Here is a 57671-nt window from a genome sequence, read left to right as displayed (position 1 = left end):
TGCGTTGTTTCCAACTGAAAACTGGACAGTTCCAGTACATAATAATCCACATCTTCTGCTAACAGATCCAACGCAGGCAGCCCTAAGTTGCCACCTGCCACGGAACGCTTACCAATTACCAATAACAACTCATTAACCAAAGTGGTTACGGTACTTTTGGCATTCGACCCCGTGATCGCAATAAACGGAGCATTGGCATAATCGCGGAACAAATCAATGTCACCACGCATAGCAACACCTTGCTCAGCTAACGTTTGCAGTACTGGTGTTGCCAACGCAATACCGGGACTCACAAACAGTTCCGTCGCTCCGAGTGTCTTTAAATGCTCTAGACTGCCTGTAAAAATTCGATCTGCAGGGCAAATAGCTTTAACCTGATCAAGCCCTGGGGGATTTTCACGAGAATCTACCACGTAAAAGTCCAGCCCCTTACTTGCCAAAAATTGCGCCGTAGACACACCACTGACACCAAGCCCCACCACTGCACGAACGCGATCTGAAGAAATAAGAGACATGCAACTACCTTACTTTAAGTGTGGCAATACCGATCAACACCAAGCACACAGTGATAATCCAGAAACGAACAATAACCTTTGGTTCCGCCCAGCCTTTTAGCTCGAAGTGATGGTGGATAGGTGCCATACGGAAAATACGACGCTTAGTGAGCTTGTAGGAAGCTACTTGCAAAATAACCGACACAGTCTCCATAACGAAGACGCCGCCCATAATAAACAACACCAATTCTTGTCGAACAATGACCGCAATAACACCCAGTGCAGCCCCCAAAGCCAAGGCACCTACATCCCCCATGAATACTTGAGCCGGATAGGTATTGAACCACAAGAAGCCAAGGCCAGCGCCCACTAACGCAGCACAAAACACAATCAACTCGCCGGTTCCACCGACGTAGGGAATCAATAGGTATTCGGCAAATTTTATGTTGCCGGTTAAGTAAGCGAATAAACCTAACGCACCACCGACTAATACCGTTGGTAAAATCGCCAAACCATCTAAGCCATCGGTCAAGTTCACTGCATTACTAGTACCGACAATTACAAAGTAGGTGAACACCACATAAAATATACCTAGCGGAATAGCAACGTCTTTTAAAAGTGGAATTAACAAAGATGTTTCAGCAGGCGTTTGCGCAATACTGTAAAGGTAAATAGCTGCTGATAACCCGAAGACACTCTGCCAAAAGTATTTCCATTTAGCGGGTAATCCACGCGAATTTTTCTCGACCACTTTTCGGTAATCATCCACCCAACCCACTGCCCCAAAAGCAATCATGGTCAACAGTGTCACCCAAACATAAGGATTCGTTAGGTCACCCCACAACAAAGTGCTGACACTAATAGAAAAAATAATCATCACACCACCCATGGTCGGCGTGCCCGCCTTGCTTAGGTGAGACTGAGGGCCATCATCACGCACAGCTTGACCAATCTGCAAACGTTGCAGTAAACGAATGACTTTGCCACCGATTAATAGGGAGATAAATAAAGCCGTCAACACTCCTAAAATCGCACGTAACGATAGATAGTTAAAGACAGTAAAAAACGTTAAATACTTGCTAAGGTAAGCTGTTAAAAGCAGTAGCATGGTTAGGCCAATTCCTAATTTTTGAGAGCGTTAACAATATCTTCCATTTTGGCCGAACGAGAGCCTTTCACCAAAATGACATGTTCGTAATTAAGTGCCTGCAAGAGAGCAAGCGCTTCGTGTTTGGTTGCACAACGATGAGACAATTGCTCTGATCGTTTTTTGTTTTCAAAACCAATGGCTGCAAAACTGGCAACTGGGCCAATCGTTACCAAGTGGTCAATACCCACTTTGGCAGCATAGTCTCCAAGACCTTCGTGTATAGATTGCTCTAAGTCGCCTAATTCACCGAGCGCCCCCAAAACCATCCATTTTGAGTGTGTTTTATACAGCGCCAATACATCCATCGCGGCTTCAACCGATTTTGGGCTGGCATTGTAACAATCATTAATGATGACGGCTTCCCTTTTTCCCGTCAAAAGCTCCATTCGCCCAGGGACTTGCTCTGGGTGCTTAAGCTTCGATAAAACATCCATTATTTCAAACCCTAACGCCATCATTGCCAGCGCCACGGCCATCGCATTTGCAACATGATGACGACCGGGTCGGTCAAGCTGTAACTGGTAGGTGTTTTGATTGTAAACTAACGTGGTCGTGGATCCATCAACACTTTCATTTACTTGCTTAGCGAACAAGGTGGCACAGTCATTATTAAATGAAAACGACAGCAATGAACGCTGCCCAAGTAAGCTTTGCCAATAGTCAAAAGAAGGGTCATCAGCATTAAGTACTACCGTCGCACTAGGTTTAGACGTCTCTATCAGCTTACCCTTTTCAACAGCAATCCCTTGAATGGAGCCAAACCCCAATAAATGACTACCACTGGCATTGGTCAACACAACAACATCTGCTTCAATGCTAGTGCCTAGTCTCTCAATTTCGCCAGGAAAGCTTGTACCCGCTTCAATAACGGCAAACCGATCGTCTGACTGAAGCTGAAGAAGCGTTTTTGGCACACCAATTTGGTTATTAAGGTTACTTTGAGTTTTCAACACTTTAGTAGATTGAGCTAAGGCATTTGCCAGCCAATCTTTAACACTGGTTTTGCCATTGCTACCTGTAATTGCAACCACTGGATGCTTATAGAAACGTCTCTGCATGCGAGCAATTGTCGCGTAGGCGGCGCCCGTATCGGACACTTCAATACGTGGCGTTACATTCACAGGCGAACTGACCAAGACTGCAGACGCCCCCAGGGTAATCACCTGCTCGGAAAAGTCATGTCCATCAAAGCGCTCCCCTACCAACGCAACAAACAGTTTGCCCTCTAAGTCATCGCGAGAATCTGTTGAAACACCGGCAATGAGTGCATCCGACCCAATTAATGAGCCGCCTACTTCTGCTGCAATTTCTGATAATCTAAGTGTTTTCAACATACGTATTGAGCGCGTTACGCGCCTCCTCACAATCATCAAAGTGGTGACGTACACCATTAATCTCTTGGTAGGTCTCGTGCCCTTTACCCGCAATCAACACAATGTCATCCGGTGCCGCCAAAGCGATGGCCTGGGCAATCGCTTTGCGCCGATCAACCTCTACCGATACAAGCGCGAGGTTCGAATCTAACGCCGTCAATACATCGTCTATAATAGCCAGCGGTGACTCAGTACGAGGATTATCCGACGTCAACCACACGTGATCCGCCTGCTGTTGTGCAACGGCCAACATCAAAGGACGCTTGCCTTTATCTCGATCTCCACCACAGCCAAAGACACAAATCACTCGACCACTCGCATGATCATGAATCGCCCTTAACGCCACGTCCAAAGCATCAGACGTATGCGCGTAATCCACTAAAACCAAAGGCGCGTGCTCAGCTTTGCAGGGCTGCATTCGGCCTGGTGCACCTTTTAAGCCACTAAGCGCCTTCACCAACCTAGCTTCGTGTTTTACTTCACTTAATACGGCGGCCAGTGCCGCCAAGGCATTTTGTACATTGAACTCACCAAGTAACGGCAAAAAAGCATCGTAACGATTAGTATGTATTTTAATTGATAGCTGCAAACCCATCTGGCAAAACGTTTTATTACTCACCCCAAACTCTGCACCCGAAGTAGCCTGAGACGAATAACGCCACACCGGTGCAACACTCCCGTGCGCCATATAATCTGCATAATCCGAGTCAGTGCAAACAATACTGCGCTGTAAAGTTTCGAATTCAAATAGACGTCGCTTAGCCTGAGCATAAGACGTCATAGAGCCATGGTAATCAAGGTGGTCACGAGTAAGGTTTGAGAAAATCGCGGTTGACACTGGCACACCAGCCAAGCGGTTTTGATCTAATGCATGGGAAGATGCCTCAAACGCAACCAATTCAATACCTTGCGCTGCAAAAGAGGATAAAAGTTTGTGTAAGGTAAGCAAATCAGGTGTGGTTTGTTTAGCTTCTTGCAGGTCATGCAAAGAGCCTATTCCAAAAGTACCTATCATGGCGCTCGGCACACCAGCAGCTTCTGCTAATTGAGCCACATAGTAACAAATACTGGACTTGCCATTCGTCCCCGTGACCGCAACAATGTGAGCAGGAACAGGGCCATAGACATGACGCGCTAACGTTGCGAGCGCTAACTCAATGTCATCCACTTCGATCAAGGTCAATCTGCTGTGCTGAAGATTCAGACCAGCAGGCACAAGCGCTATGTGACAACCATTATCTGCAACTTGATCCAAGTAATCCCAGCCTTGACTAGAAACACCAGGGAGCGCCACAAATATTGTTTCAGGAGTCACTAAACGAGAATCGGTCTCTAAAGACCGATACTCACATTGATTAATTTTCCAACTATTCTCAAGACCAAGCCACTCAAGAAGTTGTTCAAAGGTAAACATTTTAGTTTCCTTTTACGATTCGATACGGTGCCTTATTCGTATTGTCCAAGCGAACTTCTCTTAAACCTTCGGGACGATCAGGCGGAATATTCAAGGTAGTCAGCGCACCTTCCATTACGCGAGAAAACACAGGTGCTGAGACTTCACCACCATAGTATTTACGGCCTTTGGGGTCATTCACCATAACCACCATCGCCAGTCGAGGGCTCGTTGCTGGCGCAATCCCTGCAAACAACGAAATATACTGATCATACTCATAACCACCCGATCCCACTTTGTGAACCGTGCCTGTTTTACCTGCGACATTGTACCCAGGAATCTGAGCTTTTTTACCAGAGCCTTTCGTAACAACGGCCTGCAACATATGAACGACGTCTTGTGCAATATTAGCAGGAATCACTTGGTCACCTTGTGGGGGAATATCCTGCTTAAACAGCGTAACTGGCACTTTGTAACCATGGTTAGCTAGTGTCATATAAGCCTGCGCTAGCTGCAAGGTAGACAAAGATAAACCGTAACCATAAGATAAGGTTGCAATTTCAGAAGGGTGCCACTTAGGATGCATAGGCAACTTGCCTGTGGCTTCCCCAGGAAACCCAAGACCTACTGGTGAACCAATACCCAATTCGTAAAACATATTCCAAATGGTATCTTGCGGTAGCGATAGCGCAATACGAGAGGTCCCAACGTTACTCGACTTCACTAACAATGTCTCTAAGTCGATTTCACCGTAATTTCTAAAGTCGCGGATGGTGTAACGCCCGAAACGCAGATAGCCAGGATTTGTGTCAATAATAGACTCAGTCGAGTATTGACCAGAGCGCAATGCTGCTGTCACGGAAAATGGCTTCATGGTGGACCCTGGCTCAAACAAGTCAATGACAGCTCGGTTACGCAATTCGTCAGGCTCTAGATTGGATCGGTCATTAGGATTGAAAGATGGCTGATTGACCATCGCCAGAATTTCACCTGTGCGTACATCAAGAATAACCGCAGATGCTGAGCTAGCGCGCTGCTCAGTCACCACTGCCTTTAGCTCTCGATATGCCATGTATTGTAGACGCATATCAATACTAAGCTCGATATTTTCGCCCGCTTGCTCTGGAACTTCTTGACCCAGCGTTCGAATAATATTGCCCTTGAGATCTTTCATGTAAGAGATTTTGCCTGGCTGACCTTCCAGAGCTTGTTCATAAGCGAGCTCAATTCCCTCCTGCCCCTTATCATCGATATTGGTAAAGCCAACTACTTGAGCGGTCACCTCACCCGCAGGGTAAAATCGCTTGTACTCTTTGATCTTACTTACACCAACAATGTCAGCATCCAAAATAACTTCTGCTTCCGGTGGTGGCACCTGACGCTTCAAATACATAAACCCTTTGTTACGGTTTATCTCAAAGCGCTCTTTCAATAACGCCGATCCTACGCCCATTGCATCCGCCAGACGTTTAATTTCTTTTTCTGGGTACAAGCGCTCGCCAACAGGTTTTGATAAGTTCTCAGGATCTTTATCTAAACCCCATAACATCTTAGGGTTCGCAATCACAGTCCATGTCGGGGTACTAACCGCTAACGGCTCACCATTGCGATCTAAGATCATGCCACGAGTAGCAGGAATGGATTCTGTACGGACCGCTCGCATTTCGCCTTGGTTTTGCAAAAACTCTTTATCAAGTACCGTTAAGTAGAACAAACGTCCTGCGGCAATGGAAAACAAAGCAAAAGCGATGGCGTATACAAGATATAAGCGCCATTTGCTTGGGGAAAAATTGTGTTCGTTCGTGTTCATGGCTTCACTATGACCAATTCTTCAGGGGTAGGAGCTCGCATCTTTAAATCCCTTATAGCTGCTTGTTCCAATCGACTTGGTTGGGTCAGGGCGCTTTGTTCCAACAACAGCTGCCCCCAAACCACCTCATAATTCACTTCATCTCTCTTTAACTTTTGCAGGTACGCAAAATCCCCGCGAAAATCATAAACTTGAATCACCAATACAATCGCCATCACACCTAGCAGCACAAGCGCCCCTACGAACGACAGATGTTTTGCAATGGGTTCATTCACTGATTCGCTCCATGACACGCAAAACAGCACTGCGCGAACGGACGTTATCATCCACTTCACCTTTAGAGGGTTTAGTTGCCTTTCCGATGGTTTTAAAGTGAATATTTAAATGTGCGTTTTGAATCGGCAAATGGCGCGGCAGATCCGGTCCTTTGCACATCCTCTTCATAAATTGCTTAACGATTCGATCTTCCAAAGAATGGAAACTGATGACGACCAGACGTCCGCCTACTTTTAATGCTTTAGCCGCCGCTTCTAGACCCTCTTCTAGATCACCTAGCTCGTTATTAATGAAAATGCGGATACCTTGGAATGCTCGGGTTGCTGGATTTTTACCTTTCTCCCAAGCGGGATGCGCTTCAGCAACAATTTTAGCCAGCTGCGTGGTCGTGGTAATCGGTGTTTGTGAACGCTTTTCGACTATCGCGCGAGCAATACGACGAGAGAAGCGCTCCTCCCCATATTGGTACATCACGTCTGCAATCTCTTTCTCTTTCGCGACCGCAATCCAATGCGCTGCACTCATACCCACATCTGGATTCATACGCATGTCCAATGGACCATCATTCATAAAACTAAAACCGCGGCTAGCGTCGTCTAATTGAGGAGACGAAACACCTAAATCCATCATAATGCCGTCGACTTTATCAGTACCAAACACTTCTGGAATATGCTCTGCCATGTTGGCAAAGCTGTCCTGTACAATCGTAAAACGTTCATCCTCAGCTTCGAGAGTTTTGCCGTGTCCTATTGCAACAGGATCTTTATCAAAACCAAGCATTGTTCCTGTCGTCAGGCGCGATAACACCAAACGCGTATGCCCACCACGGCCAAACGTTCCATCGACATAGGTTCCTGCTGTATCGGTTACAAGCATGTCTACCGATTCATTCAGCATGACACTGATATGTTCTGGTGTTGTTTCTGTCATAGTGAGATATCCATCAAAGTATCGAGTTCTAAGTTTTCTAACGTGGCTTCGGACAGGTACTCTTCACGCTGAGTTTCCCACTCTTCCAAGCCCCAAATTTCTAGTTTTTTACCCTGACCTAACAGGGTGGATTTACGCTCAATTTTGGCGAACTCTCGAAGCGGACTAGGCAACAACACCCGCCCCGCACTATCAAGCTCCAAATCGGTTGCGTGACCCACCAACAAACGCTGCAATCTTCTTGCTTGCGGATTAAATGTTGGTAGGCGATCTAATTTCTCTTGGATTTGCTCCCACTCTTGCAATGGATACAGCAGCAAGCATCTCGACATCGGATCAATGGTAACAATCAGTCCAGGCTCATCATATTGAAGAAATTCGTCGCGTAAGCGCGCCGGCAGAGACATTCGCCCCTTAGCGTCTACACTCACCTGATGAATTCCTCTAAACATGCCCATATCCCACTTATCGACACTCTACCCCACAATTTAACACTAATTTTTCAAATAGATAAAAAAAAACCAAAAAAAATTCGCACAAGGCGAACTATTTGGTCATTCAGTACGTTTTATTGGCGAAAAACTGATGCTTGAAGTCAATCTGGAAGGGAAATGTGCAAGCTGGCCGATAAGCCGGGTTCTGTCGTGGACAGTCATTCATCTAATACGTACATCACTGCACGTCTTTAGCAACCTACCCGAACTCAGTGCGGGTCACACCAATGAGTTCCTATTTGGTCTTGCTTCAAGTGGGGTTTACCTTGCCACGAACTGTTACCAGTCGCGCGGTGCGCTCTTACCGCACCATTTCAACCTTACCGGCAGCAAGCTGCTTAGGCGGTTTATTTTCTGCTGCACTTTCCGTAGGCTCACGCCCCCCAGGCGTTACCTGGCACTTTACCCTGCGAAGCCCGGACTTTCCTCCCCTCTAGCACAAGGCTAAAGCGGCGACTGTCTGGCCAACTTGCGGTGCGAAATACTACAGGGTAAAGCGACAGATGCAAGATAAATCGTATAAATCGTTTATTTACCCGTTAATGGCAAGCAGAAACTGACCTCTAAGCCACCCTCAGGGCGATTAAAGGCTTGAATTTCGCCATTGTGCGCTTGAACAATTCGCTTGGCGATAGTTAGCCCAACACCGAAACCACCGCTGTTTGACTCACGCGCCGAGGATGAACGAAAAAACGCATGAAAAATCTTTTCAAGCATTTCATCCGCTACGCCCGGACCATTATCTTTAATAGATATAACCGCTCGCTTACCCTCTTCCTTAGAGCAAACCTCAATTTTGCTGCCTTCTCCGGAGTAAAAACACGCATTTCGGAGTACGTTTTCAACAGCATGACGCAGTTGCACAGGGTCACCATGCAGCGTTTTGGGTAAGCCTCCCGTCTTTTCAATAGTAATGCCACGCAATTGAGATTCAAACTGCACGTCAGCTACAATATCACTTAACCATGACTGTACATCAATCTGGTCCTTTTGCATGGAAGCGGCCTCAAGGCGCGAAAGCGTTAACACCTGACCAATGAGCTCATCTAATTCATGTAATTCATTACGAATACGATCAAGGTAGCTTTGCTGCGTAGACATACCATGCTTATCTTCAGCAATCGTTAAAGCCACCTCAATTCGAGCTAATGGCGTTCTCAGCTCATGCGAAACATCTCGTAACAGGCGCTCTTTAGAACTCAACAGCGTTTCGATACGACCAGCCATTTCATTAAATTCACGCGCCAAGTTTCCAATCGAATCCTTTCGCTTTACTAAACGATCATCAACACGTGCAGTCATATCTCCTTGACCGAATAAACGCGTAATTTTTTGCAGCTTCAACAATGGCCCTAAAAGCCAATAGGCTAAAATTGCACTCGAAACAAATAAGCCAAGCAATGACAGCAACGCGATTGCCCAAGGGCTAATAATGTCACTCTTATCTTGAGGACGAAATACCAGTAAATACTGAACATTACTGGCACCAATTACTTGAATAAATTGACTGCGACGTGCATCAGCTGACGCCTTCTGCGCAGCAGTGGATTCAGTAGACGCATCTACAGAAGATTGCTCGCGAAAATTACGTGGTAATGAGCGTAGCAGTGGTCGACCATTCTCCTGGTAAATAAAAATACTACCTTGTAACTGCTGCTCATACTGTCGAGCCTGTTCTTGAAGTGCTGTGGTACCACTTTTTTCATACGTGGACACCAAACTCACACCAATGTCACCCAATACATCTGCAGACACTTGGTCACGGTCTTCCACAAAGTCAACCACTCCCAAACCAATTGCGACCACGACCATGTTCGAAAACAGTACAACTAAAAAGACTCGTAAAAATGTATTTTTCATACCATCAGGCTGCCATCAGTTGTTAGCTACCCTTCTGCTCCATCAACAAAGATATACCCAACACCACGAACTGTTTTGATACGCGGTTCGCCATTTTCGAAGCTACCTACTTTCTTACGTAAGTTACTTATGTGCATATCAAGACTACGATCATACATAGTCAACTTACGACCAAGAGCCTTTTCAGATAAATCTTGTTTAGTAAGAACCTGACCAGGCACCATCATCATACACTCCAGTAATGAATACTCTGAAGTAGTCAATTCGATCGCTTCGTCATTTAAATAGACTGTGCGATCTCGGCGCCTTAGGAGAACATCAGAGAGAGACAAATCAGACATTGGGTCATCTTCTCTTTCCTGCGAGGAACGACGCAAAATAGCTTTGATACGAGCCAGTAATTCACGCGGATTAAACGGCTTAGACAAATAATCATCTGCCCCCATTTCCAACCCTAAAATTCGATCAATATCATCCCCTTTAGCCGTAAGCATTATGACAGGGATAGCACTTTTGTTACGAATTTGCTTTAAGGTCTCAAACCCATCTAGCACTGGCATCATGACATCAAGGATGACAATATCAGGGCGATCTTGCTCCATGTAATCCAATGCTTCTTGTCCATTCCATGCATGAGTCACCTCATACCCTTCACCGTCGAAGTACTCTTTCACTAAATCCGATAGACGAGCATCGTCGTCTGCTAAAAGCATTTTAACCATAACCAACCCTTAAAATGTAAAGTTGTTTGACTATTAAATAGTATGGTAGTAAGCGAATAATTAAACCCCTCTTTTCAAAGAACTGACAATGTTTGCAATTGAGCTGACTTATTAGCCAAAAAAAACGCCCTGCTGAGTTTTTCAGTAGGGCGTTTTCACATCAAAAACAAAAATAGTGGCTACTTAACTTCTAGCACTTGCGCTTCGATTTTAGCCTTCCACTCAGCAGGACCCGTCAAATGTACAGAGGTACCCGCGGCATCAACCGCTACTGTTACTGGCATATCTACCACATCAAACTCATAAATAGCTTCCATGCCCATTTCTGGGAACGCAACAACCTCTGCTTTTTTGATTGCTTTTGACACTAAGTACGCAGCACCACCAACAGCCATTAAATAGACGGCACCAAACTCCTTAATGGCTTCAATCGCCGCCGGCCCTCGCTCCGCTTTACCAATCATGCCTAGAAGACCCGTCTTCTCAAGCATTGTATGAGTAAACTTATCCATTCGTGTAGACGTTGTTGGGCCCGCCGGACCAACAGCCTCATCACGAATAGGGTCAACAGGCCCCACGTAATAGATAAAGCGCCCTTTAAGATCTACTGGCAACTCTTCGCCATTGGCCATCATTTCAACCATCTTCTTGTGCGCCGCATCACGGCCCGTAAGCATTTTGCCATTTAGAAGAACGGTTTCGCCTGGCTTCCAGTCTTTCACCATTTCTGGTGTTACTTCATCAAGGTTTACACGACGAACACTGTCACCGACTTCCCAAGTAATGTCTGGCCAATCATCTAGAGAAGGCGGAACAAGATCCGCAGGCCCCGAGCCGTCCAAGACAAAATGAGCGTGACGAGTTGCCGCGCAGTTTGGAATCATAGCAACAGGCAAAGACGCGGCATGCGTTGGATAATCCATGATTTTCACATCAAGAACCGTCGTTAGACCACCTAAACCTTGTGCACCTATACCTAAATTATTAACCGCTTCAAAGATTTCAAGACGAAGCTCTTCTACACGATTTTTCGGCCCACGAGCTTTTAGCTCATGGATATCGATAGGTTCCATTAGAGACTCTTTTGCCATGACCATGGCTTTCTCTGCCGTTCCACCGATACCAATACCCAACATACCTGGTGGACACCAGCCAGCGCCCATAGTTGGAACCGTTTTCTTAACCCACTCAACTATCGAATCAGATGGGTTCAGCATCGCCAGTTTAGATTTATTCTCTGAACCACCGCCTTTAGCTGCCACGTGGACCTCAACCGTATCACCTGGGACAATTTCCATATGAATCACGGCCGGAGTATTGTCTTTGGTATTTTTACGTGCACCAGCAGGATCATCAAGAATCGAAGCACGTAGAACGTTATCTGGATGAAGGTAAGCACGACGCACACCTTCATTAATCATGTCAGTGACGCTCATAGAGCTTTCCCACTGAACATTCATACCCACCTTAACGAATACAGTAACAATGCCCGTATCCTGACAAATTGGACGCTTACCTTCTGCACACATACGCGAGTTGATAAGAATCTGAGCCATTGAGTCTTTTGCCGCTTGGCTTTCTTCACGCTCATAAGCTTCATGAACAGCGTTTACAAAATCTAAGGGATGGTAATAAGAAATAAACTGAAGAGAATCTGCGACACTGTCGATCAGATCATCCTGTTTAATAATGCTCATGCGCCTCTCCTGCTGAGTATTTATACTTTTATGGGGAAGCAGAATGTTAAAAGATGCGACTTGGCTTTAAAAGACAAAACCAAAATTTTCAGTAAATATACTGCACATTCACAAAATCAATGTTTGTTAGAAACACAAAAAGCTCCACTTGGCCATAAACCAATGGAGCTTGTATTAATAAAATAACATTTTAAGCTTTTTGAGAAGACTTTGGGTGCTGCACAGAATGTTGCACATACTCCTCAAGAATTGAAGACGTGAACTGCTCGCGCTCAGGCAATGAGTGAATCTGTTCGGCCTCCCAATTAATGAGACAAATAAAGACTGAATACTTATTAATGCAGGCATAGTCTATATCACGAACACTAATTTGATGATCTTCCATCAATTTGAGCACTTGCTCCATGACTTTTTGACTTTCAAAATGCCCAACCCCCTCAATCCCCCTAAGCAAGCGCTCTACTCGCTCTACAGGATTTTCAGAAGGCTTAGATGGCTGCTCTTGTCGACTCATCACCAAGAACTTGTCCAACATTTCTTCCGTATACAACTCGCGCTGATGAACATCCGAAACTTGAGCACTTTCTCTTTCAAGCAAGCGAATGAATAAGCTCTTATTACGAATATCCGAAAACTCTAAATCACGCAGACTTAATCCACTTTCTGACATGATAGAGATAACAGTCTCGTAAGAGGCTTTAGCTTGCTCATCACCACGTGCAGCCAATGCCAAATGACGACGCAGCTCATGCATGATCTTAGCCGCGCGATAGTCTTCTTTTAATTGCAAATGTTGTGTGTATTGATCTTTGCGATTAGAGAGACGATCTAATAATTCTTGGAAGCCTTGCTGAGCATCTTGCTCAGCACGCATAGAATCCATACGCATCTGTGAACGCTTGGACTCCCACACTTCATAAGCGCGAGCACGAGCCTGAAAAGCGCGCTCCATCGCTTCTTCAAAACTTTGCTCTATACGTGCCCGCTCTGAGCGCTCTCGCTGTTCTTCTTGCTCAACGATTACTCTTTCGCTACGTTTTTCTTTTAGTGACTGTTGCGCTAAAGACAACTGCCCCTCAAGACCATCAATTTCCACCAGCATGTCAGATTCATCAAAATCCACTAGCAAACCATGTACTTTGGCCCAGTATGAATCTTCTTCAAAAGGCACATCTGGGTTGCTAGAAGAATATTGATTACGCAGTGTTTCTTTAAACTGCTCACCACTTGGCCTAAACGCACTTGCAGCATTTATAACATTATCGTGAAAATAGACGCACTCGTCGCTCGATTGATCTGCTGTTTCGTCAGCATGATGCACGTCATTATTAACCGCTTGAGAGTCCATTTGTTCCGTTTCACTCATCACATTATCAACAGTCTCTTGTTTCTCTGAGTCCATCATATCCGACGCAAAGGTTGTGCAATTCATCGCATCCATCTGATTAAATGACTCATCTTCTTGTGAAGCAAAGCATTCATCACTGTTAAAAGACTCATGCTCAATATCATCTATATTAGCTTGGTCAAAATGATCATGAAGCTCGTCAACAGGAGCCTCAGAACAACACTCCTGTTGCTGATCATCCTGCAAAGAAGACACCTTGGCCTCCATAAATGACTCAGAAGAAACATTGCAATCAAATTCTTCTTCAAAGTCATCTAATATCGTGCGAGCGTTTTCATAAGTTCTATTCGGGTCAGCAGGCTTTTCACTAAAGCGACGCTGCGCATGAGACTCAGTAACAACAGGGCGTGATACCTTGGCGTGTCGAGGCACACCATTCCAGCTCACCTTAAACAGCATAGTTCGATCGCAAAGTTGATACATTGGTATGTCACCCTGAACAAGCCCATTCTGCAAAATGATCGATTCAGCATGACGCAATGCCATAGAGGATTCGCTTGAGTTAGTAGAGGTTGCTAGGTTAAGTAACTTTATAACTTTACCAATGGCTTTTTTTCTGCGTCTTAGACTCATTCTGATGCCACCCTTTTATGAAATGTTCCTATTTTCACCCGTAAACAACTTCAAAGGGGCCATAGTATCGCCTTTCAATAAAGTTGCTCACTATTTGTACTTTTATAAAAGCTCATCTGCAAGCAGACCTGTTACTTTTTGCAATATTTCGGCCAACTCTTCTTCAGTATAGGGTACATAAGAGATTTTCCCCCAAACAGGCTCTGGCCAGCACTCATCCTGCTCATAACGAGCGACATGATGAAGGTGAAGCTGCCTTACCTTGTTACCAATAGCGGCAACATTCAGCTTATCTGGCATAAATATGTCTTGTATCATTTCCGCCACAAGGCAACTTTCTGCCATCAATTGCAAACGATCACTTTTATCAAGATGGTGAATTTCTTCTACGCCGTCTCGCATAGGAACAAGAATAAACCAAGGCGCCTTGCGATTATTAATTAGGCGTAGTTGGCTTAGCTTAAAATCTCCAACCCATACCGAATCTTTTTCTAAAACCGCGTCTAATTCAAACATGTATCTGACTTCCTATTTACTTTATGGCCTTACATAAGCACTATAGCATTCTATTTTTAATTCTACCCTACGACTTGGAGTTCCCATGATGGAAATGCGCTGTGTCTTGGACGCACAAGCCAAACTCGCAGAGTGCCCTCGCTGGGATGAAAAAACTCAGACCCTTTACTTTGTTGACATCGATTCCTTCGAATTACACGCCTACAATATCGTTTCTGGTGATCACTCAGTTCGTCAATTCGACGAAGAAATCGGCTGCTTCTCATTAGCAGAAAACGGTGGTTTTATCGCAGCCTTTCGCTCCGGTGTCTATACTTTTTCTGATTTTAACAGTCCCCTAACACCATACTGGCAGGCGGACTACGATCAAGAAACAACACGATTTAATGATGGCCGCTGCGATCCTGCTGGCCGCTTCCTTGCTGGTACAATGTACGCACCGAAAGACGCTTTTCTAGGTGGGCTGTACCAATTTGAGCAAGGGAAACAGTCACTTCTCGATCAAGCAGCCTGGACATCTAACGGCTTAGCTTTTTCGCCTGACCATAAAATCATGTATTACTCTGATACACCTAATCATATCGTGTACCAGTTTGACTACGACGTTTCAACAGGCCAAGCATCTAATAAGCGAACCTTTATTGAATTCCCAAGAGGACATGGCCGACCTGATGGCGCTGCAGTTGACCGCGAAGGCAACTACTGGTCAGCACTGTATCAAGGTCAACGTGTGGTCAAAATTAGTCCAACAGGTGACATTCTTGCCGAGTACCCTTTGCCTGCAACATACCCCACCATGGTGGCATTCGGCGGCGAAGACATGAACACTCTGTATGTTACCACCTGTCGTGCTGCACAAACTGACGCTGAGCTTGAGCAATTCCCTCAAGCTGGCGGCATCTTTGCCTTAGATGTTGAAAACAAAGGCCAAATTGAATTCCGCTTTGCGGGTTAAGTTAATAACTTATTTATTGAAAGACGACAAATTATGCGCGCAAGCAACTATCTTTTTTCTACATTACGAGACGCACCATCAGATGCTGTCGTAGCAAGCCATCAACTAATGATCCGTGCTGGCATGATTCGCCAAGTATCAAAAGGCCTGTACACATGGCTGCCTACTGGTGTCAAAGTACTTAAGAAAGTAGAGGCCATCGTTCGTGAAGAAATGCAAAAGGCTGGCGCCCTAGAAGTAATCATGCCAGGCGTTCAACCAGCTGAGCTTTGGGAAGAAACAGGCCGTTGGCAGAAATACGGCCCTGAGCTGCTTCGATTAAAAGACCGCCATGATCGCGACTACTGCCTTGGTCCAACACATGAAGAAGTCATTACAGACATCACGCGTAACGAGTTAAGCAGCTACAAACAATTGCCTTTAAACGTATTCCAAATTCAAACAAAATTTCGTGACGAAGTTCGCCCACGCTTCGGTGTAATGCGTTCACGCGAATTCTTGATGAAGGATGCCTACTCTTTCCATGCATCAACCGAATCGCTGCAACAAACTTACGACATCATGCACGATGCCTACTGCAAAGTGTTCAATCGTATCGGATTAGACTACCGCCCAGTTCAAGCGGACACAGGTTCCATTGGTGGCGCCTACTCACATGAATTCCATGTACTGGCTGATTCTGGTGAAGATGACATCGCTTTCAGCGACTCATCAGATTTTGCAGCCAATGTTGAGCTTGCTGAAGCGGTCTGCCTAAAAGAAGCGGCAGATGAACCAACGGAAGAATTAAAAGAAATTTACACACCTAACTGCAAAACCATTGCAGCCGTAGCAAAACTGTTAAACCTTCCAGTTGAAAAAACCATCAAAACCATGTTGATAAAGGGTGTTGATGAAGCTGGAGAACCAAGCATTATCGCGTTGGTGCTTCGTGGTGATCATTCCATCAATGAAATCAAAGTCGAAAAGATTCAAGGCGCAGTTACACCATTTGAATTTGCCTCTGAATCTGACATCGTTGCCAAAATTGGTTGCCAGCCCGGTTCGATTGGGCCACAAGGCCTTAAAGCGGCAGGCATTCGTGTCGTCGTTGATCGAACAGCAGCAGTATTATCTGATTTCTGCGCCGGAGCTAACAAAGATGACTATCACGTCATAGGCCTTAACTGGGCACGCGACTGTGACGAGTTTGAAGTTGCAGATATTCGTAATGTGGTTGAAGGAGACCCTTCTCCAGATGGACACGGTACGATAGTTATTAAACGCGGCATCGAAGTCGGCCATATATTCCAATTAGGTCAGACATATTCAGAGTCAATGAAAGCAACCGTGCTTGATGAAAACGGTAAAGCACAAGTCATGCACATGGGTTGTTACGGCATAGGTGTTTCTCGTGTAGTAGCGGCTGCAATCGAGCAGAACTTTGATGACAAAGGCATAAAGTGGCCACAATCAATAGCTCCTTACACAGTCGCTATCATTGGTATGAACTACGAAAAATCAGAAGCAGTTCGTGAAGAATGTGAAGCACTTTACTCTGAACTTCAAGCTAAAGGCATTGACGTGTTCCTTGATGATCGCAAAGAACGCCCAGGTGTTAAGTTCTCTGACTGTGAATTGATCGGCATTCCACATCGCATTGTTGTTGGCGATCGCGGCCTTAAAGAAGGCACGCTTGAATACAAGAGTCGCGCCACTGGTGAAGGTGAAGATATTGCCAAAGCAAAAGCAATCGAGTTCTTACTGACTAAACTAGCGTAACAAAGTAAAAAGCAGGGTGAGGATTCCTCATTCTGCTTTTTGCGCTCTGCGTGTTTTCGTTTACATCGTTGCACGCCATACTGACCACTTACTCAACTACTTTTTTGAGGCCACGTATGACCACTATTTATCATAACCCCCGCTGCTCAAAATCGCGCGAAACACTTGCCCTATTAGAACAAAACGGCATTACTCCCGACGTCATTCTATACCTCCAAGTACCCCCTTCCGCAGACACTATCACTGTACTTTTAAATCAGCTGCAGATGAACTCTGCGCGTGAACTAATGCGCACCAAAGAAGACATCTACAAAGAACTCAACCTTAAAGAAGAACATAACGAAGAGGCACTGATTGCTGCAATGGTCAATCACCCAAAGCTTATTGAACGCCCTATTGTTGTTCACAATGAGCAGGCTAAAATAGGCCGTCCACCAGAATCGGTACTAGAGCTATTCGCATGAGCACAGCCAATATTCTTGTCGTTTATTTCTCGCGCCATGGCTCCGTTGCAGCCATGGCCAAGCACATTGCACGAGGCGCACAACGTGTCGCTGGGGCAGATGTTAACGTTCGCCAACTCGCTGAAGCATCGTTTAATCACGAGCAAACCAGCGCAAGCCTTCCGGATGACGGCTATCCATACTGTGAATTAGATGACATCGCCAACTGTGATGGCTTAGCGATTGGCTCTCCATCCTACTTTGGCAGCATGGCAGCCCCAGTGAAACTAATGCTCGATCAGACCAGTCCCATTTGGATGAGTGGCCAGCTTGCCGATAAGCCGGCATGTGGCTTCGCCAGTGCAAGTACAATGCATGGGGGTCACGAAATGACAATCCAGTCAATGATGATTCCTTTACTTCATCACGGCATGATTTGGGCAGGCTTGCCCTACAAGAACAAAGCTTTAATTGCCACAGCAACAGGCGGCACACCCTATGGCGTCACTCACTTTGCCCCGCATACTCAGTACACAGGCCTAAGTGATGACGAAATCGCACTGTGCGAGGCACAAGGACAACGCTTAGCTGAATTAGCGATTCGCCTGAAGAAATAGTCCGTCACGCGACCTACATCAATGATGAGTAAACTATTAGCGATTATTATAATTTGCTCATTACATTGAACGAGTACACCATGGCCAAGCGCTTCTCAATTACCCAGCAAGAAAAAAAATATTACAAAACACTTTGCCAATCTTATAAACCTGTTTTAATTCTTAACCATCTAGGCTTAATTTCGGTTATCTCATGGTGGCACTTGGTACTTTCTGAGATTTCCTTACAACACCCTTTGATGTTACTAAGTGCTGTTTTATTGCCACTGCTGTTGTCATTGTGGGGGAGCATTAATGGTAGCTATAAAGGTGCAATTGGCGTATGTTTTATTAGCTTATTCTATTTCACATCAGGTGTGACGCATTGGTTTCACCCAACACTATGGCCAATTGGAATGAGCGAGGCCTTATTAGGCGCAGGACTATTTTGCTTAGGGCTTTTGTACGCGCGATGGAAAGGACTAAGTGATTTACCCATCACCTAGTCCTACTAGTCCTACTAGTCCTACTAGTCCTACTAGTCCTAAATGGTTAGCGATAGATTCGATCAGCCCAAACCGTTAGACCACTGGCAACACTGCCGAAGTGGTCGCCATCAAGCAACGGAATATCACCAATTTCTTCGCGGATCGCTGCTTGAATCACAGGCGATTTTGCCGAACCTCCCGTCATATAAATTACATCTGGTCGCTCTCCTGCTTGAGCAATCGCGTCTTTCATTAGACCAATCATTTTTTCGACAGGATGCACTATTGCCTCAGCCAACTGCTCTCTTTGCAGATTCAACATTAAATCGGATTCGATATAACTTAGGTCAATTTGCATTTGCATGACTTCTGATAAGGAAATTTTTGCTTCTTCTGCATCCTTAACGATATGAAAGTTATGTTTGTGCTCACGCATGAATTTGAAACGATCCAGCAACACAGGCTTAACCATATCTAGACGCAACTGCTCGATTTGCTGCTTAGTTTCTAAGCTGTTAAAGGTTGCTTGAGCCGTCACATCATTGGTCGTTACAGCGTTCCAGTATATTTGTGTCGGCATTGGCAAACCGGTCTTAAGATCCGCTCCCATCCCAAACAGTGGCATAATCTGACGCCCTGCCAACTGAATATCAAGATCATTACCACCTACACGCTCACCGGTATAGGCTAAAAAGTCGCCTGAACGATCTACCTTATCACGATAATCAGGACCCATACGCACCATCGCACAGTCACTGGTACCACCACCAATATCAACAACCAAAACGGTTTGATCTTGCTCAAGATGACGCTCAAAGTCCAATCCAGCCGCAATAGGCTCATATTGAAATTCCACGCTTTCAAAACCTGCACGTCGAGCGGCGACCGATAGAATTTCTAGCGCCTGCTGATTACTCTCTTCTGCGTTAATTCCTTGAAAGTTGACCGGACGACCGATAACAGTGTGCTTAAGCTCTTGCTGTAAACTTTGCTCGGCGCGCTTTTTGACATTCATCATCATAACGGCGACCACATCTTCAAAAAATTGAATGTGCTCGACACGCAAGCCAGAACCCCCTAAAAAAGATTTTGGCGACTTAACAAAATACCCTTCATCTGGAAATTGATAGTATTCTGCAAACGCTTCACGACCATAAAACAAAACTTGATCGCCAGCTTCATAATCTTCTTCAATCCGGAAACGACGAGCACGAGATAGAATCCCCTTGCGGCTTTCAATAAAAGCCGTGCGCAATGAGTCACTCAACCCTTTCGCTGTAGCCTCCGTGATAAAGTCTCGGCTTAATGCATAAACAGTCGAAGGTAAATACAGATTACTGCCTTCTAGTGCCGCCAACTTTGGCTTCTCGCTTTCAAGAATCCCTAATGCACAATTAGACGTACCATAGTCAAATCCGCAATACACTCTAACAACCTCACTAAAGCAAATAAATTTGGGTCGCGGACTCTATCATAATATGAGCGGAATCATAAGAAACTTTTCTGGCTTTAATTAGCTCTGTAACCCCTCAATTAATAGGTTTATAATAATTTTTAATCACATTTAACGTTTATCATATGAAAACGGCATACCTAGAGGATATTAGGCTTGAGCATTTCCAACAACATCCTTCATCATATTGAGAATTTCACTGCACAAAGAGATAAGGAATTACTTGCTTTTAGCCTATTAAAGAGTATCCGCGATATTTTAAGCCCTATGCGGGTCTCCATTTTGACTTTAAATGGCCAAGATGAGCCGATCATGGAAATTTCACTGAGTAACGGGGAATCCTGCGACTATCGATACCAAGACATCAATGTCTCTGATAGTACTCGTGCATCTCTGGATTATATTAATACATGGCACTTAGATGAACTCATGAAAGCACATGACGATCAATACACATCGTTTCATGTGTTACAACAAAGCCGTCAACTGAACCAATATCTTATTATCACACTGGATAATAAACCTAGCCGATCTGAAAGCTATATCATTAAGGGTATGCTCAGCATTTATAGTAACTTTAGTTCGCTATTAGCCGATGCCCAAACTGACGAATTGACGGGATTAATGAACCGAAAAACATTCGAAGAATCCATTATTAAACTGTATCAAGGCAGTGCTTTTTCTGAACTTACTGATAACCATACTAACTGGATCGCCATTATCGACCTAGATCACTTTAAGGTTATTAACGATACAGCTGGGCATTTATATGGTGATGAAGTTTTAATCCATGTATCCAGAGTTTTACGCCAGACATTCCGTCAAGACGACATGCTATTTCGCTTTGGCGGAGAAGAATTTGTTGTATTAATGCGTGACTTAACCAGACAGCAATGTGCTGAGCTCTTAGATCAATTTAGAACCAATGTACAAGAAATCATCATGAATGATTTAGCTCCAATTACAATCAGTGCAGGAATTTGCGAATTCCAAAAAGATACCTTTCACGTCACTTTGATGGATCAAGCTGACCAAGCCCTGTATTACAGCAAAAAAAATGGTCGAAACCGAGCGACTTTCTACGATGAAATTGTCGAGGCTGGTCTTGCCAAGCAAAGCAAGGTTGCCCATGGTGAAATTGACCTGTTTTAAACTTAACCTTTAGTCACAAACAAATTTATAAAGTGATATAAACAAAAAAAGCCGAGGCAGTTCAAACTGCCTCGGCTTTTCAATCTCTAATAGGCGACATTACGATTTAAATGGGTCGCGCACTACGATTGTTTCATTACGATCAGGACCTGTAGAAATAATATCTACTGGCACACCAATCTTTTCTTCGATGAACTTAATGTAAGCCTGCGCATTTGCAGGAAGGGCGTCAAAGCTTGGCGCACCAACCGTTGACTCAGTCCAACCAGGAAGCTCTTCGTATACAGGAATCGCTTTGTAGTAGCTTTCACTGTCTACTAATGAACCTGATACTGCATTACCTTCCGCATCTTGATAGCCAACACACACTTGAATCGATTCAAAGCCATCCAGTACATCAAGTTTCGTTAAGCAGATACCAGAGATAGAGTTGATCTGAACAGCATGACGAAGCACCATTGCATCAAACCAACCACAACGACGCTGACGACCTGTTGTTGCACCGAACTCGTGACCACGCTCACCAAGTCGTTGACCGTTTGCACAACTAAGCTCTGTTGGGAAAGGACCCTCACCAACACGTGTAGTGTACGCTTTGGTAATGCCTAGCACGTAATCTAAGTACAGAGGACCGAAGCCCGTACCAGATGGAGCACCACCCGCTGTGGTATTTGAAGACGTTACGTACGGGTAAGTACCATGGTCAACATCTAACAAAGAGCCTTGAGCACCTTCGAACATGATGTTCGCACCGGCTTTACGCAAATCGTGCAATAAGCTAATCGTATCGGTAACCATTGGACGCAAGAATTCAGCCATTTTTAGACCTTCTGCATACACTTCGTCAAATGATACAGGCTCGACTTTATAGAAGTTTTCCAACATAAAGTTATAGAAGGCCAACACTTCTTTCAACTTCTCGGCAAAACGCTCTTTATCAAGTATGTCAGCCACTCGAATGGCACGACGAGCTACTTTGTCTTCATAAGCAGGCCCGATACCACGGCCTGTTGTACCAATTTTCTTGTCGCCTTTTGCCACTTCACGTGCCTGGTCCATTGCAATATGGTATGGCAAAATCAAAGGACAAGCAGGGCTAATCTTAAGACGCTCAACAGCAGGCACGCCCTGCTCTTGTAGCTCTTCAACTTCTTTTAGTAACGCAGCAGGAGACAATACAACACCGTTGCCGATGATACATTGAACACCATCACGAAGGATGCCAGATGGAATCAAATGTAAGACTGTTTTCTTACCATCGATTACCAATGTGTGACCTGCATTATGGCCACCTTGAAAACGTACAACCGCAGCGACGTCTTCTGTTAGTAGGTCTACAACCTTACCTTTACCTTCGTCACCCCATTGAGTGCCCAGAATAACAACGTTCTTACCCATTTTTATGGTCTCGCTTAAGATTTCTAAACCGAAATTCATTATTTAACTGAAACTAGTTCCCAGTTGTTGCCTTTTGCCACCAACTGAAAATCAAAATCTGATGTACTGCTATCTTGATCAAGCTGCTGAATAACGCGGTAGCCTTCCGCTCGCAGTGTTTTGATCTTTTGCCAGAGCGACGCATTGTGCTCAGATGGTGCAAGAACGCTCGAGCGTTCAGTCACAACCACTTCCGCCAAAGCAACCAATGTTTTTACATCAGTACTAAAGCCGGTTGCTGGACGCGAACGACCAAATACTTCACCAATAAAATTGTAGCGCCCGCCACGCGCCACAGCATTACCATGCCCTGGAACATACGCAGCAAAAACAAGTCCGGTATGGTAGCTATATGACTCCATATCAGATAGATCAAAATGAAGGCCAACAGAACCAAACCGAGCTGATACAACGTTCGCGACAGCACGAATTTGCGCTAACGCATTTGAAACCGAATCGCTCACGCCTGATAGCACAGCTTCAGCACGATCCAATGCCTCAACACCACCACATAATCTAGGCAATTCAGCCAACCATACTTTCGCTTTTGCATCGATATCAGTAACAGCAAGAAACGCTTCAAGTTCAGGAAGTCCTTTAGCTTTGTAAAAAGCAGCTAATTTAGTTTCTTGCTCTTTAGTTAAACCTGATGCAGCCATGACACCACGGACAACATCAATATGACCAACGTCTAATACTAGTTTCGTTAAGCCAGCTTGAGTCAAGGTATCCAGCATAAGAGACAGAATTTCTAAATCACTTTCAATACCACTGTGTCCATATAACTCAGCTCCTAATTGAATAGGGCTTCGCGTTCCATCAAGACCTGCCGGGGTAGTACGTAATACGCTGCCGCAATAGCTAAGACGCTCAACACCGTCATTTTTTAGACAATGGGCATCAATACGAGCCACTTGCGAAGTAAAGTCAGCACGAATACCCATCAATCGACCAGATAGCTGATCAATAACTTTAAAGGTTTCGATCTCTAGATCCGAGCCAGCACCGATTAACAAAGAATCTAGGTACTCGATTAGAGGAGGGATGACCAATTGGTAACCCCAACTTTCGTGGAGATTAAGCAGTGTTCTTCTAAGGTGTTCAATCTTAGCCGCCTGTTTAGGCAAAGCCTCGTCAACACCATCTGGTAGCAACCAGCGATCTGCTAGTGTCATTAAACTGTATCCTCTTAGCTTCGGGCCAGTAATAGGAGCATTAATCCAAGAAACATACTCACCGCCCCAAGCACCCGCAAGTTTTTATCTGAACTTGCGATCGCTCTTACCATTATTTCACGCCACAAATTTGGCTTCAAAAACGGTAAAACCCCTTCGGCAATCAGTAACAAGCTGAAACCAACTAGAAGCGAATGCAACAATTCCTGCATAGACTCTCTATATTTTGACCATTAAAAAACCGGGCTTTACCCGGTTTTGCTGATTCTATCATGAATTTATGGCTGACTTACAGGCATAAGAGCCTGCAAGTCAGCCAAATATCAGTTCTTTATTTCGTTTCTTTAAAGTACTTAAAGAAATCGCTTTCAGGATCCAAAATGAACACATCACCGCTGTTTTCAAAACTTGCACGGTAAGCTTGAAGGCTACGATAAAAATCATAGAACTCAGGATCTTGCTGATAAGCTTCAGCGTATACAGAAGCTGCTTGCGCATCGCCGTCACCACGAATCATTTCCGCATCACGCTGCGCTTCTGCTTCAAGCACCACTCGCTGACGATCTGCATCGGCACGAATACCTTCTGCAAGCTCTAGACCTTTAGAACGGTGTTCACGAGCTTCACGCTCACGCTCAGTACGCATACGCTGGTAAACAGATTCACTTACATCTGGCGGCAGATCAATTCGCTTCACACGAATATCAACAATCGTAATACCCAACTCATTTTGGGCAACGCCATCAATACGATCACGCAACTCAGTCATCAGTTCTTCACGCTCACCCGACACCACTTCATGCATAGTACGCTCACCAAATTGGTTACGCAGGCCAGTATCAACACGCGAAGACAACACTCGATTGGCAACAAATTCATCACCAGACGTTGCCTGATAGAAACGCGCTACATCGGCAATCTTCCATTTAACGTAGGAATCCACAATAACCGCTTTTTTCTCAAGCGTTAGATAACGCTGAGGACGTGAATCCATCGTCAAAATACGCGCATCGAATTTCTTCACATCGTTCATAATCGGCAATTTGAAGTGAATACCAGGCTGAACATCCGCCTGAACAATCTCACCAAACTTAAGAACCACCGCACGCTCAGTTTCCTTAACTACGTAAAGAGTCTGAGAAGCAACTAAAACCGCTGCCAATACGATAAATAAAATCGCAAAAGATAGGTTTTTCATTAGTTTCTCCCCTCACGCACCGGACTTGAACTTTGACGACTACGGATCTCAGAAATCACCTGATCTGTCAGCGAGCTGATAGAAGATGAACCAACTCGATCTGCATCAGACGATGAAGCACGTTGTTTCATAATCTGATCAAGTGGCAAGTACATCATGTTGTTACCATTTTTCGAATCAACAACAACCTTATTTGCCCCTTTGTAAATCGTTTCAATCGTCTCTAGATATAGACGCTGACGAGTAACTTCAGGTGCTTTTGCATACTCTTGGTATAGGCGATCAAAACGATCTGCCTGACCTTGAGCACGCGCAACGATCTCAGAACGATAAGCTTCGGCTTCTTCACGAATACGCTGAGCTCGACCACGCGCTTCCGGAATGATTCCGTTTGCGTATGATTCTGCCTCGTTACGAACACGTTGCTCATCTTCTTTGGCTTTGATTACATCATCAAACGCCGCCTGAACTTGATTGGGAGCTTGCGTATTTTCAACGTTCACTTTAGAAATCAGCAAGCCTGTACCGTAATCACTAATGTAAGACTGAAGACGCTCTTTCACTTCCGCCGCTAACACCTCACGACCTTCGGTCAAAATCTGGTCCATTTCGGTGGTACCAACAACGTGACGCAGTGAACTCTCAACTGCTTGCGCTAGAGAATCCTCCGGCGCACGAACATTTAGAACGAAGTCGCGCGGATTATCGATTGAGTATTGAACGGATACGCCCACTTCAACAATCGCTTCATCCACGGTCAACATCAATGCTTTATGATCGTGCGAACGTACTTTCGTTACGTTGACACGTGTCACAGAGTCAATTAATGGTGGATTCCAATGCAGACCCGGCATAACCGTTTCATGAAATTTACCCAAACGAAGAACAACACCACGCTCTTGCTGGTCAACCTGATAGATGCCCGTTGCTGCCCATAAGGCAAACAAACCAACAACCACGATTCCCACCAAGCCGCTACCTAATTTGCCGCCCATTCCTGGACCACCATTAGATCCTGAGCCGCCATTGCGTTTTTTATTAACGCCCAGCATACCCATTAGCTTGTTAAAAGCCTCATCAAGGTCAGGTGGTGATTGATCTTTGCCACCATTACTCTGACCTTGACGACCCCAAGGGTCGTTATTTGGCTCTTTATCCGGCTCTTTATCACGCCCCCCATTGCTGTTACGGTTTTTATCCGTGTTCCATGGGTCGTTGTCGTTATTACCCGGTTCATTCCAGGCCATACTACATCTCCACTTTCTTGTAATGATAATCCGGTGATTAGGCTGCCTGAACTTGTTCTTCAGACATACCCACTCTAGCAAGTATTTGTAGATAATCCTTGCGAGGCAAGCACAATTCAAGCACAGATTGCCCTAATTCGTTGTAAGTTTCGTTTTTAACACCGCCTTGCTCGAACAACATAGCCCTAAATCGACCTTGTTCAACAGGAACGACGATAGTTTCTTTAACAACGTCTTCAGATAATAGTTCAGCAATCGCTTGCTCAAGTAAATCAATGCCGACCCCATCACGAGCAGACACCCAAACTCGCACAGGGTTCCCATGCTCATCACGATCAATTCGAGGTTCACCGGTCGGCATCGCATCAATTTTATTAAATACTTTCAGAATTGGCAGCTCATTAGCACCAATTTCTTCTAGAACAATATCGACATCAGCAATATTTTCGTCGCGGTTAACATCTGCAGCATCCACGACATGCAGTAAAAGGTCAGACTCTGCCGATTCTTTCAATGTTGCCTGGAATGCCTTTACTAATCGGTGCGGTAATTTTCGAATAAAACCTACCGTATCCGCCAACACAATCGTACCCACTTGCTCAAGATCAAGACGTCGTAGCGTCGGATCCAATGTTGCAAATAGCTGGTCAGCCGCATAAACGTCAGCACCAGTAGCACGATTAAACAAAGTCGACTTGCCAGCGTTGGTGTAACCTACGAGCGAAACCGTAGGCACATCTGATCGAGAACGAGCACGACGACTTTGGTCACGCTGTGAATTTACTTTAGCAAGACGTTTTTGGATGGATTTAATGCGCTCACGAAGTAATCGACGGTCCGTTTCAAGCTGTGTTTCACCTGGACCGCGCATTCCTATACCACCTTTTTGGCGCTCAAGGTGCGTCCAACCTCGAATTAATCGAGTCGACATATGCTGTAACTGGGCAAGCTCCACTTGCAGCTTACCTTCATGCGTACGAGCACGTTGCGCAAAAATATCTAGAATCAAACCAGTGCGGTCAAGCACTCGGCAATTCAAGACACTTTCAAGATTACGCTCTTGTGAGGGGGATAAGGCATGGTCGAAAAGCACCACTTGGGCTTCTTCTCGGATCACAATATCTTTGATTTCATCTAATTTGCCGGTACCGACAAAGAACCTAGAATCAGGTCTTTGTCGAGATCCAGTTACAACAGCAACAGGATCAGCGCCAGCAGAGAGAGCGAGTTCTACGAACTCTTCTGGCCCATGATTATCGTCGGAATCATGAAAATCGATATGAACCAGTACAGCAATTTCACCACTTTCAGGGCGTTCGAAAAACAAGTTATATAACCTCTGTTTGCTCTAGTCTGAACAAACTTATTCTGCAGCATCTTCCGCCTGATCAGGAGACGGTAGACGAATAGTGCGTGATGGAACAACAGTCGAGATTGCGTGTTTGTACACCATTTGGCTAACAGTGTTTTTCAACAAAATCACAAACTGATCAAATGACTCGATCTGTCCTTGAAGCTTAATACCATTCACAAGAAAGATAGATACAGGCACTCTTTCTTTGCGAAGTACGTTTAAGTAAGGGTCTTGTAATGACTGCCCTTTTGACATCGGATTCTCCTTAAGCAAGCAAACTTATAATTAAAATATTGGCAAAACAATACTATAGATAGTACACCAAAACTTTTCTGATTTCCCCTTATATAATCTCGCTTTCCAAGTATTTCAAGGTTTGTCCTAAAAGATCTTTATGTAAGCTATCAAAAAACACTAAATCATCCCAGCCACGTAACCAAGTATGCTGACGTTTTGCTAATTGCCTTGTTGCAACAACTCCCTTAAATATAGCTTCATCAAGGGTATCTTCCCCTTCCAAATACTGCCACAGCTGACGGTATCCGACACAGCGAATCGATGGCATATCGATCGTTAAGTCTCCGCGTCGATACAGCGCCTCAACCTCCGCTAGGAAGCCCTGCTCCATCATAATATGAAAGCGCTGCTCTATACGCTGATGAAGCACTGAACGCTCTTGCGGCATTACAGCAATATTAATTAACTCAAACGGCAGTTCCTGTGCTTCTTGCTCCGCCCACAATTGAGTCATAGTTTTACCCGTCAAACGGTAAACCTCTAATGCACGCTGTAATCGCTGAGGATCATTTGGATTGATTCTAGCTGCCGCCACTGGATCAATTTCTTTTAGCTGTTCATGCAAACTCGCTAAACCAAACTTAGCAGCATGCTGATCAAACTCAGCACGAATTGCCGGATCCGCTGACGGCATTGGCGCCAATCCATTTTGCAACGCATTGAAATACATCATAGTGCCGCCCACCAAGAGTGGCGTTTTACCTTGCGCCACAATATCTTCTACTTCACGTTGCGCATCAGATAAAAAATCAGCCGCAGAGTAACTTTCAGTTGGCTCAATAATATCGATTAAACGGTGTGGCGCCTTGGCTAATGTTTCTGCATCCGGTTTAGCAGTACCAATATCCATACCTTTGTACACTAAGGCGGAGTCGACACTGATAATGTCATAGCCGTGCTGATTGGCAAGCTCAACAGCAAGCCCTGTTTTACCTGAGGCAGTTGGCCCCATTAAGCAAACGACTTTAGGTTTAGACATGTTTTAGCGGCCCCGTAAAAATAATTTATCTAAATCAGACATGGATAACTGAGTCCAAGTTGGTCGTCCATGGTTACATTGCCCACTGCGCTCAGTAATTTCCATATCACGAAGCAAACTGTTCATTTCAGCAATGGTCAACTTTCGGTTCGCTCGAACAGCACCGTGACAAGACATCGTCGCCATTAACTCATTAGCACGTGCTTGCAATAAGTCGCTGGTTCCATTGACTACCAAATCGCTAATCACATCTCGAACCAAGCTCTCAATATCGCCGTCAATTAATATGATCGGCACTTCGCGCACCATGACACTTTCAGGGCCAGAACGCTCTATTTTAAAACCAAATTGCGCAAACACATCATCACAGTCTTCCACCAAATCCGCTTCTGCTTGCGATAAAGATACATTAATAGGTACCAATAGAGGCTGAGACGCGACACTTTTGGCATAAAACGCAGCTTTCATTCGCTCATAGACAATACGCTCATGCGCGGCATGCATATCAACGATGATCATGCCGGTTTCCGTTTCCGATAGGATATACACGCCATGTATTTGCGCCACCGCGTAACCTAGTGGCGGTGTTATTGAGTGACTTGGCATCGGTTCACGCACTCGCCCCGTCCTTTCAGTGACACTAAAACTGGCATCGTTTGTGCTTACAAAAGGGGCCGCTTGAGTGACGACAGGCGTAATTTCACCTGTTTCAGGGTCAATATGCTCGCCTTCAAACTGACGAGCAAAGTCGTTCATCTTAGACACTGCGCTGAGTTGACCAGTCACTTGACCTGTTGTAGGCACATCCTTTGGTGTGTAAGAGTTTGGTGTATGCCCACTATTTTGACCCGAACTCATCCAAGAGGCATCCCGGGCTGCCGAAGGGTGCCCTAAGCCTAAATTCGCTTGATCTTTAATTTGTGGTTCTTGCTGCTGGATTGGGTGTTCAGCAGCCCCCTGCATCCCCGACTCAGGCCGAACATCTGCCAATACTTTATGAATACGACTGAACAAGAAGTCATGCACCAATCGCCCATCACGAAAACGCACTTCATGTTTAGTTGGGTGAACATTTACATCAACCGTGCCAGGGTCCAACTCAAGATACAGAACAAAGGTAGGATGGCGACCGTTATATAACACATCGCGATAAGCCTGGCGCACCGCATGAGCAACCAACTTGTCACGCACAACACGGCCGTTCACAAAGAAATACTGCAAATCTGCCTGCGATCGAGAAAAAGTTGGTAAGCCAATCCATCCCCACAAACGCAATCCTGCCGCCTCAACATCAATGGTCAGCGCATTCTCAATGAATTTTTTACCCAACAAGTTTGCTAAGCGATGCTCCGCATGCAGCTGATCTTGGACCGGACGAAGATCATACACTTGCTTACCATTATGACTTAAGCGAAAACCTACGTCGTAGCGACTAAGCGCCAACCGCTTTACAACTTCTTCTAAATGATTGAATTCTGTTTTCTCTGTCCGCAGAAATTTGCGTCGCGCTGGCGTATTAAAAAACAGATCGCGCGCCTCGATCGTCGTACCTTGAGGATGTGACGCAGGTCGAACAGACGTCGCCATGTCCTTACCTTCCGCTTCGACACGCCAAGCCTCAGGCTCACCTTCGGCACAAGATGTTAAGTGTAAACGCGACACAGAACTGATACTGGCCAAGGCTTCACCACGAAACCCAAGTGTTGCAACCGCCTCTAAGTCATCTAGCGTGATAATCTTACTTGTCGCATGTCGGCTTAGCGCTAAAGACAAATCGTCTTTGACAATACCACGACCATTATCTCGAATCTTGATACCGCGCACACCGCCCTGCTCAACATCAATATCAAGCTGAGTAGCACCTGCGTCTAAACTATTTTCCAGTAATTCTTTTACAACCGATGCGGGGCGTTCTACTACCTCCCCCGCCGCTATTTGGTTAGCTAAGCGAGGGGACAGCAAATTGATTCTAGTCATGAGACTCCTTAGCAAAAAGGTCGTTTAACCGGCAGGGATAGATAACTTTTGGCCTATCCAAATTACATCGTTGCGTAGGGTATTGGCTGAGCGCAAAGAGTCAAGAGACACACCATTCTTTCTGGCAATTTCTGACAATGTATCGCCTTTTGACACCGTGTAGGTGTAGCCACCTTTTTGTGTTTTTCGCCAAGCGATATAAGTACCATCCGGAGGATTCGAGACAAAGAAATCCTCAACTCCTTTGGCAATTGAAGAAGCCAATTTCCGACGATACGTCAGACTCGATAGATTTTTTGCTTCTGTTTTGTTCGATACGAACCCTGTCTCGATCAAAATAGAAGGAATATCGGGTGATTTCAACACCACAAAGCCAGCTTGCTGGACTGAGTTTTTATGCAGTTTGGCAACGCCACGCATTTCACCCAAGACTTCTTTACCGATATCTAAACTCATCTGAATGGTTGAATTCATTGACATATCAAGCAGCACTTCGGCTAACAGTTGGTCTTTATCATCTAACGAGATGCCACCTACTAAGTCAGCAGATTGCTCTTGTTGCGCCAACCAACGACCCATTTCAGAAGTCTTACCGCTCAGTGACAGCGCCCAAACAGACGCTCCACGAGCCGAGGACTTTGTAAACGCATCCGCATGAATTGAAATCATCAGGTCCGCGTTGGCTTCGCGAGCTACCCGTGAACGATCACGCAATTGCAAATACACATCTGTAGAGCGAGTCATCACGGCCTTAATTCCTGGCTTCGCATTCAAACGTTTTGCCAGCTCTCGACCAATCGACAACACAATGTCTTTTTCCCTAACCTTGTATTGACCCAGTGCACCAGGATCTTTACCACCATGCCCAGGGTCAATCACCACGACAATATCGCGCTTCTCATCAGAAATGGATGCCAGACTTTTAACGACCGTCGGGGCAGAACTACTCTGCACGCCGTAGTCCAACTCCACCAAAATGCGAGGCCCGTAGCCGCCTGATGCAGCCAACTTAGTCGTTCTAGCTTTGACTTTTTTATTGAGGTCGAGAACAAAGCGCATGCCTGAGTCGCGTTTAGCATAACGCACACGCAAAAGCGCGTCGGAAGACAATGCAGAAAGACTTGCCACGACGTCTTGCGAAATAACGGTATCATTAATGTCCAACACAACCCGATCAGGGTTGCTAAGTGGGAACATACGATGGTCAACAGAGCTATCAAGCTCAAACACAAGGCGCGTTGAGCCAGGTTGTTGACCGACACGAATATCTTTGACTTGAGCGGCCTGCATCAGCGTGCTCATTGTCAACAAAAGCACTGGCAATAGCCAATTAATAGAAAACATTTTTTTATACATATCAGACAGCTAGCAAGTATATGATTACACTATAACGGTTGCCGTCACTGATCTCAAATAGACAATATATTGAGCACAAAAAAGGAGGCTAAAGCCTCCTCGAATTATCTAGCTGGCAAGCCGTTGCGATATTTGAGCTACTGCTTCGACACCGTAGCTGGTTTTCGGTTCAATAGAGACTGATCTACCATGCCGCACTAACTCTAGGTGAACCACTAAATCAGGCTTTGGCAATACACCCTCTCCCATTTCGGCCCATTCTACTAAACATAAAGCGCCATCTTTAAAATAATCACGAATCCCCATGTATTCTAATTCTTCAGGGTTACTGATGCGATAGAGATCAAAGTGAAAGACGTCCTGATTTTCAAACTCATAAGGTTCAACAATGGTATAGGTCGGACTTTTAACCGGACCAATATAGCCCAAACCTCGAAGAATCCCCCGCACCAACGTGGTCTTCCCCATGCCTAGATTGCCATCTAAATACACCACTCCACCACTTTTGAGTGATGCTGAAAGGTTCTCACCAAACAGCTCCATTGACTCTTCACCAAACACTTCTTTTTCAAACAACATAATGTTACTCACTTACCTACACACGTCTGCATGCGAAATTTTATTCTAGATAATCCAATAATTGATAGGGCTGCATTGCCACCATACCTATATTCTGCTGACATTTTTGCGCCGCTTTGTTGTGCCAAGCAGCCGCAATGACTGCCGCTTCAAAAACGTCGTCATAATACGCCAAACATGACCCCACCATGCCACTTAATACATCCCCTGAGCCGCCCTTAGCCAAGCCAGGACAAGCCCCCCCAACAATCATGGTGCGCCCATCAGGTGCCGCTACGACACTTGTTGCTCCTTTCAATATCACCACTGATTGGTAACGATCTGCGATGGTACGTACAGCCAAAGGTAAATCTTGAAGTATTTCCGGGACCTTTTTGCTTAACAGCCTAGCCGCCTCTCCAGGATGAGGTGTTAGCACCATTTTTTGTCTCACAACTGGTTGCTCAGTCAACCAATACAAACCGTCTGCATCAATGATGGTTGGATAATCACCCAACACTTGAAATTGCTGCCATATACTTTGTGACCATGCGGAGCGCCCTAAACCAGGCCCTATTACCAATACAGACTCTTGTCCTCTGAGCGTTGAAGAAATATTCATTTCATGTGACGCGACTGCCATCACATTAGGATTACGTACCAAAGAGGCGTTCAGATGCCTCTCTTGGGTATATAAACACACTGTGCCAGCACCACTTTTAGCAACCGCCTCACTTGCCATAATGGCAGCACCGCCATACCCGTGATCTCCAGCTATGACTGTGACATGCCCATAAGTTCCTTTATGAGAGTTTGGCTTACGCCCACAGGGGGGCATAACATCAAGTGCTGTGGCAGCCAAAAAATAGGCTTGCGGCTGCTCGGACAGATCAACAGCCTGTAAGTTCTCCGTCACAATTTCGCGGTAGAAAGACGGACCGTCTTGCAAATAATGCCCTATTTTGTCACCAATAAAAGTTACCACTAGATCGGCTTGCACCGCCAACTCAGCCTTACCTGTGAACAAATCTAAACCACTAGGGCAATCCACACTAACTAACCAAGCGCCCGCATCAGCTAAACCATTCATTATCTGAATCGCTCGCTCAAATTGCGCAGACAACGGCGCCCTAAAACCAATGCCCAACAAAGCATCAACGATCACAGGAGCGTGATCATCATCTAGCTCATCAATGCTTCTTACTTGAACATTTTCAAGCTCATAGGCTATTTTCTCCGCCCGCAAGGCATCCCCTTTCCTAGGAGAACTCGCTGCATCATAAACAATAACCTGCAAGCCATCTTGCGCAGCAAGAGCCGCCACCACCCACCCATCGCCGCCATTATTGCCGCCACCGACAACAATCGCTAGGTGAGTCACCCCGCGTTGACGCCGCAAGATATGGTTATAAAGAGCCTGACCCGCACGCAACATCATTGGAAAGCTCGCACCTTCATGGGCAAAGCTGGCCTGCTCACGAGACCGAATAGCAGCCACGTCGAACAAGGGATTAAGAAAACGTGATGAAAGCAAAGATGACATGATAGAGGTCTCCGATGTTATGAGCATAGAACCAAGACTCTTGAACAAAAGAAGTATGCATCAATAAGTACAAAAACGCTGATAGTTAAGGAAATCTTAGCTATCAGCGTAACAAGACATTACGACAACCCGAACATGGTTGTACGATAGTGCTTCAGCTCTTCAATGGACTCAATTATATCGTCTAGCGCTAAATGGGCACCTGACTTCTCGAATCCCTCTAACGCTTCAGGTTTCCAACGCTTGGCCAACTCTTTAATTGTACTGACATCCAAATAACGATAATGAAAATAGGCCTCTAGTTTTGGCATATAACGGTAAAGAAAGCGACGATCTTGACCGACACTGTTGCCACAGATTGGAGATTTACCAGACGGGACGTACTGCTCTAAAAATGCAATTGTCTGAGCTTCAGCATCCGCCATCGAAATATCAGAATTCAATACTCGATCTGTAAGCCCAGATTGCCCATGGTGTGTTGTGCACCACTCATCCATGGCTTCCATGACCGATTTTTCTTGATGAATGGCCAAATTAGGTCCTCTACCCAGTACATTAAGATTCTTGTCCGTCACAATCGTAGCAATCTCAATGATGGTGTCTGTATCTGGCTCTAGGCCTGTCATTTCTAAATCAATCCAGATTAGATTATCTTCGCTGTAACTCATAATGCACTCAGTCCTGTATTTTAGTTGCTAGCCATTATACTCTATGCGTTTAAATTAACGACCGACAAATACGAATGTCAAAACGAAAGCTGACCAAACAACAATCTTGGCGCATAGAGCGTATTCATAAAGAACGAATGGAACGCACACAAAAGCGTGCTGACCGTGCAGAAGAGACGTTACAATCGTCCGATCTCGGCCCTGAAACGGAAGGTATCATCATCTCTCACTTTGGCACGCAAGTGGAGGTTGAAGGCACACAAGAGCCTCATGTTGGCGTAAGTACACGCTGTAATATGCGTGCTAATCTTGGACAACTAGTGACCGGCGACAAAGTCGTATGGCGCCCCAAACATACCGAAGGCGGCGTAGTCGTTGCACGATCTGATCGCGAAACGCTATTACAGCGACCCGATATGCATGGTCGTTTAAAACCTGTGGCTGCAAACATCGACTTTATTGTGGTTGTAATCGCAGCTGAACCTGTGCCACATGCCAACTTAATTGATCGCTATTTAGTCGCTGCAGAAACGGTAGATATTCCACCTGTCATTTTGCTCAACAAAAGCGACTTGATTGACGACAGTAATGCCGAGGATCTTGAAAAACTTCTAAAGACATACATTGACTTAGGCTATCAAGTTATTCGCACTTCGATCAAGAATGACGAAGGCATGGCCGAACTCAATGAGTTTTTAAAAGATCGCATCAGTGTTTTTGTTGGTCAATCCGGTGTGGGTAAATCTTCTTTGATCGGGACTTTATTACCTGATATTGAAATCAGTGTTGGTGAACTGTCTCAGAAACGTAAAAAAGGAACACATACTACCACCACAGCGCGCTTATTCCATATGCCGATTGGTGGAGACTTAATCGACTCACCAGGAATTCGTGAGTTCGGACTATGGCACATTAGCGAAGATGAATTGCTGGAAGGCTTTATTGAATTTCGACCACACCTTGGTTACTGTAAGTTTCGCGATTGCTCACACGAGAAAGAGCCTGGGTGCGCCATTAGGGAAGCATTAGAAAAAGGCGAGATCACGCCACATCGATTCGAAAGCTATCTTCGTATTAGACAATCCATTCGAGACAACGATGCCTTTTAGTATCAAGCCTTAAAACACTTTTTCAGGGGTCATGCTCGGATCAAGCTCAACTTGCTCGCCACCATAACGACGACGACTTGATTCTAGCATTCGCTTGTAAGCAGCATCGGTAAGTAAAGTCACCGATATGCGACGATTTTCTGAACTAGATGGATTCATCCTATTATAAGGGACACTGTCCGCCAAGCCTATTACTTGAGCGATTCGTCTAGGGGCAAATCCGCCTTCAATCAGTGCATTTTTCGCAGCATTTGCCCTCAAACTGGATAAATCCCAATTATCAGAAAACCCTTTGCCATTGTAGCCTGAAGAATCCGTGTGCCCAGTAATAACGACAGGGTTTTCAATCATATTGAAGACCAACGCCATACTCATTAACGTATTTTCCATGTCAGGCACAAGCTGTGCGCTGCCACGTTCGAACATTGGCTTTTCTGGATCATCAATCAATGTAATACGCACACCATCTGGGGTGATCTCGATACGCATGTTTTGGTCGTTTGAATTGACTCGATCTAGACTTTGAAATTGCTCAATGAGCAAAGCGTTCATTTTTTCCAGCTCTTCGCCGTCATTCCCAGTTCGCTTTAATTCTTCATCTGTGAGATCAGGCGTGCTTCCTGGCTCTGGCAAGTCCATATCAAGCTTGCGTTCGGCACTCATTGCCGGGCTGCCACCTAGGTCAATTGGGGTGTTACTGAAGCCTGCTGTGGACATCCCTGCAGGGTCATTAAAATACCCTTCGATTGCCGCCAATTCTTCGGGAGAGGATACATTGATAATCCACAACACTAAGAAAAACGCCATCATCGCTAATGCAAAATCAGCCAGCGCTATTTTCCAAGCGCCACCATGATGGCCACCTTTCTTGATCTTTTTTACACGCCGAATAACAGGATCATAATTATTCATAAACGCGCCCTAGCGAAACTGCTTCACTAACTCTGAGAGCTCAATAAAGCTTGGGCGTAAATGTGTTGGTAACATTTTTCGCCCAGTTTCTACAGCAATCGCAGGAGGATGCCCTGACGCCATCGCACTTAAACAAGCCTTAACACACAGGTAAGCCTGAAACTCTTGCTCACCTAATCGCTCAAGATGGGCCGACGCAGGACCAACAAACCCATAAGCAAAAAAGATCCCCAAAAATGTTCCCACCAGCGCCGCAGCTACATGAGAACCAATTTCTTCCATTGGTCCACCAATCGACCCCATGGTAATAACAATCCCTAGTACCGCAGCAACGATACCAAACCCAGGCAAGCCCTCTGCTACTCGATTCATAGCATGTCCTGGCGCAACCAACTCTTCTGATACAAGCTCAAGCTCAGCATCCATCATGGCCTCAAGCTCATGGGCAGGTAAGCCTGTAATGGTAAACACCCTATAATTGTCCGTAAAAAACTCGACTAACTCATAATCTCGAATTACATCAGGAAAGCGCTGAAACAATTCACTATCAAAAGGAGATTCAACATCTTGCTCAATTGCGAGAAAGCCCAATTGTCGGCTACGCTGAAACAGGCTGTAAATACACGAAAGTAAATCAGAATAAAATACCCGATTATGGCGACTACCTAGAAAAACTTGCGGTAATAACTTAAAGGTTTTCTTTTGCAGATTAATAGGGTTAGCTATCATGAATGCGCCTAAGGCAGCGCCACAGATAATCAACACTTCAAATGGTTGCCATAATGCGAGCATTTCCCCATGAGCAGCTAGATAACCCGTTACAACACTTAAAATAACAACCAGCATTCCTGCGATTACGAACATAATTTCATCCTACTTTCTGACAGTGTATGCTCACCAGACAATATACAGTATGATTAGTGCATCCATGCATTAAAAACGGCAACAAAACAATTATCGAACAATGCCTTGAGCCTTAAATGTAACGAGCTATGAAGAATAAGTCACCTTTTGGTCTAAACGAATGGCTACTCTATCTGCAAGACAGGAAGTTTCCAGTTGGCTCTGACAGCATAGCTAACCTAAGGAAACAAATTAAGACGCCTGATGCAACACTTGATAGAATGCAGAAAAACATCGCCTCCGAACCGATGCTGGCATTCGCCATCCTGAATCAAGCCAACTCAATTGTCACTTACAAACGCAATGACATTAAGAGCCCAATTCATGCTGCCTCAATGATTGGCATGAGCGGGATTAATAAGGTGCTTGAATCTCTTGAACCTTATACACCTATAGCCAAAAATCACATTCATCGTGCCTTTTCTCGCGAAGTACAAATCAGTTACGAAGCCGCGTTTATTGCACGTCGCTGGGCAATTGAAAAAAAAATCAGTCACGTCGAAGATGTTTTCTGGGTGACATTCTTTAGGGACGCGGTGCGATGGTTATTGTGGTTTCACGCTCATGATGAAATGGAGCAAATTACGCAAAAAATTCGCCGTAGCGAAACCAATACCGCTGCAGAAAACAGCATTTTAGGCTGCCGAATTGACGAACTTACTGTTGCATTATTTAAACACTGGCAAGTGCCATCAGTGATCATTGACTCCTTTTTAACTGACCAAATACCAACCGCAGAAGAGCTGCAAAGCATCGCTCGACTTACACATACGCCAGATCAGCTACCAGGGTTTGCAGAAGATAAACGAATTACCATTCTTATGAATAGCCCACTTATCTTGGCTTATTGTGCATCAAAAGTTTCGCAAGAAGCCAACGTAGTCGGCTGGGGCAGTAAAAACTTACCATTTTACTATCGTGTCATTGCAGCCATCATCCACATACGTCTTGGTGACGCAATTCAATCAACTCATTTTGCTACTGCTGAAGCCGCTCTAGAAGCACGATACTCAATAAAGCCAAGCTTAGCCGCCCAACTTTTATCGCCAGTATTATTTACCCGAACTGGAAGCCGTGCAGAAAAAAGTATTAAACAAATTAAGACAAACCCTTTAATACAGTTAGAAGCTAAGCTTACTGATATTACGGACAAAAAACAGCGTGCCACATTAGCAATGAAGGCACTACTTGCTCTTTTCAAAGATAAAAGCGGCCAAGTGTTGATTTTGAAACACAGCAGTACAACGAATAAACTTAGTCCGATGCTTCAATATGGTTATGACCTAAACACTTTAAAAAATATTCGCTGGAGTACCCCTTCAAGCGTTATTTCAAAGTTAGTAAGCAAACGCGTAGCCGTGCACCTTGATGATCAAAAATTTGTCAATATGGCAAAAGACATGCCTAACGGCGTAGAAACATTATTAAGTGGTAAACAACATTTATTTTTAGCGTCATCCCCTGTCAATGAAACAGATACCTATATCTATTGGTTAGCCGGCATAGAACAACTAAACAGAGACCAGTTTGATACATTCAAACGCGTCATCAAGCTTGCAGATTAAACTATCAGGATTTACAGTGAATAAAGATCAGCTTTTCGCATTTGCCCAACATATTACGCCACAAAAAACCTTATCACGCGTTGTTGGACGTATCGCAGAATGCACCAACAAGCAGGTAAAAAATACATTCATTGGTCAGTTTGTTAAAAAATACCAAGTAGACATGAGTGAAGCGATCCAGGAAGATCCGTTCAGCTACCGTAACTTTAACGACTTTTTCACCCGCGCAATCAAACCAGAAATGCGCCCAATCGCATCAGGCGATAACGTTATTGTATGCCCTGCAGACGGCGCTATCAGCCAACTTGGCAATATTGAACATGGCACTATCTACCAAGCTAAAGACCACCATTACAGCCTTACCGAATTACTAGGTGGCGATGCAGAATTGTCTAACCAGTTTCTTGGAGGTAAGTTTGCAACGGTGTATCTATCACCTCGTGATTACCACCGAGTTCACATGCCTCTGGACGGCAAACTCGTTAAGACTATACACGTACCAGGAAAGCTATTTTCGGTAAACAAAGTTACAGCCGAGCAAATCCCCAATGTGTTCGCACGCAATGAACGCACGGTTTGTATTTTCGAAACCAATGCAGGGCCAATGGCTGTCATACTAGTAGGCGCAATGATCGTTGCTAGCATCGAAACAGTCTGGTCAGGACAAGTTACGCCATTCAGTAAGCACGTTCAAACTTGGGATTATGAAAAGCTTGCCGACATTAAACTTAAGAAAGGTGAAGAGATGGGGCGCTTTAAACTAGGCTCAACGGCTATCGTTCTGTTTGGCAAAGATGTCGCGGAATGGGACAAGCACCTCCAAGCAGAATCTCCAACCAAAATGGGCATGGCATTTGGAGAGATCAAACTTTAGCTTGAGTTCTACTTTATCTGAAGCATAAAAAACCCGCATATCAGCGGGTTTTTTTATGTCTCAACACACCCTATTAAGGCATATCATCTTCTAGCTCTTCTTTTGGAGCAGGCACCAAATCTTCACGTGTGATATTTTGCGCCAGTAGTAAATTCGCCGCCACAAAAATCGAAGAATACGTACCAATCAATACGCCTACCAATAGAGCAAGTGAGAAGTTATGGATACTTTCACCACCAAAGAAAAACAAGACCAACAAGACAAACAAAGTAGTCATCGACGTAATAATGGTTCGACCCAATGTTTGATTGATAGATTCATTGATAAGCTCTGATGGAGAAGTATCTCGCATAATTCGAAAATTCTCACGAATACGGTCGCAGACAACAATAGTATCGTTGAGCGAATAACCTATTACTGCCAAAATCGCCGCCAGCACTGTCAGGTCAAACTCAAAACCAAACAATGAAAAAATACCTAAGGTAATAATTACATCATGTGCTAAAGCTACGACAGAGGCTACTGAGAACTTAAACTGGAAACGTACTGCCACGTAAATCATTACGATCGCTAACGCCAGCAACATACCTAGGCCACCCTGCTCTCGCAGTTCTTCACCCACTTGCCCGCCAACGTATTCTGAACGCATCAACTCAACGTCTACATCGCCATTATTGCGCAGCGTACTTAGCACCTCATCACCCAATGTTGGCGTATAAGCATTACCCATACGCACAACAACGTCAGTTGAGGAACCAAAGTTTTGCACCGTAACATCACTGTAGTCGCCATCCGCCAGCAGCGTTCGAACATCATCAAGCTGAGGCGCCACACTGTATTGCACTTCAATCAAACTACCGCCAGTGAAGTCCAAACCGAACTTTAGGCCTTTGATAGCCAAAGACCCTAGAGAAATCAGCACCAGCGCCATGGAGAACATTGCGACAATTTTACGCATCGCCATAAATTGAATATTCATCGTTTCACAGTCTCCTAGATAAATAAACGCTTGTTTTTACGTCCACCATACACCAAATTAATTTGGGCACGCGTCACAACAATTGCTGTAAACATCGACGTTAAAATACCAAGAGAAAGTGTCACAGCGAAGCCTTTAACTGGCCCTGTACCTACAGCAAACAAGATCACAGCTACCAATAAAGTTGTAATATTTGCATCTAAGATCGTTGTGAAGGCCCGGTTAAAGCCTGAATGAATCGCTTGTTGACTTGGTAACCCAGCTTTAAGCTCCTCCCTAATCCGGGAGAAAATAAGCACGTTGGCGTCCACCGCCATACCCATTGTCAAAACAATACCAGCAATACCCGGTAAGGTTAGCGTCGCTGACATTAACGACATACATGCCATCAGCAATACAATGTTCAACCCCAAAGAGATATTGGCAAACACACCAAACACTTTGTAGTAAACAAGCATAAACGCCATCACGACTAGCAAACCAATCTGTGCAGACAGCACACCTAATCGAATGTTTTCAGCACCTAAACTTGGACCAATAGTACGCTCTTCAACGAAGTAAATTGGCGCGGCCAATGCACCCGCACGCAGCAATAAGGCCAATTCAGACGACTCACGAGGACTGTCCAATCCAGTAATACGGAAAGAGTTTCCCAATGTCGTTTGAATGGTTGCCAGAGAGATAATGCCTCGTTCACTGTAACTGCGACGCACTTCGGTCACCTTGCCATCTTCACCTTCAACAAAGCGGCTACGGCTTTTATGCTCAATAAACACAACTGCCATATTTCGACCTACAGCAGTACGTGTTACACGCGCCATTTGTGAGCCGCCTTTACCATCAAGGCTGATATTAACTTGTGGACGGCCATTCTCATCAAACGAAGAGCTCGCATCCGACACACTGTCACCGGTAATGATAATATCTCGCTCAAGACGAGCTGTACGACCACTGCCATCGCGGAACGTTAACGTATCAATATCACCTGCATTAGCGTCTAGCCCCGCTTCAAGACGAAACTCAAGGTTCGCTGTTGCACCAATAATACGTTTGGCTGCCGCTGTATCTTGAACACCAGGCAGCTCAACGACGATACGGTTACTTCCTTGACGCTGAACCAATGGCTCAGCAACACCCAACTCGTTAACACGGTTGCGCAATGTCGTTAAGTTTTGCTGCAATGCGTATGCTTCGACTTCGGCACTAGCCGCTTCTGTAAAGCTCACTTCAACAAAGAACTCATTACCACTGTCGGTGGTGTTGTATACGTACTCTGGAAATTGATCTTCCAGCACATCCAGAGCCGCTTGCTGATCTGCTTCACGTAGGAAACGAATCGACATCACAGCATTATTGCTCACTTCAACACTGCGGTAACGAATACGATCGGTACGCATCGCATTCTTCATCTCACTTGCCGCAACATCTAAACGCTGCTTAAGTGCTGCAGGCGTGTCCACCTCTAACAAGAAATGCACACCGCCACGCAAATCTAAGCCTAATTTAGCCGGGCCCGCACCAATAGAGGACAGCCAATCAGGTGTCGTAGGCACTAAGTTCAATGCAACAACATAATTCTCACCTAACGCAGCTGAGATAACGGGCTTTGCAGCCAACTGATCTTCACCGCTATTAAATCGCAGTGTGCCACCAGCAGTGGTAACTTCGGCTTCTTTTAATTCGATCCCAGCGTCTTGTAACGCTTTTTCAGCCGTTGCAAGGGTGCGCTGGTCGACCACCGTGGTGGATTTTTGAGTGGACAGTTGAAGTGCTGGATCGTCAGGGTACAGGTTTGGCAAAGCGTAGATAACGCCAAGTGCGATCACGAGCAAAATAAGCAAATACTTCCACAAGGGGTACTTGTTAAGCATGTAGGGTCCTTGGAACTGAGAGATAAATGACCAAGCAAGAAAGTAGAAAAGCGCCTTTAGGCGCTTTTCTCATGACATTAGATGGATTTCAGAGTGCCTTTTGGTAGCACAGCACCAATAGAAGACTTCTGGAATTTCATCTCAATGTTGTCGGCAACTTCTAGCACAACGTAGTTATCATCAACTTTCGTTACTTTACCTAGAACACCACCATTTGTTACCACTTCCGTACCCTTCGCTAAAGAAGCTAATAAGTTTTTATGCTCTTTAGTGCGTTTAGCTTGTGGACGCCACATCAAGAAATAAAAGATAACGACAAATCCAACTAACAATACAAGATTAAAAATCCCTGCATCAGCTGGCGCAGCACCTTCAGCGTAAGCTGGTGAGATCAAAGCGATCATGGTGTTTACTCTCCAATGGTTAAAAAATCGTTCGCGCATATCCCTAATAGAAATCGTTGCGCTTTATTGTTTATATTTCGTCTATCATTCGCTCAGTGGTGGGGTTTCCAAACCACGTTTTGCGTAAAACTCATCTACGAAGGCATCAAATCTACCTTCATCAAGCGCCTGACGCAATCCCGCCATTAGGGTCTGGTAATAACGTAAGTTATGGATTGTGTTTAGTTGTGCACCGACCATCTCTTGGCATTTATCTAAATGATGTAAATATGACCGAGAAAAGTTTTTACAAGTGTAACAGTCACATTCTTTATCTAATGGGTTCGTATCATGACGATGGAACGCGTTACGTATACGCACAATCCCTTCAGACGTAAACAAATGACCATTACGGGCATTACGCGTCGGCATAACACAGTCAAACATGTCAACGCCGCGACGTACACCTTCAACTAGATCTTCAGGCTTACCAACACCCATTAAATAGCGAGGTTTATCAGCTGGCATTTTATGAGCAAGATGATCCAAAATGCGAATCATATCCTCTTTTGGCTCACCCACTGATAAGCCACCAATCGCATAGCCATCAAAGCCAATACCGACAAGTCCCTCTAATGACTCATCACGTAAGGTTTCGTACATACTGCCCTGAATAATACCAAATAAAGCGGATGGACTGTCACCATGCGCATCTTTTGAACGTTGCGCCCAGCGCAAACTCATACGCATGGATTTAGCCGCTTCATCGTCGGACGCAGGGTAAGGCGTACACTCATCAAAGATCATAATAATGTCTGACCCCAAATCGCGCTGCACTTGCATCGATATTTCTGGGCTTAGGAACACTTTGTCACCATTCACAGGTGAACGGAAACTTACGCCTTCTTCTGTAATTTTACGCATATCGCCGAGAGAGAACACCTGGAAGCCGCCAGAGTCTGTCAGAATCGGCTTCTTCCATTGTGTGAAGTCGTGTAAATCACCATGTGCTTTGATGACTTCGGTTCCTGGACGTAACCATAAATGAAAAGTATTACCTAAAATAATATCCGCACCGATTGCTTCTATGTCTTTGGTCAGCATACTTTTTACAGTGCCGTAGGTGCCCACTGGCATAAAGGCTGGCGTTTCAACATCGCCACGCGGGAAGCTCAAGCGCGCACGGCGAGCTTTGCCTGATGTAGCAAGCACTTCAAAGTCCATAAAACACTCTGGACGTTTATCTGACATTCGTCTTATTCCTCAGCAGTTGGCCCTTCGGCCTTTGGGTTTCGAGTAATAAACATGGCATCGCCGTAACTGAAAAAGCGGTACTTCTCAGCAACCGCAACACGGTATGCATTCATCACATTGTCATAGCCTGCAAACGCACTGATCAACATAATGAGCGTAGACTCTGGTAAATGAAAATTTGTTACTAGAACATCTACGGTTTTAAATTCATAACCTGGGTAAATAAAAATACTGGTATCAGCAGCAAAAGGCTCAATCTGTCCTGACTGACTGGCCGACTCTAATGAGCGCACGCTTGTTGTGCCCACAGCAATGACACGCTTACCACTCGCTTTGGTTGCGCGCACTTTGTCTACCACCTCTTGAGAAACTTCTGCATATTCGGAATGCATGACATGATCTTTAATATCATCCACACGAACGGGTTGGAAGGTTCCCGCACCGACATGCAGGGTAACAAATGCCGTATCAACACCTTTTGCTTTTAGCTTCTCAAGCAACGCATCATCAAAATGTAGCCCGGCCGTTGGCGCGGCTACGGCTCCAGGCGTTTTATTGTATACCGTTTGATAACGCTCTTGGTCACTGTCATCATCCGGACGCTCAATGTAGGGCGGAAGCGGCATGTGCCCTACTTTTTCCAACACCTCAAGTACCGGTTCATCAAACCGTAAATGGAACAACGTATCATCACGCCCGACCATTTCCGCGCCATGAGACGCACCACGGTCGATGCCTAATTCAAGACGGTTGCCTACTTTCGGAGATTTACTACAACGAACATGAGCTAAGATTTCATATTCAGACAATAAGCGTTCAACCAATAACTCTAGCTTACCGCCAGACGCTTTTTGACCAAACAAGCGTGCTGGGATAACTCGAGTATTGTTAAATACCATTAAATCACCGGGTTCTACATACTCAAGAACATCTGTGAAGTGTTGATGAGCCAACTCGCCGCTAGGACCGTCTAGCTTTAGTAGACGGCTAGCAGTACGTTCAGGCATTGGGTAACGAGCAATGAGTTCTTCAGGTAGCTCAAAGCGATAATCAGACACGCGCATAATAGCTAATATGTATACCTAGAAAAATGATGCGGCATTTTAGCGAATTTCTAACCACTTGGGTACGATATAAAACAATTTCCCATTTCAAAACTTGTTGAACAACGTAATACTGAGCGCTTTTTAGCCAACCTAATTTAGTCGCTGCGTTTTTTAACCTTTTTGTCGAAAAACCGTTGACAGCTAAAAATAAATCACCATAATACGCCTCACCTTTTTCAAAGCCAGTGTGGTGGAATTGGTAGACACGATGGATTCAAAATCCATTGCCTATAAAGCGTGCCGGTTCGAGTCCGGCCACTGGTACCATCATTATGATGCGAAAAGCCCCGAACGAGAGTTCGGGGCTTTTTTCGTTTACATACGATTAACGTAATTAAGATAAAATGAAGGGGTTGCTTGAAGGCCCAGTCACATCCAATTCAATTGCAATGACATATCCAGCAAGCGGTTGCTTTTTCAAAACTTGGTCGTCTAAACCAATGCTTGCCGTAGTGATGAATAAGGTGCGTCTATTCGGCCCGCCAAAACAACAACTAGTAGGCCTAGAGACTGGTAACTCTAAAGTTTTGTCAATACTCCCATCGGATAAATACCTTACAATTCTAGAACCATCCCACTGAGCATTCCATAGCGCCCTTTCATCGTCTATTGCTGACCCATCAGGACCACTACCTGACAGAGTGACGGCAAATGGCTTTTGGTCTCTTACATCGCTAAACTCGGGATATGGATAGCGATGAATCTTACTCGTCATAGAGTCAGCAAAATACATACAATTAAGCACTGTATCCCATGCTAAGGTATTTGAAACACCGACATTATCGAGCATCATTTTCTTTTCGCCCTTCGCAGTAATACGCCATAAACGGCCACTAGATTGCTCTTCATCGTCATCCATTGTCCCTACCCACAAAGAGCCATCCGGCGCTACTTTCGCGTCATTACCACGATTATTGGGAAGATCATCATCTAATGAACAAATATCCACCAATGTCTCTGTGACTGTGTTAAAACTTGCAACGCGGGTCGCTAATACAACTAAGAGCGTCTTTGCAATATTGGTTACAAATACTGCAGAGACCTTTTCAGGCATTTGCCATTTTTGATAGCTATTAGTGCCGTAGTGCCAACTCCATATTACTTGCGTGGGAATATCTACCCAATACAAGGTATCACTTTGATCACACCAAAATGGACCTTCTGCTAATCTGTGTCGCTCTGAACTAATTGTTTGAACATCCATTACTTTACCTCTAGCTCATGCCATGCAGTCACAAAAGCCAGCGCATTATATGAGGTCTGCTCAACCGACTGACCAACACGATACAATGCTGAGCCTAGCCCGAAGCCAGTTGCTCCCTCCGCCACATAATGTTCAAGATTCGAAGGCGTCACCCCTCCAACAGGACAGAACCAAGTATTCTGTGGAAGTATTGAATTAAATGCCTTGATGATTTTAGGAGAAGAAATCCCCTCAGCAGGGAATAACTTCAGACCATCAGCCCCCGCATTTAAAGCTGCCAATGCTTCGGTTGCAGTAAAAAAGCCTGGCAATGCAAACATACCTAGACTTTTAGCATAACGTATAAGCGGTACATCTGTATGAGGACAAACCATCAACTTAGCATTAACAGCATAAAGCTGATCAACTTGTTCGATAGTCGTAACCGTTCCCGCCCCAACCAATACCTTCTCCCCAAATTGCTTTTGCAGTAATGCAATACTCTCAATGGGATTAGGGGAGTTCATGGGAACTTCAATTATTTCAAAGCCTGCTGCGACTAAAGCACGCCCATGCTCTAATACTTCATTTGGTTTAATGCCACGTAAAATCGCTACCAAAGGCAAGCGTTTCATATGTTGATCAAAGCTCATTTATTTTTCCCGTTATGACATTTGCTCAGTAAGCGCATAGAACCCGAGCAGACTCGCTTTTCGAGCACTTAAACAATGAATGCTGTTGGAAGTCACAGCAGTCAAAGCTCGTAGATAACGCTCAGAAACGGCCTCTGAACCGACAATCCAAATTGGATTATTATCAAGTGAAGAAGCCATATTGACTACATCCGAACCAATAACCAAACCCGACAAATAGCTCGTGACAGAAGCTTGATTTCGCTCATCTGTTACCCATCCACTGCGGACAGAAAAAAGCTGGTGCAACAACCCCCCTTGCTTTTGCGCTGTGATCACACCTTCATCAAACGCCACCCCGTCAAAATCACTAAACGAGTCCGACAAACCTTTTGTCAAACTAGAGCCCTTAAGAAGTAGCGAAAATAGCTCACCCGTGATCGTGGTCGAAAAGCGCTCTAAATACCCGCTAGCTAGGAGGCCCCACTTACAATGAGTACCAGGCATGCAAAATGCGACACACTTATATGACTCTTCAAGTGAAGCAAGTAACCCGAGCAATTGCGTTTCTTCGCCTCTCATTACATCTGTTTGTCCGGAGAGGCCCTGCGTTTTTAATCCGGGGACTATCCATACTGGTACTGGCCAGTCTAAGGACAAAGGCGATAAATACTGAGCTAAATCCAGTAGTGGCAGGGGACAATCGAGATAAGATACTTCCTGCCACCCTCCTCGACTGCCAACCATACCAGCCAAAAGCACGGGGATTTGGTACGCGAACCAGTCTTGTACCAGTGCCTTTAAAACAACTTCGAACTCATAAGATTGCAGCGACAGCATGCCACAAGCACTGTCTCTTTCATCTAAAATCTGCCCATTTTGAGCCACGAGGTAAGCTCGAAGATTACTAGTCCCCCAATCTACAGCAATACAACGCGGCACAGCAGTTATCATGATTAATCGACCAAGTCTGCTGGAAGCAATTCTTTTGGAATGTCTTGGAAACACACTGGGCGCAAGAAACGACGAATTGATAACGTACCGACAGAGGTTGCACCGAAGTTCGTTGAAGCCGGGTACGGACCGCCATGTACCATGCTGTCGCAGACTTCAACGCCTGTTGGGAACGCATTCGCCAATACGCGTCCCGCTTTACGCTCAAGTACAGGCAACAAGGCTTTTGCAGCATCGTAATCGCTTTCGTTGAGGTGCACAGTACACGTCAACTGACCTTCGAGGTGACGTGCTAGTTCAACCATTTGCTCAGTGCTATCAGCTTCGACAACCAACCCTAGCGGTCCAAACACTTCTTGATGCAGCGCGTGGTTCTTCAGCCAATCTTGAGCCGAGACACGATATAAATTGGGCAGAGCACTGCGACCCTGAGCATCTTCGGTACGTAGCACTCGGTCGGCGTTCGTGCCATCAAATGTCGCCACACCGCTACGATAAGCATCAGCAATCCCATCGGTAAGCATCGCTTGAGCCTGTGCTTCAGACAGCGCTTTTGACGCTTGTGCGATAAATGCTGCACTACTTGCTCCAGCAACTGTCACCGCAATGCCTGGGTTAGTACAAAATTGGCCCGCTCCCATCGTTAGAGACTGCGCCCAGCCAGCAGCCAACGCATCGGTATCCGCTTCAAGTTTATTCGGCATTACAAACATCGGGTTAACAGAGCCAAGCTCACCAAAGAATGGGATAGGTTCTGGACGCGCGGCACATAAGTCAAATAATGCACGGCCACCGCCTAGACTGCCGGTAAAACCAACCGCCTTGATCAATGGGTGCTGCACCAATGCAGTCCCTACATCACGATTCCCCCCTTGGATCAGAGAAAATACGCCAGCTGGCAAACCACAAGCGAAGATCGCCTTATCGATGGCTTGAGCTACAAGCTCACCCGTACCAGGGTGCGCAGAGTGACCTTTCACCACGACAGGACAACCCGCCGCCAGCGCCGCAGCCGTGTCACCACCCGCGGTAGAGAACGCCAGCGGAAAATTCGACGCACCGAATACCGCTACTGGGCCTATCGGGCGTTGAATCATACGCAAATCGGCTCGTGGCAAAGGGGTGCGATCAGGCAATGCGCCATCATGACGACGGTCTAAATAATCGCCGTCCAATATATGCTTGGCAAACAAACGTAGCTGACCTGTCGTACGGCCACGCTCACCCACTAAACGAGCTTCTGGTAAACCTGTTTCGGCGCACCCTACAGCAGTGATTTCATCGCCCAATACATCGATTTCGTCCGCGATTTTATTTAAAAATTCTGCACGCGCTGCACGCGTGGTGTAACCATAGGTTTCAAACGCTTGCTCTGCTGCTGTAACAGCATTGGCGACGTCGCTCACACGACCGACAGCAAAATCTGCATCGGTTTGATTAATGGTCGCTGAGCGAAATGTTTTATCCGCTTCAATCCATTGTCCTGCAATCAGGTGTTTTCCCGTTAACATATCGACTCCTCAATTAATTAATGACTGTCTTTCGGCACCGCAGCGCCACGGCAACCTTTTAGGAAATCAAAATCCGCGCCGGTATCGGCACCTTGGACATGATCATGGAACAGTTTGATATAACCCGCTTTAGGCGCTTCGATACTGGATTTCCACGCAGCTAATCGTGCTCCCAGTTCGTCATCAGAGATATCCAAATGCAGGCGACGCCCTTTCACATCCAGCTCAATCATGTCGCCATTTTGTACCACTGCAAGTGGTCCACCTGCAGCAGCTTCGGGTGTTGTATGCAGCACAACAGTGCCGTAGGCCGTACCCGACATACGTGCATCAGAAATACGCACCATGTCCTTGATGCCCTTACGCAGCACTTTAGGCGGTAGCCCCATATTGCCCACTTCCGCCATACCTGGATAACCTTTCGGTCCACAGTTTTTCAGCACCATAACGCAGTTTTCATCAATGTCGAGCGCTTCATCATTGATCTTCGCTTTGTAATCATCGATGTCTTCGAACACGACCGCACGACCACGGTGTTGCAATAAATGTTCAGACGATGCAGAAGGTTTCAACACCGCCCCTTGAGGAGCTAAGTTGCCTTTTAGAACCGCAATACCACCATGTTGGGTCAGCGCTTTTTCGACCGGTAAAATCACATCAGGATTGCTGTTACGCACATCTTTTACTTCGTCCCACACGCTGGAGCCAGACACCGTAATCGCATCTCTATGCAGTTTGCCCGCTTCGGCCAATTGCTTGATGACGACAGGTAAACCACCAGCATAGAAGAACTCTTCCATCAGGTACTTGCCCGACGGCATTAAATTAACGATGGTCGCAATTTCTTGACCGAGTTTATCCCAGTCGTCCAATGTGAGATCAATACCAACACGCCCAGCGATCGCCAATAAATGGATCACAGCATTGGTAGATCCACCGATGGCCCCGTTCACACGAATCGCATTTTCAAACGCATCACGGGTCAATATATCCGATGGTTTTAAATCATCTTTGACCATATCGACGATGCGACGGCCCGTTAAATGCGCCATCACTCGGCGACGACTGTCCACCGCAGGAATCGCAGCGTTACCAGACAACGCCATACCTAATGCTTCGGCCATAGACGCCATGGAAGACGCTGTCCCCATGGTGTTACAAGAGCCCGGCGAGCGTGACATAGACTGCTCGGCTTCGAGAAAATCTTCTTGGGTCATTTTGCCGGCTTTTATGTCTTCTGACATTTGCCATAGCGCTGTTCCAGACCCAACACGCTCGCCACGGAAATAACCGTTCAACATCGGCCCGCCGGAGACGACAATCGAAGGGATATCGACACTGCAGGCACCCATAATCAATGCCGGCGTAGTTTTGTCACAACCCGCCAACAACACGACACCATCTAGCGGGTTCGCACGCAGCGCTTCTTCTACATCCATGGCGGCCATGTTGCGATACATCATCGCGGTCGGCCGTAAGGAGCTTTCGCCCACCGAAAACACAGGGAACTCCAGCGGTAAACCACCGGCTTCGTAAATACCATGTTTAACGCGGTCAGCAAGATCGCGTAGATGTGCATTACAAGGCGTCAACTGGGACCAAGTATTACAGATACCAATAACAGGACGACCATCGAATAGGTCCGCAGGCAGGCCTTGGTTTTTCATCCAACTGCGGTGATAAATATGATCTCGTGAGGTACCGCCAAACCATTCCGTAGAACGCAGTTTGCGGGGCCAAGGTTTTGGTGTGAATTGGCTCATACCCAACCTCCATCAACAATAAAGTTTTGAGCCGAACACATACGCGATGCATCAGACCCGAGAAATAGAGCCATATTGGCAATGTGCTCTGGCAGCACTGGGCCTGCAAGACATTGACTCTGTTTGATTTTTTCTTTGGCGGCGTCATCGACCCATAGCTGGAGTTGCTTTTCAGTCATGACCCAACCAGGCACTAATGTATTTACGCGAATATGATCACTTCCTAAATCACGCGCTAAACCACGTGTTAAACCGTGCATCGCCGCTTTTGACGCGGCATAGGTTGGGTACCCTGCAGACGCCATCATCCAACCCACTGAACCGAAGTTCACAATCGAACCACCGCCTAGCTCTTTCATCATCGGCGTGACCGCTTGTGCGGCAAACATGGCATGCTTGAAGTTCACCCCCACTAAGCTGTCAAAACGCTCCTCTGAGAGCGAATCAAGTGAATGACGAACATCGTTCGCAGCGTTATTGAGCAACACAGATATCAACCCTAATTCTTTTGCCGCATCATGAATCGCAGCTTGATAAGCGCCAGTGTCAGTGACGTCACAAGCGCGAAACCACACGCTATGGCCTTGGTCACGTAATCTCTGGGTAAGTGCAACCCCTGCCTCGTTGTCTAAATCAACAAAAGCCGTATTGGCTCCTTGCTGTGCAAATGCGGTGACGATTGCTTCACCAATACCGGTAGCGCCGCCGGAAATAAATACCGTACGACCCTTAAGATCTGGGTACACTGCTGCTTGACTCATAGCACGCTCACTTTCGTATCCAGTGCTTCCTCATGCGCTAATGCATTGCGTAATGGCAGACCAAACGTAGGTGACGAGATTTCAAATACATCGCCAGCTTGAGCACTGATTTGATCAGCGAAAGATAGGGTCGCCGTGCCAAACATATGTACGTGAAGATCCCCTGGCTGACGGAAGAGACCATATTTAAAATGGTGATGTTCAAGGTTACGGAAACTGTGGGACATATTGTCTTCACCAGACAGAAAGTCTTTGCCCCACAACGCATCACCGTCACGCTTGATCTGAGAATGCCCTTCAATGTGCGCAGGCAATTCACCCACTAATAACTCTGGACCAAACGATGCTGGACGCAACTTAGAATGCGCTAGGTATAAGTAATTCTGCTTTTCTGTAATGTGGTCGGAAAACTCATTTGCTAAGGTGTAACCAATGCGATGAACTTGGCCATCTTTACCAATCAAGTAGAATCCTGCGATCTCCGGCTCTTCGCCACCGTCTAAAGCAAACGCAGGGGATGGTAATGCATCACCTGGTGGTACGATGCCTGCGCCGTTACCTTTGTAAAACCACTCTGGCTGAACCCCTTCTTCGCCTTCCGCAGGTTTGCCTTGTTCCACCCCCATTTGGAAAATTTTCATGGAATCTGTCAAATCGTCACTGCTACCGTGCATGGCATTACGAGTCGCTGCGGAGCCCAAATGTGTGAGGCCTGTACCCGTCAAATAAGTGTGGGCAGGGTCAGGGTGTCGTACTGGGCAGTCCAGCTCCCCTTTAGCATATAAGTCCGCCAAGTCGACCCCCTCACCCAAACCTTTTTGCTCAATCAACTGAGCCAAACTCAAACCGTTATCAATCGCTTCCTGTGCTAGCCCATAGACCGTTTCCACTCCATTTACCCACTGAGCAGTTTGGTTATTGCGGCAAATCACACCACCGTTTTTATGTTGAGACAAATGCATGATGATGGCTCCTATTTAGCGCGCTTTACGCTTGTTGTATACATCAAAGATTACGGCTGCGAGCAGTACTGCGCCTTTAATTACTTGTTGCCAATCAATTCCGATCCCAAGAATCGACATTCCGTTGTTCATGACTCCCATAATCAATGCGCCAACCACTGCACCAATAACTTTACCAACGCCACCAGTCATCGATGCACCACCGATGAAAACTGCCGCGATCACATCCAGCTCGAATGCAAAGCCTGCTTTTGGCGTCGCGGTATTTAAACGTGCAGCAAAAATCATCCCAGCCAGCGCAGCTAGCATGCCCATATTGGCAAAGGTGAAAAAGGTCAAACGCTCAGTATTAATACCCGACAGCTTTGCTGCTTTTTCATTACCACCAACGGCGTAAACACGGCGGCCAAGCATGGTCGAGTTTGTTATAAAAGTATAAACTGCCACTAATACCGCCATCGTAATCAGAACATTTGGCAAACCACGATATGTAGCTAATAAATAAGATATATAGATCAGGGCAATAGCGACCATCGTATTCTTTATAATAAAGAAGCTAAAAGGTTCGTCTTGAATGCCATAGCGTAACGCTTGTGCTCGTTGACGCGCAGCCAAGAAGACAATTGAAACAGCTGCTAGAACTCCCAACACCATCGCCGTCATGTTAGGTCGGCCTACTCCGAATACATCTGGCACAAAGCCTGTACTGAGTAGTTGGAATGACTTTGGAAACGGCCCTACAGATTGCCCTTCGAGTAGGGCAAGTGTTAATCCACGAAAAATCAACATACCTGCAAGCGTTACGATAAAAGACGGAATCTTCCAATAAGCAACCCAATAACCTTGAGCTGCACCTATGGTTAACCCCATCAATAAGCATGCTGGAACGACCACAAGAGTTGGCAAGTCGTAATTCACCGACATAACGGCAGCAAGCGCGCCAATAAAGCCCACTACTGAACCTACCGATAAATCGATATGACCAGCTACGATCACCAGCAACATACCAATGGCCATAATGATGATGTAGCTATTTTGAAGGAAAAGGTTGGTTAAGTTAGCCGGACGCATTAACGTGCCGTCAGTTAATACTTGAAACATGATCATGATGGCGACTAGCGCCAATAACATGCCATACTCACGCATGTGATTTTTCAAAAAGCTCTTTGCTGAAGGCGCTTTTGGCGGCTCATTTTGAGCTGGATTTTCGGTTTTTATTATTTCCATTGTTCTCTCCGCTTAAGCCTTAACGATCATCGACATGATTTTTTCTTGGCTCGCTTCATCTTTATTGAGGACACCTTCAAACCGTCCTTCATTCATGACATATATGCGATCACACATTCCGAGTAGCTCTGGCATTTCTGAGGAAATCATGAGGACACCTTTACCATCCATCGCCAGCTCATTGATGATGCTATATATTTCAAATTTAGCGCCTACATCAATGCCTCGGGTAGGCTCATCTAAAATCAACACATCAGGCTGTGAATACAGCCACTTACTCAGCACCACTTTTTGCTGATTGCCACCTGAAAGGTTACCCACTGTTTGCAAAACACTGGGGGTACGTACCCGTAAAGCTTTGCGATAACCTTCAGCCACTTGATGCTCTTCAGATTTATTAATAACGCCATGTTTAGAAACACGACCTAACGCTGCCATAGTGGTATTAATTTTAATGCTTTCATCAAGCACTAAACCAAGCTCCTTTCGATCTTCGGTAACATAGGCTAAGCCACTTTTTATCGCTTTAGGCACACTCGAAACATCGACCGGCAGACCGCGCATTTTGACTTCGCCTTGAATATTCTTGCCGTAACTTTTACCAAAGATACTCATCGCTAATTCCGTGCGACCCGAGCCCATGAGACCAGCAATACCAACGACCTCACCGGCAGAGACATCAAAGTGAATGTCCTCTATAACTTGTCTGTCACTATCGACTGGATGCCAGACATTCCACTTCGAAACCGATAACAGTTGTTGTCCAATTGAAGCGTCACGACTGGGATAACGATTGGCCATATCACGTCCAACCATATCCCGAATAATGTCAGCTTCACTGATCGAATTAGCTTGGCAATCTAATGTCGATACAGAGGCCCCGTCACGAATCACAGTTATTGAATCTGCGACTCGACTGATTTCGTTGAGTTTATGAGTGATAAGAATTGAAGAAATGCCTTGCGCTTTAAATTCGAGTAATAAATCAAGCAACTTAGCACTGTCGTTTTCTTGTAGAGACGCTGTTGGTTCATCAAGAATTAGCAGTTTTACTTTTTTTGCTAAGGCTTTAGCAATTTCAATCAACTGCTGTTTGCCCACACCTAAACTGCCAACTTTAGTAGTTGGCGACTCTTTCAGTCCCACCTTGGCAAGCAACTCTTGAGTGCGAGCGTAAGTGTGTGGCCAGTTGATTCGACCACCTTCAACATTTTCATTACCCAAAAACAAGTTTTCAGCAATCGACAGAAGCGGAACCAGCGCTAATTCTTGATGAATAATGATGATGCCTTTTTCTTCACTGTCTCGAATGGTGTTAAACTCAACAGTTTCACCCTCAAACAGGATGGCGCCAGTGTAACTTCCATGTGGATAGACACCACTCAACACTTTCATCAAGGTGGATTTACCCGCACCATTTTCCCCTACTAATGCGTGTATCTCACCGCTTTTGACTTTTAGATTTACGCGATCTAAGGCTTTAACGCCGGGAAACTCTTTGGTTATTTCGCGCATTTCTAAGATTACATTTTGCATGACGATCCCCTAAGCAGACGACTAAACATCATCTGCTTTACAACATAGCTGCAATAGTATTTGGACTTAGTTCAACTGATCGGCTTGGTAGTAACCGCTGCCTATTAAAACGTCTTCCCAGTTGCTTAGATCAACAGCAACAGGCTCTAGAAGATAGCTAGGAACTACTTTGTAGCCGTTATCATAGGTTGTGGTGTCATTAATTTGAGGTTTCACATCATTCAATAGCGCTTCTACCATTCCCACTGTCACATGTGCCAAGACTCGGGTGTCTTTGAAAATGGTTGAGTATTGTTCGCCTGATTTAATGGATTTAATTGAAGGAAGTTCTGCGTCTTGGCCTGTTACTATCGGCATTTTCATTCCACCCGAACCGTAACCAACACCTTTTAAAGATGATAAAATGCCGATAGATAAACCATCGTAGGGAGACAATACGCCATGTACGGTTTTTTGCGTGTAATAAGTGGACATCAAGTTATCCATACGCGCTTGGGCAACTGACCCATCCCAGCGTAAGGTACCAACCTTATCCATACCCTGCTGACCTGAAACAACTATGATTTCGCCTGAATCAATCAATGGCTGTAAGACGGACATAGCGCCTTTATAAAAGAAGTACGCATTGTTATCATCCGGTGAACCACCAAATAACTCAACATTATACGGACCTTCACCGAAACGATTTTCTAAACCCGAGATCAGGGATTTAGCCTGCTGAACACCCACTTGAAAGTTATCAAATGTCGCATAGTAATCCACATAAGGGCTGTTCTTAATTAGGCGGTCGTAAGCAACAACGCTAATACCAGACGCATCTGCATTTTCCAATGCATTGGATAATGTCGTACCG

General features: G+C 45.4%; 53 protein-coding genes, 1 tRNA gene and 1 other RNA gene (2 of these 55 cut by a window edge). 10 read left to right on the top strand and 45 right to left on the bottom strand.

Going from position 1 to position 57671, the window contains the following annotated elements; genetic code table 11:
* From murD to AYW75_RS07230, 14 genes are all read right to left on the bottom strand, one after another.
* Positions 1 to 515 carry the 5' portion of a UDP-N-acetylmuramoyl-L-alanine--D-glutamate ligase gene (gene murD / locus AYW75_RS07295; RefSeq protein ID WP_067097533.1) on the bottom strand. The gene continues 835 nt to the left of window position 1, outside the view, so 515 of the gene's 1350 nt are visible here — the first part of the coding sequence; its start codon is at positions 513 to 515; the stop codon falls past the left edge of the window.
* A 4-nt stretch (positions 516 to 519) separates the two neighbouring features.
* Positions 520 to 1602 carry a phospho-N-acetylmuramoyl-pentapeptide-transferase gene (gene mraY / locus AYW75_RS07290; RefSeq protein WP_067036949.1) on the bottom strand — a complete coding sequence of 361 codons (1083 nt, stop codon included), beginning with the start codon at positions 1600 to 1602 and terminating at the stop codon, positions 520 to 522.
* Positions 1603 to 1616: 14 nt separating this feature from the next.
* Positions 1617 to 2978, bottom strand: coding sequence for a UDP-N-acetylmuramoyl-tripeptide--D-alanyl-D-alanine ligase (locus AYW75_RS07285; protein WP_197478910.1), 1362 nt, complete (start codon positions 2976 to 2978; stop codon positions 1617 to 1619).
* Entirely contained in the window at positions 2962 to 4431 is a 1470-nt protein-coding gene (locus AYW75_RS07280; RefSeq protein WP_067097529.1) for a UDP-N-acetylmuramoyl-L-alanyl-D-glutamate--2,6-diaminopimelate ligase, read from the bottom strand. Before AYW75_RS07280 ends, AYW75_RS07285 begins: the two co-directional genes overlap by 17 nt.
* A 1-nt stretch (position 4432) precedes the next feature.
* On the bottom strand, positions 4433 to 6220 hold the full coding sequence (locus AYW75_RS07275; protein ID WP_067097526.1) for a peptidoglycan D,D-transpeptidase FtsI family protein: 1788 nt from the start codon (positions 6218 to 6220) through the stop codon (positions 4433 to 4435).
* Positions 6217 to 6495, bottom strand: a complete 279-nt coding sequence (gene ftsL, locus AYW75_RS07270; protein ID WP_231886161.1) for a cell division protein FtsL — start codon at positions 6493 to 6495, stop codon at positions 6217 to 6219. The genes AYW75_RS07275 and ftsL overlap by 4 nt, the downstream gene beginning before the upstream one ends.
* A complete protein-coding gene (gene rsmH, locus AYW75_RS07265) occupies positions 6488 to 7426 on the bottom strand; it encodes a 16S rRNA (cytosine(1402)-N(4))-methyltransferase RsmH (protein WP_067097523.1) in 939 nt (312 codons plus the stop codon). Before rsmH ends, ftsL begins: the two co-directional genes overlap by 8 nt.
* Complete coding sequence (mraZ, locus tag AYW75_RS07260) at positions 7423 to 7878, bottom strand: division/cell wall cluster transcriptional repressor MraZ (RefSeq protein WP_067097705.1); 456 nt, start codon at positions 7876 to 7878, stop codon at positions 7423 to 7425. Before mraZ ends, rsmH begins: the two co-directional genes overlap by 4 nt.
* Before the next feature lie 160 nt (positions 7879 to 8038).
* Positions 8039 to 8392, bottom strand: an RNA gene (gene rnpB, locus AYW75_RS07255) — RNase P RNA component class A.
* A gap of 56 nt (positions 8393 to 8448) precedes the next feature.
* The gene (locus tag AYW75_RS07250; protein WP_067097520.1) at positions 8449 to 9780 is read right to left on the bottom strand and encodes a HAMP domain-containing sensor histidine kinase; all 1332 of its coding nucleotides are present in this window, start codon (positions 9778 to 9780) and stop codon (positions 8449 to 8451) included.
* 26 nt (positions 9781 to 9806) lie between these two features.
* Positions 9807 to 10502, bottom strand: coding sequence for a response regulator transcription factor (locus AYW75_RS07245; RefSeq protein ID WP_067097517.1), 696 nt, complete (start codon positions 10500 to 10502; stop codon positions 9807 to 9809).
* 179 nt (positions 10503 to 10681) lie between these two features.
* Entirely contained in the window at positions 10682 to 12199 is a 1518-nt protein-coding gene (locus AYW75_RS07240) for a fumarate hydratase (protein ID WP_067097514.1), read from the bottom strand.
* A gap of 190 nt (positions 12200 to 12389) precedes the next feature.
* A complete protein-coding gene (locus AYW75_RS07235; protein ID WP_067097511.1) occupies positions 12390 to 14180 on the bottom strand; it encodes a DUF2786 domain-containing protein in 1791 nt (596 codons plus the stop codon).
* Between the two features lie 102 nt (positions 14181 to 14282).
* Positions 14283 to 14696 (bottom strand): HIT domain-containing protein, encoded by a 414-nt coding sequence (locus tag AYW75_RS07230; protein WP_067097508.1) that lies wholly within the window; start codon positions 14694 to 14696, stop codon positions 14283 to 14285.
* A gap of 85 nt (positions 14697 to 14781) precedes the next feature.
* Here AYW75_RS07230 and AYW75_RS07225 point away from each other — a divergent pair, with 85 nt between their 5' ends.
* From AYW75_RS07225 to AYW75_RS07205, 5 genes are all read left to right on the top strand, one after another.
* The gene (locus AYW75_RS07225; protein WP_067097505.1) at positions 14782 to 15651 is read left to right on the top strand and encodes an SMP-30/gluconolactonase/LRE family protein; all 870 of its coding nucleotides are present in this window, start codon (positions 14782 to 14784) and stop codon (positions 15649 to 15651) included.
* Positions 15652 to 15684: 33 nt separating this feature from the next.
* On the top strand, positions 15685 to 17412 hold the full coding sequence (locus tag AYW75_RS07220; protein ID WP_067097502.1) for a proline--tRNA ligase: 1728 nt from the start codon (positions 15685 to 15687) through the stop codon (positions 17410 to 17412).
* Between the two features lie 116 nt (positions 17413 to 17528).
* Positions 17529 to 17876 (top strand): arsenate reductase (glutaredoxin), encoded by a 348-nt coding sequence (gene arsC, locus AYW75_RS07215; protein ID WP_067097499.1) that lies wholly within the window; start codon positions 17529 to 17531, stop codon positions 17874 to 17876.
* Positions 17873 to 18472: an NAD(P)H:quinone oxidoreductase gene (wrbA, locus tag AYW75_RS07210; RefSeq protein ID WP_067097496.1), complete on the top strand. Its 600-nt coding sequence runs from the start codon at positions 17873 to 17875 to the stop codon at positions 18470 to 18472. The genes arsC and wrbA overlap by 4 nt, the downstream gene beginning before the upstream one ends.
* A gap of 80 nt (positions 18473 to 18552) precedes the next feature.
* Entirely contained in the window at positions 18553 to 18957 is a 405-nt protein-coding gene (locus tag AYW75_RS07205) for a DUF2069 domain-containing protein (protein WP_067097493.1), read from the top strand.
* Between the two features lie 46 nt (positions 18958 to 19003).
* Here the strand turns inward: AYW75_RS07205 and yegD are convergent, their stop codons facing one another.
* A complete protein-coding gene (yegD, locus tag AYW75_RS07200; RefSeq protein WP_067097490.1) occupies positions 19004 to 20365 on the bottom strand; it encodes a molecular chaperone in 1362 nt (453 codons plus the stop codon).
* Positions 20366 to 20548: 183 nt separating this feature from the next.
* Here yegD and AYW75_RS07195 point away from each other — a divergent pair, with 183 nt between their 5' ends.
* A complete protein-coding gene (locus AYW75_RS07195; protein WP_156490823.1) occupies positions 20549 to 21544 on the top strand; it encodes a GGDEF domain-containing protein in 996 nt (331 codons plus the stop codon).
* 99 nt (positions 21545 to 21643) lie between these two features.
* Here the strand turns inward: AYW75_RS07195 and AYW75_RS07190 are convergent, their stop codons facing one another.
* The 13 genes from AYW75_RS07190 to orn all read right to left on the bottom strand — a co-directional run bounded on the left by AYW75_RS07190 (position 21644) and on the right by orn (position 35333).
* Positions 21644 to 22942, bottom strand: coding sequence for an adenylosuccinate synthase (locus AYW75_RS07190; protein WP_067097702.1), 1299 nt, complete (start codon positions 22940 to 22942; stop codon positions 21644 to 21646).
* A gap of 38 nt (positions 22943 to 22980) precedes the next feature.
* The gene (locus AYW75_RS07185; RefSeq protein ID WP_067097481.1) at positions 22981 to 24156 is read right to left on the bottom strand and encodes an ATP phosphoribosyltransferase regulatory subunit; all 1176 of its coding nucleotides are present in this window, start codon (positions 24154 to 24156) and stop codon (positions 22981 to 22983) included.
* Between the two features lie 14 nt (positions 24157 to 24170).
* The gene (locus AYW75_RS07180) at positions 24171 to 24368 is read right to left on the bottom strand and encodes a DUF2065 domain-containing protein (RefSeq protein ID WP_067097479.1); all 198 of its coding nucleotides are present in this window, start codon (positions 24366 to 24368) and stop codon (positions 24171 to 24173) included.
* Between the two features lie 119 nt (positions 24369 to 24487).
* Positions 24488 to 25354: a protease modulator HflC gene (hflC, locus tag AYW75_RS07175; protein WP_067097476.1), complete on the bottom strand. Its 867-nt coding sequence runs from the start codon at positions 25352 to 25354 to the stop codon at positions 24488 to 24490.
* Positions 25354 to 26601 (bottom strand): FtsH protease activity modulator HflK, encoded by a 1248-nt coding sequence (gene hflK, locus AYW75_RS07170; RefSeq protein WP_067097473.1) that lies wholly within the window; start codon positions 26599 to 26601, stop codon positions 25354 to 25356. Before hflK ends, hflC begins: the two co-directional genes overlap by 1 nt.
* Positions 26602 to 26638: 37 nt before the next feature.
* Positions 26639 to 27928: a ribosome rescue GTPase HflX gene (gene hflX / locus AYW75_RS07165; protein WP_067036912.1), complete on the bottom strand. Its 1290-nt coding sequence runs from the start codon at positions 27926 to 27928 to the stop codon at positions 26639 to 26641.
* Between the two features lie 36 nt (positions 27929 to 27964).
* Positions 27965 to 28210, bottom strand: a complete 246-nt coding sequence (gene hfq / locus AYW75_RS07160; protein WP_067097470.1) for an RNA chaperone Hfq — start codon at positions 28208 to 28210, stop codon at positions 27965 to 27967.
* A gap of 88 nt (positions 28211 to 28298) precedes the next feature.
* Positions 28299 to 29231 (bottom strand): tRNA (adenosine(37)-N6)-dimethylallyltransferase MiaA, encoded by a 933-nt coding sequence (gene miaA, locus AYW75_RS07155; protein ID WP_067097467.1) that lies wholly within the window; start codon positions 29229 to 29231, stop codon positions 28299 to 28301.
* A gap of 3 nt (positions 29232 to 29234) precedes the next feature.
* Positions 29235 to 31208: a DNA mismatch repair endonuclease MutL gene (mutL, locus tag AYW75_RS07150; protein ID WP_067097464.1), complete on the bottom strand. Its 1974-nt coding sequence runs from the start codon at positions 31206 to 31208 to the stop codon at positions 29235 to 29237.
* Between the two features lie 24 nt (positions 31209 to 31232).
* On the bottom strand, positions 31233 to 32552 hold the full coding sequence (locus tag AYW75_RS07145) for an N-acetylmuramoyl-L-alanine amidase (RefSeq protein ID WP_231886160.1): 1320 nt from the start codon (positions 32550 to 32552) through the stop codon (positions 31233 to 31235).
* Between the two features lie 120 nt (positions 32553 to 32672).
* A complete protein-coding gene (tsaE, locus tag AYW75_RS07140) occupies positions 32673 to 33143 on the bottom strand; it encodes a tRNA (adenosine(37)-N6)-threonylcarbamoyltransferase complex ATPase subunit type 1 TsaE (protein ID WP_082856432.1) in 471 nt (156 codons plus the stop codon).
* A gap of 40 nt (positions 33144 to 33183) precedes the next feature.
* Complete coding sequence (locus AYW75_RS07135) at positions 33184 to 34665, bottom strand: bifunctional ADP-dependent NAD(P)H-hydrate dehydratase/NAD(P)H-hydrate epimerase (protein ID WP_067097456.1); 1482 nt, start codon at positions 34663 to 34665, stop codon at positions 33184 to 33186.
* Positions 34666 to 34784: 119 nt separating this feature from the next.
* Positions 34785 to 35333 (bottom strand): oligoribonuclease, encoded by a 549-nt coding sequence (gene orn, locus AYW75_RS07130; RefSeq protein WP_067097452.1) that lies wholly within the window; start codon positions 35331 to 35333, stop codon positions 34785 to 34787.
* Between the two features lie 74 nt (positions 35334 to 35407).
* On the opposite strand from orn, the gene rsgA reads away from it, so the two are divergent.
* On the top strand, positions 35408 to 36442 hold the full coding sequence (rsgA, locus tag AYW75_RS07125) for a small ribosomal subunit biogenesis GTPase RsgA (RefSeq protein WP_067097449.1): 1035 nt from the start codon (positions 35408 to 35410) through the stop codon (positions 36440 to 36442).
* A 9-nt stretch (positions 36443 to 36451) separates the two neighbouring features.
* Here rsgA and AYW75_RS07120 read toward each other — a convergent pair whose 3' ends face one another.
* Both AYW75_RS07120 and motA read right to left on the bottom strand, forming a co-directional pair.
* Entirely contained in the window at positions 36452 to 37354 is a 903-nt protein-coding gene (locus tag AYW75_RS07120) for a flagellar motor protein MotB (RefSeq protein ID WP_067097446.1), read from the bottom strand.
* 9 nt (positions 37355 to 37363) lie between these two features.
* On the bottom strand, positions 37364 to 38218 hold the full coding sequence (gene motA / locus AYW75_RS07115; RefSeq protein WP_067097443.1) for a flagellar motor stator protein MotA: 855 nt from the start codon (positions 38216 to 38218) through the stop codon (positions 37364 to 37366).
* A 128-nt stretch (positions 38219 to 38346) separates the two neighbouring features.
* Here motA and AYW75_RS07110 point away from each other — a divergent pair, with 128 nt between their 5' ends.
* Together AYW75_RS07110 and asd are read left to right on the top strand one after the other, a co-directional pair.
* Positions 38347 to 39822, top strand: a complete 1476-nt coding sequence (locus AYW75_RS07110) for an HDOD domain-containing protein (protein ID WP_067097440.1) — start codon at positions 38347 to 38349, stop codon at positions 39820 to 39822.
* Positions 39823 to 39838: 16 nt separating this feature from the next.
* Positions 39839 to 40696 carry an archaetidylserine decarboxylase gene (asd, locus tag AYW75_RS07105; RefSeq protein WP_067097437.1) on the top strand — a complete coding sequence of 286 codons (858 nt, stop codon included), beginning with the start codon at positions 39839 to 39841 and terminating at the stop codon, positions 40694 to 40696.
* Between the two features lie 73 nt (positions 40697 to 40769).
* Here asd and secF read toward each other — a convergent pair whose 3' ends face one another.
* From secF to queA, 5 genes are all read right to left on the bottom strand, one after another.
* Complete coding sequence (gene secF, locus AYW75_RS07100) at positions 40770 to 41675, bottom strand: protein translocase subunit SecF (RefSeq protein ID WP_067097434.1); 906 nt, start codon at positions 41673 to 41675, stop codon at positions 40770 to 40772.
* 14 nt (positions 41676 to 41689) lie between these two features.
* A complete protein-coding gene (gene secD / locus AYW75_RS07095) occupies positions 41690 to 43546 on the bottom strand; it encodes a protein translocase subunit SecD (protein WP_067097431.1) in 1857 nt (618 codons plus the stop codon).
* Positions 43547 to 43623: 77 nt separating this feature from the next.
* The gene (gene yajC / locus AYW75_RS07090) at positions 43624 to 43950 is read right to left on the bottom strand and encodes a preprotein translocase subunit YajC (protein ID WP_067036882.1); all 327 of its coding nucleotides are present in this window, start codon (positions 43948 to 43950) and stop codon (positions 43624 to 43626) included.
* An 84-nt stretch (positions 43951 to 44034) separates the two neighbouring features.
* Entirely contained in the window at positions 44035 to 45153 is a 1119-nt protein-coding gene (gene tgt / locus AYW75_RS07085) for a tRNA guanosine(34) transglycosylase Tgt (RefSeq protein WP_197478917.1), read from the bottom strand.
* A gap of 32 nt (positions 45154 to 45185) precedes the next feature.
* Positions 45186 to 46247 carry a tRNA preQ1(34) S-adenosylmethionine ribosyltransferase-isomerase QueA gene (gene queA, locus AYW75_RS07080; protein ID WP_067097425.1) on the bottom strand — a complete coding sequence of 354 codons (1062 nt, stop codon included), beginning with the start codon at positions 46245 to 46247 and terminating at the stop codon, positions 45186 to 45188.
* Positions 46248 to 46470: 223 nt separating this feature from the next.
* On the opposite strand from queA, the gene AYW75_RS07075 reads away from it, so the two are divergent.
* A tRNA-Leu gene (locus tag AYW75_RS07075) sits at positions 46471 to 46556 on the top strand.
* A gap of 67 nt (positions 46557 to 46623) precedes the next feature.
* On the opposite strand, the gene AYW75_RS07070 is transcribed toward AYW75_RS07075, so the two are convergent.
* From AYW75_RS07070 to chvE, 10 genes are all read right to left on the bottom strand, one after another.
* The gene (locus tag AYW75_RS07070) at positions 46624 to 47493 is read right to left on the bottom strand and encodes an SMP-30/gluconolactonase/LRE family protein (protein ID WP_067097423.1); all 870 of its coding nucleotides are present in this window, start codon (positions 47491 to 47493) and stop codon (positions 46624 to 46626) included.
* A complete protein-coding gene (locus tag AYW75_RS07065; protein WP_067097420.1) occupies positions 47493 to 48125 on the bottom strand; it encodes a 2-dehydro-3-deoxy-6-phosphogalactonate aldolase in 633 nt (210 codons plus the stop codon). The genes AYW75_RS07070 and AYW75_RS07065 overlap by 1 nt, the downstream gene beginning before the upstream one ends.
* A gap of 12 nt (positions 48126 to 48137) precedes the next feature.
* Complete coding sequence (locus AYW75_RS07060) at positions 48138 to 49058, bottom strand: 2-dehydro-3-deoxygalactonokinase (RefSeq protein WP_067097416.1); 921 nt, start codon at positions 49056 to 49058, stop codon at positions 48138 to 48140.
* Between the two features lie 2 nt (positions 49059 to 49060).
* Positions 49061 to 50569: an aldehyde dehydrogenase (NADP(+)) gene (locus tag AYW75_RS07055; RefSeq protein WP_067097413.1), complete on the bottom strand. Its 1509-nt coding sequence runs from the start codon at positions 50567 to 50569 to the stop codon at positions 49061 to 49063.
* Positions 50570 to 50586: 17 nt separating this feature from the next.
* Complete coding sequence (gene araD, locus AYW75_RS07050) at positions 50587 to 52332, bottom strand: L-arabinonate dehydratase (protein WP_067097410.1); 1746 nt, start codon at positions 52330 to 52332, stop codon at positions 50587 to 50589.
* The gene (locus AYW75_RS07045) at positions 52329 to 53093 is read right to left on the bottom strand and encodes an SDR family NAD(P)-dependent oxidoreductase (RefSeq protein WP_067097407.1); all 765 of its coding nucleotides are present in this window, start codon (positions 53091 to 53093) and stop codon (positions 52329 to 52331) included. Before AYW75_RS07045 ends, araD begins: the two co-directional genes overlap by 4 nt.
* Entirely contained in the window at positions 53090 to 54055 is a 966-nt protein-coding gene (gene araD1, locus AYW75_RS07040) for an AraD1 family protein (RefSeq protein ID WP_067097404.1), read from the bottom strand. Before araD1 ends, AYW75_RS07045 begins: the two co-directional genes overlap by 4 nt.
* Before the next feature lie 15 nt (positions 54056 to 54070).
* Positions 54071 to 55282 (bottom strand): multiple monosaccharide ABC transporter permease, encoded by a 1212-nt coding sequence (gene mmsB, locus AYW75_RS07035; protein ID WP_067097401.1) that lies wholly within the window; start codon positions 55280 to 55282, stop codon positions 54071 to 54073.
* A gap of 12 nt (positions 55283 to 55294) precedes the next feature.
* On the bottom strand, positions 55295 to 56818 hold the full coding sequence (mmsA, locus tag AYW75_RS07030) for a multiple monosaccharide ABC transporter ATP-binding protein (RefSeq protein WP_067097398.1): 1524 nt from the start codon (positions 56816 to 56818) through the stop codon (positions 55295 to 55297).
* 66 nt (positions 56819 to 56884) lie between these two features.
* On the bottom strand, positions 56885 to 57671 hold the 3' portion of the coding sequence (gene chvE / locus AYW75_RS07025) for a multiple monosaccharide ABC transporter substrate-binding protein (RefSeq protein ID WP_067097394.1). It continues 278 nt past the right edge of the window; only the last 787 of its 1065 coding nucleotides appear in the window; its start codon lies off the right edge, out of view; it ends in the stop codon at positions 56885 to 56887.

Origin of the sequence: Marinomonas atlantica, assembly GCF_001639725.1 — a bacterium.
Taxonomy (GTDB): Bacteria; Pseudomonadota; Gammaproteobacteria; order Pseudomonadales; family Marinomonadaceae; genus Marinomonas; species Marinomonas atlantica.
This window is presented reverse-complemented; position numbering and strand designations above follow the sequence as displayed.

Coding starts and splice junctions, on each gene's coding strand:
- mraY (WP_067036949.1), bottom strand. CDS start 1,602: ATGCTACTGCTTTTAACAGCTTACCTTAGCAAGTATTTAACGTTTTTT.
- AYW75_RS07285 (WP_197478910.1), bottom strand. CDS start 2,978: ATGTTGAAAACACTTAGATTATCAGAAATTGCAGCAGAAGTAGGCGGC.
- AYW75_RS07280 (WP_067097529.1), bottom strand. CDS start 4,431: ATGTTTACCTTTGAACAACTTCTTGAGTGGCTTGGTCTTGAGAATAGT.
- AYW75_RS07275 (WP_067097526.1), bottom strand. CDS start 6,220: ATGAACACGAACGAACACAATTTTTCCCCAAGCAAATGGCGCTTATAT.
- rsmH (WP_067097523.1), bottom strand. CDS start 7,426: ATGACAGAAACAACACCAGAACATATCAGTGTCATGCTGAATGAATCG.
- mraZ (WP_067097705.1), bottom strand. CDS start 7,878: ATGTTTAGAGGAATTCATCAGGTGAGTGTAGACGCTAAGGGGCGAATG.
- AYW75_RS07250 (WP_067097520.1), bottom strand. CDS start 9,780: ATGAAAAATACATTTTTACGAGTCTTTTTAGTTGTACTGTTTTCGAAC.
- AYW75_RS07245 (WP_067097517.1), bottom strand. CDS start 10,502: ATGGTTAAAATGCTTTTAGCAGACGACGATGCTCGTCTATCGGATTTA.
- AYW75_RS07240 (WP_067097514.1), bottom strand. CDS start 12,199: ATGAGCATTATTAAACAGGATGATCTGATCGACAGTGTCGCAGATTCT.
- AYW75_RS07235 (WP_067097511.1), bottom strand. CDS start 14,180: ATGAGTCTAAGACGCAGAAAAAAAGCCATTGGTAAAGTTATAAAGTTA.
- AYW75_RS07230 (WP_067097508.1), bottom strand. CDS start 14,696: ATGTTTGAATTAGACGCGGTTTTAGAAAAAGATTCGGTATGGGTTGGA.
- AYW75_RS07225 (WP_067097505.1), top strand. CDS start 14,782: ATGATGGAAATGCGCTGTGTCTTGGACGCACAAGCCAAACTCGCAGAG.
- AYW75_RS07220 (WP_067097502.1), top strand. CDS start 15,685: ATGCGCGCAAGCAACTATCTTTTTTCTACATTACGAGACGCACCATCA.
- arsC (WP_067097499.1), top strand. CDS start 17,529: ATGACCACTATTTATCATAACCCCCGCTGCTCAAAATCGCGCGAAACA.
- wrbA (WP_067097496.1), top strand. CDS start 17,873: ATGAGCACAGCCAATATTCTTGTCGTTTATTTCTCGCGCCATGGCTCC.
- AYW75_RS07205 (WP_067097493.1), top strand. CDS start 18,553: ATGGCCAAGCGCTTCTCAATTACCCAGCAAGAAAAAAAATATTACAAA.
- AYW75_RS07190 (WP_067097702.1), bottom strand. CDS start 22,942: ATGGGTAAGAACGTTGTTATTCTGGGCACTCAATGGGGTGACGAAGGT.
- AYW75_RS07185 (WP_067097481.1), bottom strand. CDS start 24,156: ATGACACTAGCAGATCGCTGGTTGCTACCAGATGGTGTTGACGAGGCT.
- AYW75_RS07180 (WP_067097479.1), bottom strand. CDS start 24,368: ATGCAGGAATTGTTGCATTCGCTTCTAGTTGGTTTCAGCTTGTTACTG.
- hflC (WP_067097476.1), bottom strand. CDS start 25,354: ATGAAAAACCTATCTTTTGCGATTTTATTTATCGTATTGGCAGCGGTT.
- hflK (WP_067097473.1), bottom strand. CDS start 26,601: ATGGCCTGGAATGAACCGGGTAATAACGACAACGACCCATGGAACACG.
- hfq (WP_067097470.1), bottom strand. CDS start 28,210: ATGTCAAAAGGGCAGTCATTACAAGACCCTTACTTAAACGTACTTCGC.
- miaA (WP_067097467.1), bottom strand. CDS start 29,231: ATGTCTAAACCTAAAGTCGTTTGCTTAATGGGGCCAACTGCCTCAGGT.
- mutL (WP_067097464.1), bottom strand. CDS start 31,208: ATGACTAGAATCAATTTGCTGTCCCCTCGCTTAGCTAACCAAATAGCG.
- AYW75_RS07145 (WP_231886160.1), bottom strand. CDS start 32,552: ATGTTTTCTATTAATTGGCTATTGCCAGTGCTTTTGTTGACAATGAGC.
- tsaE (WP_082856432.1), bottom strand. CDS start 33,143: ATGTTGTTTGAAAAAGAAGTGTTTGGTGAAGAGTCAATGGAGCTGTTT.
- AYW75_RS07135 (WP_067097456.1), bottom strand. CDS start 34,665: ATGTCATCTTTGCTTTCATCACGTTTTCTTAATCCCTTGTTCGACGTG.
- orn (WP_067097452.1), bottom strand. CDS start 35,333: ATGAGTTACAGCGAAGATAATCTAATCTGGATTGATTTAGAAATGACA.
- rsgA (WP_067097449.1), top strand. CDS start 35,408: ATGTCAAAACGAAAGCTGACCAAACAACAATCTTGGCGCATAGAGCGT.
- AYW75_RS07120 (WP_067097446.1), bottom strand. CDS start 37,354: ATGAATAATTATGATCCTGTTATTCGGCGTGTAAAAAAGATCAAGAAA.
- motA (WP_067097443.1), bottom strand. CDS start 38,218: ATGTTCGTAATCGCAGGAATGCTGGTTGTTATTTTAAGTGTTGTAACG.
- AYW75_RS07110 (WP_067097440.1), top strand. CDS start 38,347: ATGAAGAATAAGTCACCTTTTGGTCTAAACGAATGGCTACTCTATCTG.
- secF (WP_067097434.1), bottom strand. CDS start 41,675: ATGAATATTCAATTTATGGCGATGCGTAAAATTGTCGCAATGTTCTCC.
- secD (WP_067097431.1), bottom strand. CDS start 43,546: ATGCTTAACAAGTACCCCTTGTGGAAGTATTTGCTTATTTTGCTCGTG.
- yajC (WP_067036882.1), bottom strand. CDS start 43,950: ATGATCGCTTTGATCTCACCAGCTTACGCTGAAGGTGCTGCGCCAGCT.
- tgt (WP_197478917.1), bottom strand. CDS start 45,153: ATGGACTTTGAAGTGCTTGCTACATCAGGCAAAGCTCGCCGTGCGCGC.
- queA (WP_067097425.1), bottom strand. CDS start 46,247: ATGCGCGTGTCTGATTATCGCTTTGAGCTACCTGAAGAACTCATTGCT.
- AYW75_RS07070 (WP_067097423.1), bottom strand. CDS start 47,493: ATGGATGTTCAAACAATTAGTTCAGAGCGACACAGATTAGCAGAAGGT.
- AYW75_RS07065 (WP_067097420.1), bottom strand. CDS start 48,125: ATGAGCTTTGATCAACATATGAAACGCTTGCCTTTGGTAGCGATTTTA.
- AYW75_RS07060 (WP_067097416.1), bottom strand. CDS start 49,058: ATGATAACTGCTGTGCCGCGTTGTATTGCTGTAGATTGGGGGACTAGT.
- AYW75_RS07055 (WP_067097413.1), bottom strand. CDS start 50,569: ATGTTAACGGGAAAACACCTGATTGCAGGACAATGGATTGAAGCGGAT.
- araD (WP_067097410.1), bottom strand. CDS start 52,332: ATGAGCCAATTCACACCAAAACCTTGGCCCCGCAAACTGCGTTCTACG.
- AYW75_RS07045 (WP_067097407.1), bottom strand. CDS start 53,093: ATGAGTCAAGCAGCAGTGTACCCAGATCTTAAGGGTCGTACGGTATTT.
- araD1 (WP_067097404.1), bottom strand. CDS start 54,055: ATGCATTTGTCTCAACATAAAAACGGTGGTGTGATTTGCCGCAATAAC.
- mmsB (WP_067097401.1), bottom strand. CDS start 55,282: ATGGAAATAATAAAAACCGAAAATCCAGCTCAAAATGAGCCGCCAAAA.
- mmsA (WP_067097398.1), bottom strand. CDS start 56,818: ATGCAAAATGTAATCTTAGAAATGCGCGAAATAACCAAAGAGTTTCCC.